This window comes from uncultured Streptomyces sp. (assembly GCF_947488945.1).
In the GTDB taxonomy this organism is placed as follows: Bacteria; Actinomycetota; Actinomycetes; order Streptomycetales; family Streptomycetaceae; genus Streptomyces.
The window spans coordinates 1-57526 of record NZ_CANLBS010000029.1; the positions used below are offsets into that span (position 1 = coordinate 1).

49 protein-coding genes and 1 pseudogene (1 of these 50 cut by a window edge) are annotated in these 57526 nt (G+C 72.7%); 25 read left to right on the forward strand and 25 right to left on the reverse strand.

The features are described 5' to 3' along the window. Positions 1-288: 288 nt before the first annotated feature. A complete protein-coding gene (locus Q0994_RS30655) occupies positions 289-1008 on the reverse strand; it encodes a 5-formyltetrahydrofolate cyclo-ligase (protein ID WP_299541312.1) in 720 nt (239 codons plus the stop codon). Positions 1009-1026: 18 nt separating this feature from the next. After that, positions 1027-2193 (reverse strand): helix-turn-helix domain-containing protein, encoded by a 1167-nt coding sequence (locus tag Q0994_RS30660; RefSeq protein ID WP_299541314.1) that lies wholly within the window; start codon positions 2191-2193, stop codon positions 1027-1029. A 288-nt stretch (positions 2194-2481) separates the two neighbouring features. Between Q0994_RS30660 and Q0994_RS30665 the strand changes: the two genes are divergently transcribed. Genes Q0994_RS30665 through Q0994_RS30675 form a run of 3 tightly spaced genes read left to right on the forward strand, consistent with a single transcriptional unit; the run spans position 2482 to position 3643 of the window. Then, positions 2482-2736, forward strand: coding sequence for a hypothetical protein (locus Q0994_RS30665; RefSeq protein ID WP_299541316.1), 255 nt, complete (start codon positions 2482-2484; stop codon positions 2734-2736). Continuing rightward, a complete protein-coding gene (locus tag Q0994_RS30670; RefSeq protein ID WP_299541318.1) occupies positions 2733-3065 on the forward strand; it encodes a recombinase family protein in 333 nt (110 codons plus the stop codon). Before Q0994_RS30665 ends, Q0994_RS30670 begins: the two co-directional genes overlap by 4 nt. Beyond that, on the forward strand, positions 3062-3643 hold the full coding sequence (locus tag Q0994_RS30675) for an ATP-binding protein (protein WP_299541320.1): 582 nt from the start codon (positions 3062-3064) through the stop codon (positions 3641-3643). The genes Q0994_RS30670 and Q0994_RS30675 overlap by 4 nt, the downstream gene beginning before the upstream one ends. A gap of 771 nt (positions 3644-4414) precedes the next feature. Here the strand turns inward: Q0994_RS30675 and Q0994_RS30680 are convergent. Further along, a complete protein-coding gene (locus Q0994_RS30680; protein ID WP_299541322.1) occupies positions 4415-6202 on the reverse strand; it encodes an IclR family transcriptional regulator C-terminal domain-containing protein in 1788 nt (595 codons plus the stop codon). 264 nt (positions 6203-6466) lie between these two features. Between Q0994_RS30680 and Q0994_RS30685 the strand changes: the two genes are divergently transcribed. The 8 genes from Q0994_RS30685 to Q0994_RS30720 all read left to right on the forward strand — a co-directional run bounded on the left by Q0994_RS30685 (position 6467) and on the right by Q0994_RS30720 (position 14480). After that, a complete protein-coding gene (locus Q0994_RS30685) occupies positions 6467-7237 on the forward strand; it encodes a CoA transferase subunit A (RefSeq protein ID WP_299541324.1) in 771 nt (256 codons plus the stop codon). Continuing rightward, positions 7237-7977, forward strand: coding sequence for a CoA transferase subunit B (locus tag Q0994_RS30690; RefSeq protein ID WP_299541326.1), 741 nt, complete (start codon positions 7237-7239; stop codon positions 7975-7977). Before Q0994_RS30685 ends, Q0994_RS30690 begins: the two co-directional genes overlap by 1 nt. Then, positions 7974-9188, forward strand: coding sequence for a thiolase family protein (locus Q0994_RS30695; RefSeq protein WP_299541328.1), 1215 nt, complete (start codon positions 7974-7976; stop codon positions 9186-9188). Before Q0994_RS30690 ends, Q0994_RS30695 begins: the two co-directional genes overlap by 4 nt. Before the next feature lie 8 nt (positions 9189-9196). Continuing rightward, entirely contained in the window at positions 9197-9967 is a 771-nt protein-coding gene (pcaH, locus tag Q0994_RS30700) for a protocatechuate 3,4-dioxygenase subunit beta (RefSeq protein WP_299541330.1), read from the forward strand. Next, on the forward strand, positions 9967-10569 hold the full coding sequence (gene pcaG / locus Q0994_RS30705) for a protocatechuate 3,4-dioxygenase subunit alpha (RefSeq protein ID WP_299541332.1): 603 nt from the start codon (positions 9967-9969) through the stop codon (positions 10567-10569). Before pcaH ends, pcaG begins: the two co-directional genes overlap by 1 nt. After that, entirely contained in the window at positions 10556-12001 is a 1446-nt protein-coding gene (locus Q0994_RS30710) for a lyase family protein (protein WP_299541334.1), read from the forward strand. Before pcaG ends, Q0994_RS30710 begins: the two co-directional genes overlap by 14 nt. Positions 12002-12097: 96 nt before the next feature. Beyond that, positions 12098-13306: a 3-oxoadipate enol-lactonase gene (gene pcaD / locus Q0994_RS30715; protein WP_299541336.1), complete on the forward strand. Its 1209-nt coding sequence runs from the start codon at positions 12098-12100 to the stop codon at positions 13304-13306. Position 13307: 1 nt separating this feature from the next. Continuing rightward, a complete protein-coding gene (locus Q0994_RS30720; protein WP_299541338.1) occupies positions 13308-14480 on the forward strand; it encodes a 4-hydroxybenzoate 3-monooxygenase in 1173 nt (390 codons plus the stop codon). Between the two features lie 267 nt (positions 14481-14747). Here Q0994_RS30720 and Q0994_RS30725 read toward each other — a convergent pair whose 3' ends face one another. Further along, on the reverse strand, positions 14748-15293 hold the full coding sequence (locus tag Q0994_RS30725; protein ID WP_299541340.1) for a MarR family winged helix-turn-helix transcriptional regulator: 546 nt from the start codon (positions 15291-15293) through the stop codon (positions 14748-14750). A 117-nt stretch (positions 15294-15410) separates the two neighbouring features. Between Q0994_RS30725 and Q0994_RS30730 the strand changes: the two genes are divergently transcribed. Further along, the gene (locus tag Q0994_RS30730; protein ID WP_299541342.1) at positions 15411-16844 is read left to right on the forward strand and encodes an MFS transporter; all 1434 of its coding nucleotides are present in this window, start codon (positions 15411-15413) and stop codon (positions 16842-16844) included. Positions 16845-16941: 97 nt separating this feature from the next. Here Q0994_RS30730 and Q0994_RS30735 read toward each other — a convergent pair whose 3' ends face one another. Further along, entirely contained in the window at positions 16942-17517 is a 576-nt protein-coding gene (locus tag Q0994_RS30735; protein ID WP_299541344.1) for an XRE family transcriptional regulator, read from the reverse strand. A 120-nt stretch (positions 17518-17637) separates the two neighbouring features. Here Q0994_RS30735 and Q0994_RS30740 point away from each other — a divergent pair, with 120 nt between their 5' ends. The 4 genes from Q0994_RS30740 (at position 17638) to Q0994_RS30755 (ending at position 20562) form a co-directional block, all read left to right on the forward strand. After that, on the forward strand, positions 17638-18474 hold the full coding sequence (locus Q0994_RS30740) for a DMT family transporter (protein WP_299541346.1): 837 nt from the start codon (positions 17638-17640) through the stop codon (positions 18472-18474). Between the two features lie 25 nt (positions 18475-18499). Beyond that, positions 18500-19147, forward strand: coding sequence for an FMN-binding negative transcriptional regulator (locus Q0994_RS30745; protein WP_299541348.1), 648 nt, complete (start codon positions 18500-18502; stop codon positions 19145-19147). A 43-nt stretch (positions 19148-19190) separates the two neighbouring features. Further along, positions 19191-19898 (forward strand): B3/4 domain-containing protein, encoded by a 708-nt coding sequence (locus Q0994_RS30750; RefSeq protein WP_299541350.1) that lies wholly within the window; start codon positions 19191-19193, stop codon positions 19896-19898. A gap of 121 nt (positions 19899-20019) precedes the next feature. Continuing rightward, a complete protein-coding gene (locus Q0994_RS30755; RefSeq protein ID WP_299541352.1) occupies positions 20020-20562 on the forward strand; it encodes a DapH/DapD/GlmU-related protein in 543 nt (180 codons plus the stop codon). Positions 20563-20589: 27 nt separating this feature from the next. On the opposite strand, the gene Q0994_RS30760 is transcribed toward Q0994_RS30755, so the two are convergent. The 4 genes from Q0994_RS30760 to Q0994_RS30775 all read right to left on the reverse strand — a co-directional run bounded on the left by Q0994_RS30760 (position 20590) and on the right by Q0994_RS30775 (position 23742). Beyond that, positions 20590-21033 carry a MarR family winged helix-turn-helix transcriptional regulator gene (locus Q0994_RS30760; RefSeq protein ID WP_299541354.1) on the reverse strand — a complete coding sequence of 148 codons (444 nt, stop codon included), beginning with the start codon at positions 21031-21033 and terminating at the stop codon, positions 20590-20592. Between the two features lie 201 nt (positions 21034-21234). After that, a complete protein-coding gene (locus Q0994_RS30765; RefSeq protein WP_299541356.1) occupies positions 21235-22158 on the reverse strand; it encodes an alpha/beta hydrolase in 924 nt (307 codons plus the stop codon). Between the two features lie 16 nt (positions 22159-22174). Beyond that, the gene (locus tag Q0994_RS30770; protein WP_299541358.1) at positions 22175-23140 is read right to left on the reverse strand and encodes an amidohydrolase family protein; all 966 of its coding nucleotides are present in this window, start codon (positions 23138-23140) and stop codon (positions 22175-22177) included. Between the two features lie 23 nt (positions 23141-23163). Continuing rightward, complete coding sequence (locus Q0994_RS30775; RefSeq protein WP_299541360.1) at positions 23164-23742, reverse strand: quercetin 2,3-dioxygenase; 579 nt, start codon at positions 23740-23742, stop codon at positions 23164-23166. A gap of 528 nt (positions 23743-24270) precedes the next feature. Here Q0994_RS30775 and Q0994_RS30780 point away from each other — a divergent pair. After that, on the forward strand, positions 24271-25335 hold the full coding sequence (locus tag Q0994_RS30780) for a biotin/lipoate A/B protein ligase family protein (RefSeq protein ID WP_299541424.1): 1065 nt from the start codon (positions 24271-24273) through the stop codon (positions 25333-25335). Positions 25336-25594: 259 nt separating this feature from the next. On the opposite strand, the gene Q0994_RS30785 is transcribed toward Q0994_RS30780, so the two are convergent. Continuing rightward, the gene (locus Q0994_RS30785) at positions 25595-26086 is read right to left on the reverse strand and encodes a MarR family winged helix-turn-helix transcriptional regulator (RefSeq protein WP_299541362.1); all 492 of its coding nucleotides are present in this window, start codon (positions 26084-26086) and stop codon (positions 25595-25597) included. Positions 26087-26389: 303 nt separating this feature from the next. Here Q0994_RS30785 and Q0994_RS30790 point away from each other — a divergent pair, with 303 nt between their 5' ends. The 3 genes from Q0994_RS30790 to helR all read left to right on the forward strand — a co-directional run bounded on the left by Q0994_RS30790 (position 26390) and on the right by helR (position 30366). Then, positions 26390-27742 (forward strand): MFS transporter, encoded by a 1353-nt coding sequence (locus Q0994_RS30790; protein WP_299541426.1) that lies wholly within the window; start codon positions 26390-26392, stop codon positions 27740-27742. 204 nt (positions 27743-27946) lie between these two features. Continuing rightward, positions 27947-28156: a hypothetical protein gene (locus tag Q0994_RS30795; protein WP_299541364.1), complete on the forward strand. Its 210-nt coding sequence runs from the start codon at positions 27947-27949 to the stop codon at positions 28154-28156. Between the two features lie 62 nt (positions 28157-28218). Beyond that, positions 28219-30366, forward strand: coding sequence for an RNA polymerase recycling motor ATPase HelR (gene helR, locus Q0994_RS30800; RefSeq protein ID WP_299541428.1), 2148 nt, complete (start codon positions 28219-28221; stop codon positions 30364-30366). 40 nt (positions 30367-30406) lie between these two features. On the opposite strand, the gene Q0994_RS30805 is transcribed toward helR, so the two are convergent. The 4 genes from Q0994_RS30805 to Q0994_RS30820 all read right to left on the reverse strand — a co-directional run bounded on the left by Q0994_RS30805 (position 30407) and on the right by Q0994_RS30820 (position 39906). Next, the gene (locus Q0994_RS30805; protein WP_299541366.1) at positions 30407-32977 is read right to left on the reverse strand and encodes a glycoside hydrolase family 3 C-terminal domain-containing protein; all 2571 of its coding nucleotides are present in this window, start codon (positions 32975-32977) and stop codon (positions 30407-30409) included. 317 nt (positions 32978-33294) lie between these two features. Further along, entirely contained in the window at positions 33295-36459 is a 3165-nt protein-coding gene (locus Q0994_RS30810; RefSeq protein WP_299541368.1) for a phosphocholine-specific phospholipase C, read from the reverse strand. Positions 36460-36763: 304 nt separating this feature from the next. Further along, on the reverse strand, positions 36764-38431 hold the full coding sequence (locus Q0994_RS30815; protein ID WP_299541370.1) for an amidohydrolase: 1668 nt from the start codon (positions 38429-38431) through the stop codon (positions 36764-36766). Between the two features lie 62 nt (positions 38432-38493). Then, the gene (locus Q0994_RS30820; RefSeq protein WP_299541372.1) at positions 38494-39906 is read right to left on the reverse strand and encodes a cytosine permease; all 1413 of its coding nucleotides are present in this window, start codon (positions 39904-39906) and stop codon (positions 38494-38496) included. Between the two features lie 239 nt (positions 39907-40145). Here Q0994_RS30820 and Q0994_RS30825 point away from each other — a divergent pair, with 239 nt between their 5' ends. Next, a complete protein-coding gene (locus Q0994_RS30825) occupies positions 40146-40760 on the forward strand; it encodes a TetR/AcrR family transcriptional regulator (protein WP_299541374.1) in 615 nt (204 codons plus the stop codon). A 307-nt stretch (positions 40761-41067) separates the two neighbouring features. On the opposite strand, the gene Q0994_RS30830 is transcribed toward Q0994_RS30825, so the two are convergent. Both Q0994_RS30830 and Q0994_RS30835 read right to left on the reverse strand, forming a co-directional pair. Continuing rightward, entirely contained in the window at positions 41068-43287 is a 2220-nt protein-coding gene (locus tag Q0994_RS30830; RefSeq protein ID WP_299541376.1) for an NADP-dependent isocitrate dehydrogenase, read from the reverse strand. 222 nt (positions 43288-43509) lie between these two features. Next, positions 43510-43878 carry a hypothetical protein gene (locus Q0994_RS30835; protein ID WP_299541378.1) on the reverse strand — a complete coding sequence of 123 codons (369 nt, stop codon included), beginning with the start codon at positions 43876-43878 and terminating at the stop codon, positions 43510-43512. Positions 43879-44108: 230 nt separating this feature from the next. Between Q0994_RS30835 and Q0994_RS30840 the strand changes: the two genes are divergently transcribed. Beyond that, positions 44109-44873 (forward strand): hypothetical protein, encoded by a 765-nt coding sequence (locus tag Q0994_RS30840; protein ID WP_299541380.1) that lies wholly within the window; start codon positions 44109-44111, stop codon positions 44871-44873. Positions 44874-45108: 235 nt separating this feature from the next. Here Q0994_RS30840 and Q0994_RS30845 read toward each other — a convergent pair whose 3' ends face one another. From Q0994_RS30845 to Q0994_RS30855, 3 genes are all read right to left on the reverse strand, one after another. Then, positions 45109-46677, reverse strand: coding sequence for an NCS1 family nucleobase:cation symporter-1 (locus Q0994_RS30845; RefSeq protein ID WP_299541382.1), 1569 nt, complete (start codon positions 46675-46677; stop codon positions 45109-45111). Between the two features lie 133 nt (positions 46678-46810). Next, positions 46811-47812 carry a TIGR03842 family LLM class F420-dependent oxidoreductase gene (locus Q0994_RS30850; protein WP_299541384.1) on the reverse strand — a complete coding sequence of 334 codons (1002 nt, stop codon included), beginning with the start codon at positions 47810-47812 and terminating at the stop codon, positions 46811-46813. Positions 47813-48253: 441 nt separating this feature from the next. Beyond that, on the reverse strand, positions 48254-49369 hold the full coding sequence (locus Q0994_RS30855; RefSeq protein ID WP_299541386.1) for an AI-2E family transporter: 1116 nt from the start codon (positions 49367-49369) through the stop codon (positions 48254-48256). 216 nt (positions 49370-49585) lie between these two features. Between Q0994_RS30855 and Q0994_RS30860 the strand changes: the two genes are divergently transcribed. Next, a complete protein-coding gene (locus Q0994_RS30860; RefSeq protein WP_299541388.1) occupies positions 49586-50077 on the forward strand; it encodes a lamin tail domain-containing protein in 492 nt (163 codons plus the stop codon). Between the two features lie 91 nt (positions 50078-50168). Here the strand turns inward: Q0994_RS30860 and hydA are convergent, their stop codons facing one another. From hydA to Q0994_RS30885, 5 genes are all read right to left on the reverse strand, one after another. Then, positions 50169-51557 carry a dihydropyrimidinase gene (hydA, locus tag Q0994_RS30865; RefSeq protein ID WP_299541390.1) on the reverse strand — a complete coding sequence of 463 codons (1389 nt, stop codon included), beginning with the start codon at positions 51555-51557 and terminating at the stop codon, positions 50169-50171. Between the two features lie 115 nt (positions 51558-51672). After that, a complete protein-coding gene (locus Q0994_RS30870) occupies positions 51673-52956 on the reverse strand; it encodes an aspartate aminotransferase family protein (RefSeq protein WP_299541392.1) in 1284 nt (427 codons plus the stop codon). After that, positions 52953-53795, reverse strand: a complete 843-nt coding sequence (locus Q0994_RS30875) for a nitrilase-related carbon-nitrogen hydrolase (RefSeq protein ID WP_299541394.1) — start codon at positions 53793-53795, stop codon at positions 52953-52955. The genes Q0994_RS30870 and Q0994_RS30875 overlap by 4 nt, the downstream gene beginning before the upstream one ends. A 227-nt stretch (positions 53796-54022) precedes the next feature. Then, positions 54023-55501 carry a hypothetical protein gene (locus Q0994_RS30880; RefSeq protein WP_299541396.1) on the reverse strand — a complete coding sequence of 493 codons (1479 nt, stop codon included), beginning with the start codon at positions 55499-55501 and terminating at the stop codon, positions 54023-54025. A gap of 182 nt (positions 55502-55683) precedes the next feature. Then, a complete protein-coding gene (locus Q0994_RS30885) occupies positions 55684-56064 on the reverse strand; it encodes a PPOX class F420-dependent oxidoreductase (RefSeq protein ID WP_299541398.1) in 381 nt (126 codons plus the stop codon). 211 nt (positions 56065-56275) lie between these two features. Between Q0994_RS30885 and Q0994_RS30890 the strand changes: the two genes are divergently transcribed. Further along, positions 56276-56749 (forward strand): hypothetical protein, encoded by a 474-nt coding sequence (locus tag Q0994_RS30890; protein WP_299541400.1) that lies wholly within the window; start codon positions 56276-56278, stop codon positions 56747-56749. A gap of 56 nt (positions 56750-56805) precedes the next feature. Further along, positions 56806-57391, forward strand: a pseudogene (locus Q0994_RS30895) (IS5 family transposase). A 15-nt stretch (positions 57392-57406) separates the two neighbouring features. Here the strand turns inward: Q0994_RS30895 and Q0994_RS30900 are convergent. Further along, positions 57407-57526 carry the end of a helix-turn-helix domain-containing protein gene (locus Q0994_RS30900; RefSeq protein ID WP_299541402.1) on the reverse strand. It continues 195 nt past the right edge of the window, so the window shows 120 of its 315 coding nt (coding positions 196-315); the start codon falls outside the window, past its right edge — the gene reads right to left on this strand; the stop codon is at positions 57407-57409.

Genomic DNA, 57526 nt, shown 5'->3' on the forward strand with positions numbered 1-57526 from the left:
CTACGGCGTCGTCGGCGACCTCTTCGACGTCGTCCCCCAGCTCACCGAGGAGATCAAGACCCGCAAGGGCTGACCCCACCCCCTCTCCTCCCGTACCGCACCCGGGGGCCGCACGGACACCGGCACCGCACCAGCGACGCCGCGACCCGTACGGCCCCCGAGTCGTATCTGCCCACGGGCGGTACGGCCCGAGCCGTGCCGCCGAGGACGCGCCCGCCCTGCCGGACGAGCAGGGAAAGGCGGAGCCCATGGGAGGCCCCCAGGAGTCCACCGTCCGTAGCGGACGTTCTACCGGGCGCGCTGCTGCACTGCCAGCACCGGAATCGCCGCGATTTTTTCGGCCGTCAGGTCATCCCAGACCAAACCGGGCGGACGCCTGCGGTTGGTGCAGCGGATCACCTCGTCGGGCGTGACGATGTAGTCCACCGAAAAGTCGTGCTCCGTCTCCGGGATCTCATCCTCGACCACCTGGAGCGCATGAACGGGTGCGACGATCACGGTTGACTGAGTGACGAGGCCGGCCTCGACAAGAAGCGCTACCTCAAGGTCGGAGTACCCGGCACCCTTGCCGATGCGCGCTCCCGAACGGTTCACCGCGACGCTGCCGCAGACGACGACATCGATCGGGCGCATCCCATCCACGCCGACTCGCCGGGCAACCCGGGCCGCCCCCTTCTTCTCGGCGGCTTCACCAGCAGGAACGGTCAGCGTCTCGGGGTCGAGCAGGAAGAACGGTTCGAGGCTGGCCATCCTCGGCACCGCCATGTAGAGGAGCTTCCCGTCTTCCAGTGCGCGTGTCCGAATGGGGAGCTGCGCCCAGTCGGGATTGGCCTTGACCGTGGTCGCCTGCTGCCACTCGTCCAGCTCGGCCAAGCACTCCGCCGTGGCCTGCGTGCCGTAGAAACCGGGGATCTTCCCGTACGAGTCCGCCGGGGCACCGCCGCCGTCAATCAGGCGACGCCACACCTTCTCGCGCAGTGCCTGCTTGGCCTCGTCGATGTCTGCCACGCGCGTCCCCACCCGTTCTTAGATCGCTGCCATCAGGGCGAACAGCCGATCGTTGATCTCCTGCGCCCACGGTTCCTGCCGCCACTGCCGCAGCTCCCGCCCGGCAGAGAACGCCAGGTTAAGCCCACCACCCCCACGGGTCAGCTCGACAGCATCAATGGTGCGGTGCATGGCACTTGCGGCCTCATCGAGCTTGCCTTGGCGGATGAGGGCAAGCGTCAGGTTGCCCAGCGCGATGGCCTGGGACTTCTTCTTCCCCGCCAGGGCACGGGCGGTCATGCAGAGGATGGGCTCAGCCAGCTCCGGTAAGCCGAGGAAGAGGTAACACGATCCCGACAGCCGATTGAACTCGTTGACGGTGTAGTACTGGGCCGCCACGTCATCGGCGTCCACCCGATCGAACTGGGCTTCGGCCTTCTTGAGGGCGCTCTCGCACTCGGTGCGCGCGCCGGTCATGGCATGTCCCTCGGCCACGTGCAGCAGGGAGAGGCCGGTAAGGGAAGGGCTGGTTTTTTTCGCCACCTCGGCCGCCTGCTCGGCGAGCGTCGTCCCTCGCTGCGGGTTCTTCTCACCGTACAGCGCCACGAAGCTCATGCGCAGGGTGGCGTAGGACTCGACCGAGGCGTCGCGGACATGCCGCGCTGCCGACACCGCTTCTTTGAAGTACCCCATCGGGGCTTGGTGGTCGCGTCTCTGACTGACGTCCCACACCAGTTGCCCCATGAAGGTTGCCGAGTCGGCTTCGATCTCGAAGAGTGCCCGACGCACACGCGGGTTCGTGGCGTTCTCCCGGAGGAACTTCACCTGTCCGTGGAGGTGCCCCGCAGGACCGAGCAGCCCAGCGGACGACGCCTGGTCGTAGGACTCATCGAGTTGCCGAAGCTGCTCGTGCAGGTAGGCGACGGCAACCAAGTCGGCGCAGCCAGGGTGTTGGAGGACGTAGTTCATACGTTCGCTCGGTTGCCGCTGAATGACGGTAATGTCGTCCAACAGTTCTTGCAGTTGGTCGCCCGAGATGCCGAGCGCCTGTGCGAGTCTTGGACGGTGCCACGGCTGTGGTTCGGTCTCGGCGCTCTCCCACCGAACGACAGTGGTGCGCTCCACCCCCAGGACGGCAGCCAGTTCTTCTTGCGTCAAGCCGGAAACCTTCCGACGCTGGGCCAGCCGCACCCGCTTGGCTGCCATGTGTCACCTCTCCGGGGTGTAGGCCGAAATTTCACCATAGTCAGTTGGGGTACGTCGGTGCAGGCCGAACGGCCGATGCAACATCACTGCGTCATGGGTGCGTCACGCGTGCGGTGGGTTTTCGCAGGTCAGGCGGCTTTCCTGGTTGGCCGGACGGGGGATCGGTAGCGGCGGTACGCCTACCGTCGCCCCGGCCGTCCAGGCCCCCCAGGAGGACGGATGCGACCCGCCATGTTTGGTTACCTGCGCCTCTCGCCCAGTGGCGAAGAGAGCAACGAAGGCCGCTCAATGCAAAGCGAGTTGGAGGACTACGCCAACCACGAGGGATTCACCCTGGAGCGCGTGTTCACGGAGAACGCCCCCGGTTCCGAGCACGCCTTCTTCTCGATGGTTGAAAAGCTCCAGGGCTCAGAAGTGGAGAACGTGATCGTGCCCTCTCTGTGGCACTTCGCGCGCCTGCCCGGCCTCCAGGAGGCCATGCGGCAGCACATCGAACGAGAGATCGGCGCTCGTCTCTGGATTGTCCAAGGGGTACGGGGATGAGCCACAGCGAAGGTGCGCCGCTCCTCTTCGGCTACATGCGTGTTCCGGACGACATGACCGACGAGGAGGTGCAGCAGAAGCAGGCCGACATGGGCGCGTACGCCGAAGTCGAGGGCTTCACCCTGGCGACCGTGTTCCACGAGTTCATGAACGGCGGGGTCAACGTCTTCGACGAGATGGCCAAGGCCATACAGCACGTCGAAGCCCGGCACGTGATCGTGCCGTCCTACCGCGACCTGGCGCTGACCCGCCCTCTCCAAGACGCTATGACCCTGCATCTGGAACAGACGACGGGTGCGCAGATCGTCAGCTTGGACGAGCGCTCGTGATCCAGCACTCGGACGACGAAGAACCCTTTTACTTCTCGCAGCGCGCTCGCTTCATCGATCAGCTCAACCTCGCAGCAGTCGGCACGGCAGTGAGTGTGTCCCGTCACTTCATCCGGCTCACGCTCAGCAAGTGGCACGCCCGTTCCATCGAGGGGGACGCCGCCCTCGTCGTCTCCGAACTGGTCACCAACGCCGTCAAGGTGACGGGTGTCCTCGACCGGCAGCCGACGTGGGTGGAGCTGGAGACCTTGAGCCTTGTGACCGTGCGCCTGGTCGGCCTCGACGCCAGCGTCGTCATCGAGGTGTGGGACACCTCCCAGCAGATGCCCACCCTCCAAAAGCCAGACGACGACACCGAAGGTGGACGTGGCCTGCTGCTCGTCGAAGAGACGGCGAAGGACTGGGGCTCCTACCGGACGCCACTGGGGAAGTTGGTATGGGCGGAAATCCCGGTGCCCGAAGCCGCTCCCATGACGCTGCCGCAGCGTCGTAAGTCGGAGCGCTCCAACGTCAAGCCGGCGGCGCGGGCAGATCCCTGGCTTCTCAGAAGCCTGCTCGTCGGGCTCCAAACCATCTGATCATCCCGCAGCGCCGCGACCCGAAGAAGGAGGACGACGATGGGCACGACAAGGAGCTACCGCTTCCGGAGCTACACATGCCCCCCGATGGGCGAGACCACCTTCGCTGCGGCGTCCGTGTCGGGAGACGACGCCGACTGCGGAGCAGCCTCTGGTGAACAGGTCGAGAAGACCGATACTGACCGGTGGATCGCGGACACGTCCGCGACACCGGGCACGGTCGCTACCGGAGGACAGTGGCGGACTACGCGCTCGCGGAGCCGGGCGACTGGCAGTAACCCCAAGAGCTACCGCCCAGACAACAAACCAGGCTCCCTCTCCTGTGATGGGCGGTATGAATACGCTCCGGTCGTCCGGGTGTTCTTGTGCGCCCGTAGACGCTCGCACACGGTAAGACGATCATGAACGAGCTGTTGGGCACCATCGGCAGCGTGAAAACGCGGCTCGGTTCGGACTCAAGGCGGTGCACGGCACCAAAGGTCTGGGCATCATGCAGCTCCGCTTCCAGTTCGAGGCGTCCTGTCGGCGGGATGAAGCGTCGGCCCAACGGCCCATGTGATTCGAGGGCAAGGCGTCCGCTGTCGGCCCTGGGCGCGCGGGTGCGGGTGGCCTGAGAGCGCGATGGGCGCGGCCGGGCCGTACACCGTGCGCCGCGCGCCTGTGGGGCCCTCCGCGACGGGGCCAGCCTCCCGTGGTCACCCGTGGTCCCCTGGTCTCCCGCTGTCACCCGTGACGCGCGACGGCCGGGGCGCCTGCCCCGTCCCCTCGCGTTCAGGACACCGCCACCCTGGTGAACCGGTCCGCGATGTGGAGTTCGGCTTCGATGCGGTGGGCGGTGGCGCGGAGTCGGGGGAGGATCCGGTCCTCACACTCCTCGATCGTGCGGCTGCTGCTGTGCATGGCGACGTTGATCGACGCGACGGCGGTGCCCTCGCGGTCGCGGACGGGGACGGCGATGGAGCGCAGGCCCGCTTCCAACTCCTCGTCCACCAGGGCGTATCCGTCCTGTCGCACCCTGTCGAGTACGGCTTCGAGCGCGTCGCGGCGGGTCAGGGTGTGGGGGGCGAGGGGGCGGAGTTCGGTGCGGGCGAGGCCGGCGGTGAGGTCGGCCGGGGGGAGGCCGGCCAGCAGGACGCGCCCGAGGGAGGTCGCGTAGGCGGGGAAGCGGGTGCCCACGGTGATGTTGACGTTCATGATGCGGTGGGTGGCGGCGCGCGCGACGTACTGGACAAAGTCGCCGTCGAGTACCGCGAGCGACGCCGAGTCCTTGATGTGGCCGGCCAGTGCCGCGAGATGGGGCTGCGCGATCTGCGCCAGCGTCGTGCGGGAGAGCGGCGGGTAGCCGAGCCCGAGGACGCGCGGGGTGAGGCGGTGCTCGCGCCCGTCGGCGGCGGCGTAGCCGAGGTGTTCCAACGTGATGAGGGCCCGGCGCGCGGAAGCGCGGGAGAGCCCGGTGGCGCGGGCGACCGTGCTGAGGGTGAGGCTGTCCGCGCCGTCGCCGAACGCGGTCAGCACGGTGAGTCCGCGTGCGAGGGATTCGATGAACTCGCGGCCCAGCTCCTGTTTGGAGGCGGCCGTCCACGAGGCGAGTACGGGCGGCCCGCCCACCGGGGGGACGACCGCACCCGGCTCGCCGTCCACCACGCCCGCCGGACCCGGCACACCAGCCGGTCCCGCCGCGTCCGCCGCGCCCCCCGACCCGGCCGGCCCCGGCTGAGCCCCGCCGCCCGCGGCGTCACCGCCCGGGGCGTCACGCAGCCGGGCCTCCATCTCGTCCGCGGCGGCGCGCAGCCGCTCCAGCAGGCTGTCGCGCAGCCCCTGTGCGGTGTGCCGGCTCGTGTGGCTGACGACGCTCAGCACGCAGGCGACGCCGCCGGCCGGGGCGCGTACCGGGACGGCGAGGGCGATCAGGCCGGGTTCGATCAACTGGTCGTCCAGCGACCATCCTTCGGCGCCCGCGCGTGCGGTCCGCTGCTCGAAGTCGTCCTCGGCGGGGATCTCGCGGCGGGGCAGCGAGGGGAAACCTTCGCCGTCCGGGTCGGCGGCCCGGCGCTCGCGCCAGCCCCGCCAGTCGGCGGCGCCCCAGGCGGCGGCGAACAACGGTCCCGGTGCGGTGCGTTCGGCGGGCAGCAGGTCACCGATGCGGAAGCTGAGGGACATCGCCCGGCGGCGGGTGGCCTGGTGGACGAAGCGGATGCCGTCGCCGTCGGCCACGGCGAGGGAGACGGACTCGTCGAGTTCGTCGGCGAGCGCGTCGGCGCGGGCGCCGAGGAGGCCGGGCAGCCGGATGGAAGCCAGATAGGCATTGCCGACCTCCATCAGGCGGGGGGCCAGCGTGACGTCCCGGCCGTCGAGGCGCACGTAGCCCACCCGGGCGAGCGTGGTGGCGACGCGGTCCACGGTGGAACGGGCCAGGCCGGTCGCGCGCTCCAGCGCGCTGAGGCTCATCGCCCCGTCGGCGTCGGTGAGCCGGCGCAGGACGGTGATGCCGCGCATGAGCGGGGCGACGGCCTCGGCCGGTACCTGCGTCTCGGGCGGGAGGGTCCGGGTCGGTGGCATCAGTCCTCCGTCGGTGGGTCCGCGCGGCGGGCCTGCGGCGCGGGGGCGGTACGGGGGCGGTACGGGTCCGCGCGGCGGGCGGACCCGCCCCCATGTTTCCAGGTCACGGGCGGCGGCCGACCGGTCGCACGCGCGTCGGGTGCGGGGCCGCCGCGTGCCGTCGTCCTCCCCGTGACCATTGACAGGGCTCCGGAGCGGCGGCAGACTCCTCGCATCATAGTGAAGGAAACTTCACCATGCGAACACGACTGGATGGACGGTCCCATGGACAAGGTGGTCGCGGACGCGGCGCTGGCCGTGGACGACGTGCCCGACGGCGCGTCGATCGCGGTGGGCGGCTTCGGTCTCAGCGGAGTGCCGAACGTGTTGATCGACGCCCTCTACGCCCGCGGCGTCGGCGGCCTCGGCATCGTCTCCAACAACTGCGGAGCGATGGACTCCGGGCTCGCGGTGCTGCTCTCCGCCGGGCGCATCGGCCGGGTCACCGGCTCGTACATCGGCGCGAACAAGGAGTTCGCCCGGCAGTACCTGGCCGGCGAGCTGGAGGTCGAACTGATCCCGCAGGGGACGCTGGCGGAGCGTCTCAGGGCCGGCGGGTCCGGCATCCCCGCCTTCTACACCCCCGCCGGCGTCGGCACCCAGGTGGCCGAGGGCGGGCTGCCGTGGCGCTACGACGGCGCGGGCGGGGTGGCGCTGGCCTCCCCGGTCAAGGAGGTGCGCGAGTTCGACGGCACGGAGTACGTGCTGGAGCGCTCCATCCGCACCGACTTCGCCCTCGTCCGCGCCGCCCGCGGCGACCGGCACGGCAACCTGGTCTTCAACAAGGCGGCGCGCAACTTCAACCCGCTGGCGGCGATGGCCGGCCGGATCACGATCGCCGAGGTCGAGGAGCTGGTCGAGCCGGGCGAGATCGACCCGGACCACGTCCACCTGCCCGGCGTCTTCGTGCAACGCGTCGTGGCCCTCACCCCGGAACAGGCCGTGGACAAGAAGATCGAAAAGCGCACGGTGACCGAGCGGGAGGCGCGGGGCTGATGGCCTGGAACCGGAACGAGATGGCGGCGCGGGCCGCGGCCGAGCTGCGCGACGGCGAGTACGTGAACCTCGGCATCGGGCTGCCCACCCTGATCCCCAACCACCTACCGGACGGCGTCCACGTCGTCCTGGAGTCGGAGAACGGCATTCTGGGCACCGGCGCCTTCCCCTACGAGGAGGACGTCGACCCCGACCTGATCAACGCGGGCAAGGAGACGGTGACGGTCCGGCCCGGCGCGTCCTTCTTCGACTCGGCGCTCTCGTTCGGGATGATCCGCGGCGGCCACATCGACGCTGCGGTGCTCGGGGCGATGGAGGTGTCCGCCCGCGGCGACCTGGCCAACTGGGCGGTGCCCGGAAAGCTGGTGACGGGCATCGGCGGGGCGATGGACCTGGTGCACGGCGCCCGGCGGGTCATCGTCACGATGACCCACACCGCCAAGGACGGCAGCCCGAAGATCGTCGAGGAGTGCACGCTCCCGCTGACGGGCAAGCGGTGCGTGGACCGGATCATCACGGATCTGGCGGTGCTCGACGTGACCGAGGACGGTCTGCTGCTGGTGGAGACGGCGCCGGGGGTGGACGCCGAGGAGGTACGGGCGCGCACGGCCGCCCCGGTCCGCGTACCGTCCGCCGCGAACCCGTCCGACGCGCAGGACGACGCCGCAGGCCCGTCCGGCGCGTCCCCGTCCGGCGCGTCCCGGTCCGGGGCGACCGCATCCGAGAGGAACCGCTCATGAGTTTCCGTCCGCGCGACGTCTACGTCGTGGACGCCGTCCGCACCCCGATCGGCCGCTACAACGGCGCGCTGGCCCAGGTCCGCCCCGACGACCTCGCCGCGCACACGATCCGCTCACTGCTCGCCCGCACCCCCGACCTCGATCCCGCCCGGATCGGCGACGTGGTGCTCGGCAACGCCAACGGCGCCGGCGAGGAGAACCGCAACGTCGGCCGGATGGCGGCGCTGCTCGCCGGGCTGCCCGTCTCGGTCCCCGGCGTCACCGTCAACCGGCTGTGCGCCTCCGGGCTGGAGGCCGTGATCCAGGCGGCCCGCGCCATCGCGCTCGGCGACCACTCCCTCGTCGTCGCGGGGGGTGTCGAGTCCATGACCCGTGCCCCCTACGTCATGCCGAAGAGCGACCGGGCCTTCCCCGCCGGACACCCGGAGATGTTCTCGACCACCCTGGGCTGGCGCATGGTCAACCCGAAGATGGACCCGCAGTGGACGGTGCCGCTCGGCGAGAGCGCCGAACTGATCGCGGACAAGCACTCCATCGGCCGGGAGCAGCAGGACGCGTTCGCGCTCTCCTCCCACCGCAAGGCGTCCGCGGCGCGTGCCGCGGGGCTCTTCGACGGCGAGATCGCCCCGTTGACGATCCCGCGCCGCAAGGGCGACCCCCTGGTGGTGGACCGCGACGAATGCATCCGCGAGGACGCCTCCGCGGAGGCCATGGCGGCGTTGCGGCCGGCCTTCCGCACCGAGAACGGCACCGTCACCGCGGGGAACTCCTCGCCGCTGAACGACGGCGCGGCGGCGCTGCTGCTGGCCGACGAGGAGGGGCTGCGGGCCACCGGCCGCGAGCCGCTGGCCCGGATCACGGCCTCCGCGGTCTCCGCCAACGAACCGCACTACTTCGGTCTCGCGCCCGTCGAGGCCGTGAACCGGGCGCTGGAGCGGGCCGGCAAGTCGTTCGCCGACCTCGCCGCGCTGGAGCTCAACGAGGCTTTCGCGGCCCAGGTGCTGGGCTGCCTGGCCGAGTGGCCGGACCTCGATCCGGCGATCCTCAATCCGCGCGGCGGCGCGATCGCCATCGGCCACCCGCTCGGCGCCTCGGGCGCCCGGCTCGCCGGTTCGATCGCCCACCAGCTCAAGGCGGCCGGCTCGGGCACCGGCGTGGCCACGCTCTGCATCGGCGTGGGCCAGGGCTCGGCCCTCGTACTGGAAAGGTAGACACCCGCATGACCACACCGCTCACCCAGGGCGACATCAGTGCCGAGATCACCGGCGCCCGCGAGGAGTACGCGAAGTCCCTCGCCGGCGGCGCAGCGGTCCGGCCGCACCCCGACCGCGGTTACGCGCCGTACCGCAGCAGCGTGCTGCGCCACCCGAAGCAGCCGCTGCTGCCGGCGGGCGACCCGGAGGCGGTCGAGCTGACCGGACCGGCGTTCGGCGTCACCGACGTCACCGAGCTGGACAACGACCTGACCCGCCAGCACCTGGGCGAGCCGCTCGGCGAGCGGATCACGGTCACCGGCCGGGTCCTGGACCGTTCCGGCCGGCCGGTGCGCGGTCAGCTGGTGGAGATCTGGCAGGCCAACGCCTCGGGCCGGTACGCCCACCAGCGCGACCAGCACCCGGCGCCGCTCGACCCGAACTTCACCGGGGTCGGCCGCTGTCTGACCGACGACAGCGGCACGTACACGTTCACCACGATCAAGCCCGGCGCGTACCCGTGGCGCAACCACGTCAACGCGTGGCGTCCCGCGCACATCCACTTCTCGCTGTTCGGCACCGCGTTCACGCAGCGGCTGATCACCCAGATGTACTTCCCCGGCGATCCGCTCTTCGCGTACGACCCGATCCTGCAGTCGGTCACCGACGACGCGGCCCGCGAGCGGCTCGTCGGCGCGTACGACCACGACCTGTCCACCCCCGAGTACGCGCTCGGGTACCGCTGGGACATCGTCCTGGACGGTCCGTCCGCCACCTGGATCGAGGAGGGCCGCTGATGTCCCGTCCCACGCTTCCCGCTCCCCGGGCCGATCTGCCCCCCACGCCCTCCCAGACGGTGGGCCCGTTCTACGGGTACGCGCTCCCGTTCCCGGGCGGCGGCGACATCGCGCCGACCGGGCACCCGGACACCGTCGCCCTGCACGGGTACGTGTTCGACGGGGCCGGCACGCCGGTGCCGGACGCGGTGATCGAGGTGTGGCAGCCGACCCCGGACGGCTCGCGCACCGGCGTGCCCGGCTCCATGCGCCGCGACCCGGTGACCGGGGGCTTCCTCGGCCGCGACGGGCTGACCTTCACCGGCTTCGGGCGCGTGACCACCGACGCGGACGGCCACTTCGCGGTCCGCACCCTGCCGCCGGGCGGGGTGCCGTACGTGTCACTGGCGGTCTTCGCGCGCGGCCTGCTGCATCATCTGTACACCCGCGCCTACCTGCACGACGCGAGCGGCCTCGCGGCCGACCCCCTGCTCGCGGAGCTTCCCGCCGGACGCCGGGCCACCCTGGTCACGGCGCCCGAGCGGGACGGTGTGCACCGCTTCGACATCCGTCTCCAGGGCGACGGACAGCACGAGGAGACGGTCTTCCTTGACTTCGGCTGAAGCCGCGTCCGTCGCGGACGTCGGTCTGCTCTCCCCGGTCACGGCGGGCAGCGCCGTCGAGGGACTGACGGGTGACGCGGCCTACGTGCGGGCGATGCTCGACGCCGAGGTGGCGCTCACCCGCGCCCAGGCGGCGCTCGGCACGGCCCCGGCGACCGCGGCCGAGGCGGTCGCCGCGGCGGCGGCCCTGCCGGGCCGCTTCGACCCCCGCGACCTCGCGCTGCGCGCCCGCTCCGGCGGCAACCCGGTCATCCCGCTGGCCGCCGAACTGACCGCGGCCGTCCGGGAGTCCGACCCGGAGGCGGCGGTGTACGCGCACCGGGGCGCGACCAGCCAGGACATCCTGGACACCGCGACCATGCTGGTGGCCTCGCGGGCGCTGGAGCCGGTCCTCGCCGACCTGCTGCGGGTGGCGGACGCGCTCGGCGCACTGGCCGGCACGCACCGGGACACCGCCATGCCGGGCCGCACGCTGACCCAGCACGCGGTGCCGACCACCTTCGGGCTCAAGGCCGCGGGCTGGCGGTCCCTGGTGCTCGACGCGCACGACCGGCTCGCCGCCGCCCGCACCGCCCTGCCGGTGCAACTCGGGGGCGCGGCAGGCACCTTGGCGGCGTTCTCCGCCTTCGCCGAAGCCGAAGCCGCGCGCGGAGCCGGGGCCGGGGCGGGCGCCGAGGCGTCCGGGGCCGACGCCGGGCTGCCGTTGCTCGCCGCGTACGCCGCCGCGACGGGGCTCGCGGAGCCCGTGCTGCCCTGGCACGTGCTCCGCACCCCGGTGGCGGACCTCGGCGGCGCGCTGGCGTTCGCCGCGGGGGCCCTCGGCAAGCTGGCCGCCGACGTGGCGGTGCTCTCGCGGACCGAGATCGGCGAGGTGTCCGAGGGATCGGGCGGGGAGTCGTCCGCCATGCCGCACAAGGCCAACCCGGCACGGGCCACCCTGATCGCGGGGGCGGCCCGCCGGGTACCGGCCCTCGCCGGGGTCCTGTACGGCGGCCTCGCCGCCGAGGACGAGCGCCCGGCCGGCGCCTGGCACGCGGAGTGGCAGACCCTGCGGGACGCGCTGCGCGCGGTCGGCGGCGCCGCCGCGACGGCGGTGGAGCTGGCCGAGGGTCTCCGGGTCCATCCGGAACGGATGCGGCGCAACCTCGACGCCACCCACGGGCTGATCGTCACGGAACGACTCGTCGCGGTGTACGCGCCGCTGGCCGGCCGGGCCGAGGCGCGCGCGGCCGTGACCCGCGCGGGCGAGCGCGCGGTCCGCGAACGGACCTCGTTGCACGAAGCGTTGCGGGCCGAACCCGTCCTCGCTGAGCTGCTGCCCGAGGACCGGCTGCGCGAACTCACCGATCCCACCGGCTATCCGGGGTCGGCGGGCGCACTCGTGGACCGGGCGCTGGAGCGCCGCCCCACCCCCCACCGCCCGCGCACCTGACCCCCTCGCCGGGGCCGCCCCCGTGCCCGCCCCGTGCGGGCGCGGCGCTCCCCCACGGGGAACGCCCCGGCCCCACCGGACCGTCCAAGGAGTCCCATGACCTCCCGCCACACCGCGGGCCTGTTGCACCATCAGGTGGACGGCCCCGCTTCCGCCCCGCCGCTGCTGCTCGGCCCGTCCCTCGGCACTTCGCTCGCCGTGTGGGCCCCCCAGGTCGCCGGTCTGGCCCGCGCCCACCGGGTGGTGCGCTGGGACCTGCCCGGCCACGGCCGCTCCCCCGCCTCGCTGCTGCCCGGGGGCGCGAGCGTCGCCGACCTCGCCCACGAGGTGCTGCGGCTGGCCGACGCCCTCTCGCTCGACCGGTTCGCGTACGCCGGGATCTCCCTCGGCGGGGCCGTCGGGACCTGGCTCGCGCTCCACCACCCCGAGCGGGTGACCTCGCTCGCCGTGGTCTGCTCGTCGGCACGCTTCGGCGATCCGCAGAACTGGCGGGACCGGGCGGCGCAGGTCCGTGCGGCCGGGACCGGCCAGGTCGCGGACGCGTCGGCCGGCCGCTGGTTCACCCCCGCCTTCGCGGCGGATCCCGCGGCCCGGAACCTCGTCGAGGACATGCGGTCCGTCGATCCGGCCGCGTACGCCACGCTGTGCGACGCGCTCGCCGCGTTCGACGTCCGCGCGGAGCTGGCCGGGATCGCCGCACCGACGCTGGTGGTGGCCGGGCGGGACGACCCGGCGACGCCGGTGGCCCACGCCCGGGAGCTCGCCGACGGGATTCCGGGCGCCGGGCTGGTCGAGGTGCCGGGCGCCGCGCACCTGGCGGGGGTCGAGCGCCCGGAGCCCGTACTGGCCGCGCTGCTGGGCCACTTCGGGCCGGCCGCCACCGGCTCGCCGGACGACGACGGCACCCGGCACGCGGCCGGACTGTCGGTGCGCCGCCAGGTGCTCGGCGACGAGCACGTGGACCGCGCCGTCGCCCGCACCACCCCGTTCACGTCCGTCTTCCAGGACTTCATCACCCGCTACGCGTGGGGTGAGGTGTGGACCAGGCCCGGCCTCGACCACCGGACGCGCCGCTGCCTCACCCTCACCGCGCTGGTCGCCCTCGGCCACCACGCCGAGCTGGAGATGCATCTGCGTGCCGCGTTGCGCAGCGGCGACCTGACCCCCGGCGACGTGCAGGAGGTACTCCTGCAGGCCGCCGTCTACTGCGGGGTCCCGGCGGCCAACGCCGCGTTCGCGCTCGCCGACCGCGTTCTCGCGGAGACCTCCCCCGCCCCGGCGGAGCACCAGCACGAGGAGAACTAGCATGCACACCACTGTGGGAATCGTCGGCGGCGGGCCCGCCGGGCTTCTGCTGTCCAGAATCCTCCACCGGGCCGGCATCGACTGCGTGGTCCTGGAGAGCCGGGACCGGGAGTACGTCGAACAGCGTCAGCGCGCCGGCATCCTGGAGCAGTCCACCGTGGACGCCCTGCGCGAGGTGGACGCGGCCGAACGCCTGGACGCCGAGGGCCTGGTGCACGACGGCGTCGAACTGCGCTGGGAGGGCCGGGCGCACCGGATCGACTTCCCGTCGCTGACCGGCGGCCGCAAGGTGTGGGTGTACGCGCAGACCGAGGTCGTCAAGGACCTGATAGCCCTGCAACTGGTGGACGGTGCGGCGCTCCACTTCGGGGCCGAGGTGCGGTCCGTCGAGGGGGCCGACACCGACCGGCCGACGATCCGCTACGCACACGAGGGCCAGGACAAGACGCTGACCTGCGACTACGTGGTGGGCTGCGACGGCTTCCACGGAGTGGTGCGCGCCGCGGTGCCGGAGTCGGTGCGGCGCACGTACGAACGGGTCTATCCCTATTCGTGGTTCGGGATCCTCGCCGATGTCGCCCCCTCCTGCGACGAGCTGATCTACGCGCACTCACCGCGCGGGTTCGCCCTGCACAGCATGCGCTCGCCCGAGGTGAGCAGGCTCTACCTCCAGGTGCCGAACGGCACGGACCCCGCCGCGTGGTCGGACGAGCGGATCTGGGACGAGCTGGACGCCCGGTTCGCGCTGCCGGGCTGGAAACTGGAGCGGGGCCCGATCACCTCCAAGAGCGTGCTGCCGATGCGGAGTTCGGTGACGGAGCCGATGGCGTACGGGCGGGTGTTCCTGGCCGGTGACGCGGCGCACATCGTGCCGCCGACCGGCGCGAAGGGCCTCAACCTGGCCGCCGCGGACGTGGTGGTCCTGGGCCGGGCGCTGGTCCGCCTGCACGGGACGGGCTCGTCCGACCTGCTGGACGCGTACTCGGACACCTGCCTGCGGCGGGTGTGGCGGGCGGAACACTTCTCGTACTTCATGACCACGACGCTGCACACGGACCCGGAGCAGAGCGAGTTCGACACCCGCCTCCAGGTCTCGCAGCTCGACCGGATCGCCGCGTCCCCGCACGCGGCGGCCGAACTCGCCATGAACTACGCGGGCCTGCCGCTGCCGTAGCGGTCCGGCGGGCAACTGCCGGGAGGGGCGGGCAGGGCCCGACCGGGGCCGCCCGCCGTCGCGCCGCACCCCGGACTTCGCACCGCCCGGGCGCGGTCGTCCTCGGCGCGGTCGTCGCGGGCGTCACCCTGCTCGTACGGAACTGACCGCGTCCGCACGCGCACCGGTACGGCCGGCGTACGCGCCCCGTTCCGGGCTCCCGCAGGGCAGCCCGGAACGGGGCGCGTACGCCGCACTCCCGCACCGGCGGCGCGGCGCACCGTGCCCCTACTCCCCCCGCGCCGCGCGCCGCGCCTCCGGCGTACGCGACTCCAGGTCGACGACCAGCTCCCGGAGCCCGGCCGCCAGCGTCTCGCGGTCCTCGGCCCCGAGGGACTTGAGCAGGTCGGACTCGAAGGCGAAGTGGCCGTCCAAATCGCGGTCGAGGTCGGCGACGCCCTCCGGGGTCAGCCGCACCAGGCTGGAGCGCCCGTCGGCCGGCGAGGCGGCGCGGGTGATCCACCCCTCGTCCTCCAGCCGCTTGAGCCGCCCGGTCAGCCCGGCGGCGGAGACCAGCATGCCGCGCCGCAGTTCGGTCGGGGTGAGCGCGTACGGCGGACCGGACCGCCGGAGCGCGCGGAGCACGTCGAAGTCGCCCAGGTTCGCCACGACCATGCCGGGCCGCCGCCGCAGCCTGCGGTTCTGCGCGTCCTCGATGAGGTGGCCGAGTCGCTGGATCCGGGCGAGCACCTGGCTCGGGGACGCGTCGAGCCGCGGGCACGCGACCGCCCACTCGCCGGCGGCCCGGTCGATGGCGTCTTCGTCGGCCGTCATGTCGTTCACTCCGCATCCAAGGCGCCGGACTTCTCGGGACATCCTAGGCAGGGCCGGTGCCGGCACCCGCCCGCTCGTCATTTATTTCGTTCGCGTACTAGTTGTATCGTGACGACCATGGCCCCTTCGAACCCCTCGGCGAAGTCCGCGTCCGCACTCCCGTCGTCCGCGCCGCCCGCGTCGTCCACCTCGCCCCGTCCGGCCGCCGACCTCTCGGAGGGGACCGGCCGCGCCGCGGTGGACCCCGGCCACCGGTCGCCCGGTCGGGTGCTGGCCGCCACGAGTCTCGGCACGCTGCTGGTGATCCTGCTGACCTCGGGGCTGAACATCGCCTCTCCCGCCGTCCGCGCCACGTTCGACGCCGGCGGAACGGCGATCGGCTGGGTGCTCTCCGGCTACACACTCGCCTTCGCGATGCTCTCGTTGACCGGCGGCGCACTCGCGGACCGGTTCGGCGCGCGGCGGATCTTCCTGCTCGGTCTCGGGGTCTTCGCCGCGTTCGGTCTGGTGGCGGCGGCGCCCGGCGTGGCCTGGGTGGTGGTGGGCGTGTTCGGCCAGGGCGCGGGGGCGGCGCTCGTCCTGCCGTCGGCACTGGCCCTGATCCGGTTCGTGTACCTGGACGTGCCGCACCGGCTGTCCTGGGCGATCGGCGTCTGGGCCGGCGCCAACGCGGTCGGCGCCGCGCTGGGGCCGGTGATATGCGGCGCCATCGTCTCGGTCGCCTCGTGGCGGCCGATGTTCGTGCTGGTGGCGGTCCTCGCCGTGGCGTTCGGGCTGATCGGCCGGCCCGCACTGCCGCTGCTGCGGGGAGGCAGGGCCCGGCTGGACCTGCCGGGGCTGCTGGTGATGGTGGTCCTGCTCGGCCTCGTCGCCTTCCTGGCGCACGACTGGCGTGCGCTGCCGGGCTGGGCCGTGGCGGGGTGCTGCGCGGGCATCGTCGTCGCACTGTGGTCGTTCCGCCGGGTCGAACTGCGGGCGGACGCGCCGATGCTCCCGATGAGCCAGCTCCGGGACGTGGTGTTCCGCACGAACGCCGCCGTCACGGTGCTCGGGACGGGGGCGTTCTTCGGCATGCTCTACCTCGTCAGCATGGCCTTGCAGGACCGGCTGGGGCTGTCCGCGTTCGTCGCGGGCGTCGGGCTGCTGCCGCTGGCCGCCGGCAACCTGCTCACCGCACTGGCGGCCGGGCGGATCATCGGCCGGCTGGGCGTGCGGGGCGCGATGATCCTCGGATCGGTCCTTCTGGTGGCGGCGCTGGGGCCGATGCCCTTGCTGTTCGGTCACTACACGCTGCTGATCGCCCCGCTGGTCGTCGCCGGCGCGGGCTGGGGCCTCCTGGTCCCGACCACGTCCGCCGCCGGACTGGCCCGCGCGCGGGCGGGCCAGGAGGGCGTGGCGTCCGGGGTCACCGCCGGCGGCCGGGAGCTGGGCGCCGCGCTGGCGGCGGCGCTGCTGCTGCCGCTCGGGGTGGGTGCGGGCATCTGGACGGCGGCGGCGGTCGGTCTGCTGTCGCTCGCCGCGGTCGTCGCCCGGATCCGCGCGGTGGGCTGAGCACGCTCGCCGGACGGGGGCCGGGGCGGGGGCGTGGGGCGGTCGCGGGACGGGGTGTACGCCCGGCACCGTCCGGTCCCCCGGAGCCGTCGAGGCGTCAGGCGGGTCCCGGGGGCAGGTGGACCGTCATGATCAGGTGGCAGGTCCCGGAGCCCGAACCGCGGTAGGTGTGCGGGTGGTCGGCGTCGAAGGTGGCGGTCTGACCGGCCCCGACCGGATGGTCGATGCCGTCGACGACGAGCACCATCTCGCCGGCGGTGACGCTGACGGTCTCGGTCACGCCGGCCTGATGGGGGTGGCTGGGGTACTCCTCGCCCGGTTCCAGCGTCCAGCGCCAGACCTCGGTGGCCGCCGGGCCGCCGGTGGTCAGCATGAGCCGCGCCTCGCTGCCGCGCTCCCCCCTCCACAGGGGGACCACGGCGTCGGCGCTCACCACCCTTACGCGTTGCTCGGGGCGTCCCTCGGTCAGCGCGGAGACGGAGGCGCCGAGGGTGTCGGCGAGCCGGACCAGGGTGGCGAAATTCGGGTTGCCCTGGGCCCTCTCCAGGGCGACGAGGGCGCCCTTGCTCACCTTCGCCCGACGGCCCAGTTCGTCCAGGGACAGTCCGGCGCGGATACGGGCCGCCCGGACGTTGCGCGCGAGCGTGCGCAGCGCTTCCTCGGTCTCGGCCATCGTGTGTCGTCCCTCCACGCAGTGGACCGGTACGTTGCACCGGGCGGTCGTTCGGTTGACTCCGCACGGTCGGTACGTTGTACGGTGTAGTCGTTCCATTGATGATAAGGGATGTACCCCGTGCTCTCTCTGCTGTTGGCCCTGGGCAGCTCCCTGGCCTACGGATGCGCCGACTTCCTCGGCGGCCTCGGCGCCCGCAGGGCCCACGTCCTGCGTACCGTGATGGTCGCCGCTCCGGCCTCCCTCACCGTCGAGCTGCTGCTGTGGCCCTTCCTCGGGGCCTCCTTCGCCCCGGCCACCCTCGCCTGGGGCGCGGCCTCCGGCGTCGCGTCGGCCGCCGCGTTCGCCCTGCTGTACCGCACGCTCGCGATCGGCCCGATGAACGTCCTGTCCCCGGTCACGGCGCTGGTCTCGGCGATGCTGCCGGTGGGCGTGGGGCTGGTGCAGGGCGAGCACCTGGGCCCGGCCGGACTGATCGGACTGCCGCTCGCCCTGGGCGCCGTGGTGCTGGTCAGCGCCGGGCAGGGGGCGAAGTCGGCCCGTCCGTCGCCGACCGCCCTGCTGCTGGCCCTGGGGGCGGGGTCCGCCATCGCCCTGCAACTGGTCTTCCTGCACCAGGCGCCCTCCGACAGCGGCGTGGGCCCGCTGATCGTCGGCCGCGCCGTGTCCTGCGCCGTCACCCTCGCCGCCGCCGGGGTGATGTCGCGGCGGCTCGGTCCGGACAAACCCGCCTACGCCCTCTCCGCGACGGCCGGAGTGCTGGACTCGGTGGCCAACCTGCTGTTCCTTCTCGCCGCCCGCAGCGGCGACCTGGCGGTCGTCGCCGTGATCACCGCCCTCTACCCGGTGGGGACGGTCCTGCTCGCCCGCGGCGTGCTGGCCGAACGCGTCCACCGCGGACAGCTCGTCGGCCTGGGCGCCGCAGCCGTCGCGGTCAGCCTCCTCGCACTCACGTGATCCACACCCCCGGAAGGAGCCCGGTATGTTCATCCAGCCCTGGGACGCGGCCCTGGACGAAGCCGAATGGCGGACCTGGATCGCCGACGGCCACGACTTCGGCGTCCTCAGCGTCAACGGCCCGCCCGGACACGCACCGGTCGTCGTCCCCACCCACTTCACCGTCGACGGAGCAGCCCTGCTGGTCCACCTCGCCCGGCCCAACCCGGTCTGGGAACCGATCGAGGCCGATGCGCAGGTGACCTTCACCGTCACCGGCGACCACGCCTTCGTCCCCGGCCCCTGGCGCGCCGGACCCGGCGTCCCGCCCACCGACGGTGTCCCCACCAGTTACTACGCGGCCGTCCAGTTCACCTGCCGGGCCACCGTGGTCGACGCACCGGAGGCGAAAGCCGAGCTGCTGCGCCGGCAGATGGCCCACTTCCAGCCCGACGGCGACCACGCACCCGTCGCCCCCGGCCTGCCGCCCTACGGGCGCATGCTGCCCGGCATCCGCGGCCTGCGCCTGGACGTCACCGACGTACGGGCGAAGTACAAGTACGACGACCACAAGCCCGCCGAGCGGCGGGCCGACACCGCGCGCAGGCTCGCCGAACGCGGCCGGGGCCAGGACGCGTCGACGGCGGCCCAGCAACTGCGCCGCCTGGACCGCATCGGCACCTGGACACCCTGACCGCCCGCCCCTCTGCCCCCGCCCCCACTCCGAACGGAACCCCATGACCACCTTCCGTATCAGCCCCGCCGTCGCGGACGCCTTCCCCGACACCCTCATCGCCGTCGTCACCGCCACCGGCCTGCGCGGCCACGATGCCTGGCCCCGCACCGCATCCGCCCTGGAGGACCTGGAACGGGAACTCGCCGCCGGCACCTGGGCCCCCGCCGACGAGAGCGACCCGCGCATCGAGGCCTGGCACACCGCCTACCGCTCCTTCGGCACCAACCCCCGCCGCATCCGCCCCAGCGTCGACGCCCTCGGCCGCCGCCTGGCGAAGAAGGGCTCCCTGCCCCGGATCAACCCGGCCGTCGACTCCTACAACGCCGTCTCCGTCCGCCACGGCCTGCCCGCCGGCGCGTTCGACCTCGACCGCGTCACCGGCGACGTCGAGATCCGGTACGCCGACGGCGGCGAGACCTTCACCCCGCTCGGCGAACCCGACACCACCGAGCACCCCAAGCCCGGCGAGATCGTCTACGCCGACACCACCGACGTCCTCACCCGCCACTGGAACCACCGCGACGCCCACCGCACCCGCGTCACCGAAGACTCCACCCGCGTCGCCTTCGTCCTCGAAACCCTCCACGCCACCCGCGACGGACACCTCCTCAGCAACGCCGCCGAAGAACTCCGCGGCCTGCTCGCCCCGCACGCGGAGCAGACCACCGTGCACCACCTGAGCCCCGGACGGCCCCGGATCACCGTCTGAAACCCCGCCCCCGGCCTTCAGGCCGCCGGGCGCCGCCGAACCCGGCTCGACGTACCCGCGCCACCCCGCACCCGCGCCCCTCCGCACCCCCTGCCGCCCCGCACCCCGAAGGAACCGCCGCGTGTCCGACGACCACCTCATGCGCATCCACAGCCCCGAGTTCCGGGCCATGTCCGAGCGGGTCCTGCGCGCCACCGAGCTCACCTCCCGGCTGAACGTCCTCCCCTTCGAGGACGAGACGGGCAAGGCGGAGCTGTTCGCGCAGATCCTCGGCAGGCCGCTGCCCGCGAGGACCACGATCTACCCGCCCTTCTACACCGACCACGGACTGCGGCTGGACCTCGCCGAGCGCGTGTTCATCAACCAGAACTGCACGTTCCTCGACTACGCCGGCATCCGGCTCGGAGAGCGCGTGATGGTCGGGCCGAAGGCCACCTTCATCACCGTCGGCCACCCCGTGGACCCCGAGGAGCGGCGGGGATGGCTGAGCGGCGGGCCCATCGACGTCGCCGAGAACGTGTGGATCGGCGCGGGCGCCACGATCCTGCCCGGGGTCACCATCGGGCGCGACGCCGTGATCGCGGCGGGCGCGGTGGTCGCCGACGACGTCCCGCCGGCGAGCCTGGTGACCGGCCCCAAGGCGACCGTCAACCGGCGGTGGTGACGCCCCGTAACCTGATAACCGGGAACCCTACGGCGCGCTGACCAGGGGCGGGGCGCCCCAGTCGAGGGTCAGGGTCTCGCGCAGGGCCGTCTCGCCGAGGCGGCCGACGCGGGCCGCCAGGACGCCTTCGATCAGTGCGATCGACGCCTGCGCCCGCTGGTGCACCCGCTCGCCCTCGGCGGTGGTGCGGATCAGCCGGCTGCGGGCGGAGGAGGGGTCGGGAACCTGTTCCAGCAGGCCCATGGCGATGAGTCCGTGCACCGCCTGATGCGCGGTCTGCCGGGTGACGCCGATCCGCCGGGCCAGCTCGGAGACGGTGGTGCCCTCCGGGTCGAGGGTCGCGAACACGGCCGTCTGCGCCGTGCTGACGGGGCGCTCGCCGGCCGCCTGCATGCTCGCCTGCAACGCCTCGTCGAACCAGCGTTTGGCTTCGCTGAGCAGTTGGGGCAGGTTACGCGGGTGTGGGCTCATGGCTCTCGGAATCGTCGCGGGACGGGACTCGGACCGGCGCCAAAAGCGCGGCCGAGAGATGTCCGCAGCCTACGCCGAGCAAGCCCGCCGCCCCGTACCGGCGAGGCGGTACGGGGCGGGACGGGGCGGGGTACGGAGCGGGGGCGGGGCGGCACGGGCTGCCGCCGGCACGGCGGCGTGCGGCCCGGCCACCGAGCCCGGTCACGCCGTCGGGGCGGCCCCCGAGGTCACGGACCGCACGAAGGCGAGTGACGCGTCGAAGCAGTCGGCGGTCGCCTCCGCGGTGAGCCCCACCCACAGATGGTCCGCGCCCGGGATCTCGCGGAAGTCGACCGGGACGCCCTGTGCGCGCAGCGCCGCCGCGAGCCGCCGTCCCTGCTCGACGGGGACCAGCGAGTCGTCGGCGCCGTGCAGGACGAGGAACGGGGGCGCGCCGCCGGTCACCCGGAGCGCCGGGCTGGCCGCCCGCGCGAGCGCGGGCACGTCGGCGGGTGCGGCCCCCAGCAGCAGCGCCTCGAAGGTGGCCGGGTCGGCCGGGTCGAAGCGACCGGGCGGGAAGTCGTCGGCGAGGGCGGTGAGGTCGGCGGGGCCGTACCAGACGACGCAGCCGAGCACCTCGGGAGCGGGGTCGCCGAACGCCCCGGTGGCCCCGAGGGCGGCGAGCGCGGCAAGGTGGCCACCGGCGGACGCCCCCCACAGCACCGTCCTGGCGGGGTCCGTCCCCAGCTCCGCGGACCGGGCGGCCAGCCACGGGGTGAGCCGTGCGAGGTCGTCGAGCTGGGCGGGGAAGACCTCCTCGCCGCTGAGCCGGTAGTCGGGGCAGACCACGGCGAACCCGGCCCGCGCCAGCCGGGCGAAGGGCTCCAGGTCCCGGACGAGCGGTCCCATGTCGGAGCGGTGTCCGCCCCGCCAGGCGCCGCCGTGCACGTAGACGACGACCGGCAGCGGTCCGGCGGCCTCGGCCGGCAGCCACACGTCCAGCTCCAGGGGGCGCTGCCCGGCAGGGATGTGGTACGGGACTCCCCGCAGCAGCCGCACGCCCTCGGCGGGCCGCTCCGCCGCCGGGAGCGGGAGGGTCAACGGATCGGGCGGGCCGAGCAGTTCGAACGGGAAGGGGGCGGCCATGGTTCGGATGTCTCCTCTAACCGTTCAGGCGGGGCAGCAGGGCGTGGGCGTTGGCGCGGGTGAGCGCGGGCCACCCCGTCCCCGCCACGGGTTCGGGCGCGTCGGCGAAGGACAGGGCGTGGGCCTCGGCCGCCGCGGACGGCGTCCAACAGTAGTCGCTGCCGTAGAGCAGATGATCGGGGGCGGCGAGGTTGAGCAGGGCCGGGAGCTGGCGGGGGAAGGCCGGGCCGGCCAGGTCGTAGTAGAGCCTGCCGAGCTGGGCGACGGCGTCCGGGGCGTCCTGCTCGCCGGGCAGGAACAGCTTCATGAAGCCGTTGATGCGGTCCGCGAGGACCGGCAGCGCCCCGCCGCAGTGCGGCACGATCACCTTCAGCCGGGGGTGGCGGTCCAGCGTTCCGGCGAAGAGGAGGTCGGTGACGGTGCGCGCGGTGTCGAAGATGAACTCGATCATGGGCCGGGGGCGGCCGAGCGCCGACTTCTCCCAGCAGACCGGCGAGGTCGGGTGGAGGAAGACGACCGCCTCCCGACGGTCCAGTTCGGCGAAGACGGGTTCGAGCCGCGGATCGCCGAGGTAGACGCCTTCGGTGTTGGTCTCCAGCACCACGCCGTCCGCGCCGAGCGTGTCGAAGGCGTGGCCGATCTCCGCGAGCGCGCCCTCCACGTCGGGCAGCGGGAGCGAGGCGAAGAGGCCGAAGCGGCCGGGGTGGTCGCGGACGACGGCGGCCCCGTCCTCGTTCACCTCGCGGGCGAGGGCGCGGGCCGAGGCCGGGTCGCCGAAGTGGACGCCCGGCGAGGAGACCGAGAGGACGGCGGTCTCGATGCCGCTGCGGTCCATCAGCGCGAGGTGGTCGCGGGCGCTCCAGGAGGGCCAGGCGGGGACGCCGTCGGGCAGGTGGTGCCCGGCCTTCCGCGCCCGGGCGACGTAGGAGTCGGTGACGAAGTGGGCGTGGACGTCGATGAGTCCCGGCGTGCTGGTGGTCACGGTGGGCTGCCTTCCGATCGTTCTCAACTGTGCCGGCCGGGCCGGTCCTGGCCGTGCCACCGCTTGTCGGGCAGGAAGTTCACGTCATACTGCTGCGGCACCAGGCCGAACGTGTGCGGCTCCGGTACGAACGGGGTCTTCGGCAGGGTCAGTTCGTCGGTGGGCGTGCCGAGGTTCTCGAAGAAGCGCTCGAAGGTCCCGCCGGGTCCGGCGGCCACGCCGACGATCTGCGAGTGGTGGCGCTCGATGCGGTAGGCGTGCGGGCAGTTCTTCGGTACGAATCCGAAGTCCCCCGCGGTCAGCAGCTTCTCGTGCTCCTCGCCCTCCAGGTCCTCCACGAACAGGCGCACCGCACCCTGGGTGATGTAGAAGACCTCGTAGGTGTCGGGGTGGGAGTGCGCCGGGATGATGTCGCCCTTGGGGCCTTCGCAGGTGAAGAAGTTGAAGGTGTTCTCGGTCTGCTCCCCTCCGGCGTAGACGGTGAACAGGTCGCCGAACAGGTGCGCCCGGTCACCCTGCCCCTTCTCGATGAAGTACGGCTTGCCCGGCTCCGGCGGGATGTGGGAGCGGGTGCGGTAGCGCGTGGCGTATTCGATGGTCATGCGGGACCTCCGACGTCCGATTTATTGTCAGGCAACCTAACATTAAGAGGATGGGCGACCTCACGCTTGTGGCCGACTTTTGCCGGTCCTTGACCGTCGACCACTCCGACCACCCCGGCCCGTACGGCGACCGATGAGCCGGGAAGTCCGGGCCGGACACCCCAGCATTACCCTTACATGCCAACCCAGTTGTCGACCTCTCCTGGCGTTCGGACGACTCCGATTGCGCCAGAACCCTTCCGGCCGGCACGGCACCCAGGCAGGTCACCACCCTCCCCCGGCAACCAATCAGCTTCACCGCGCCCCGTCAAGAGTGTCAGCGTGACTGACTTATATGCCCCTCTCATCCCTCCCGAAACGCCGGCCCGTCCGCCACGAACGCCGGCGCGACGCCACGAACCCCGACGCGTCGCCATGGACCGGACCGCCCCCTACGGGTCGAAGAGGGGATAAACCCGGCGGAGCGTTACCGTGGTGACCGAGTGCGTTCGGCTTTGATCAAGTCGGATCGGATGTGGAGGCATGGCTGTGCACGGTGAGTACAAGATCCCGGGCGGCAAGCTCGTGGTGGTGGACCTCGACGTCGAGGGCGGGGCGCTGCGCGGTGTCCGTGTGGCGGGCGACTTCTTCCTCGAACCGGACGAGGCGATCGGCGCCATCGACGCCGCGCTGGAGGGGGCCCCGGCCCACACCGACACCGCCGGGCTGGCCGCCCGGATCGACGCCGCGCTGCCCGAGTCGACGGTGATGCTCGGCCTCACCTCGGAGGGCGTCGCCGTCGCGGTCCGCCGCGCCCTGGCCCAGGCCACCGAGTGGAGCGACTACGACTGGCAGCTCATCCACGACGCGCCGCAGTCCCCCGCACTGCACATGGCACTGGACGAGGTCATCACCGCGGAGGTCGCGGCCGGCCGCCGTCCGCCCACCCTGCGGGTCTGGGAGTGGGACGCTCCCGCCGTCATCATCGGCAGCTTCCAGTCCCTGCGCAACGAGGTCGACGCAGCCGGCGTCGAGCGCCACGGCGTCCGTGTGGTCCGCCGGATCTCGGGCGGCGGCGCGATGTTCGCCGAGCCGCACAGCGCCATCACCTACTCGCTCGCCGTGCCGCAGTCCCTGGTCTCCGGCCTCTCCTTCGCCGACAGCTACGCCTACCTGGACGACTGGGTCCTGGAGGCGCTGGGCGACATGGGGATCAAGGCCTGGTACCAGCCGCTGAACGACATCGCCACCGAGGTGGGCAAGATCGCCGGAGCCGCGCAGAAGCGCATGGTGGGCCCCGACGGCGGCCCCGGCGCCGTGTTGCACCACGTGACCATGTCGTACGACATCGACGCCGACAAGATGCTGGAGGTCCTGCGCATCGGCAAGGAGAAGATGTCCGACAAGGGCACCAAGTCCGCGAAAAAGCGGGTGGACCCGCTGCGCCGGCAGACCGGGCTGCCCCGCGAGACGGTCATCGAGAAGATGATCGACTCCTTCCGCAAGCGCCACGGCCTCACCCGGGGAGCGGTCACCCCCGACGAGCTGGCTGCCGCCGAGGAACTGGTCCGCACGAAGTTCGGCGCACCGGAGTGGACCGCCCGCGTGCCGTAACCGCCCGCGCCCCCACCACGAAGGCTCCGCACGAACCCTCCCCCGGCAGTCTCACCCGCGCCGGGCGGAGGGCTTCGTCGTGCCCGGGAGGCGGCTCCCCGCAGGGATGCCCGGTGGAGGTCCAGGGGACCTTCCCGCCGTGCCGCCGGAGCTGAGCACTTCCAGAACCCGCGGGAGCCCGCGAGCCCGCCCGCCCCCGATCGGGAGCGCTCCTGATCCGGGTCCGTCCAGGGGAAGGCCGACTCCCCTGCACCGTCGCCTACTTCAGCCGCGCCTGGCGGGCCCGTCGTGCGGGTACCGGGGTCGGTGACGGGGTCGCCAGCCCTCCTTCGCTGAGCCGCGTCAGTGCGGCCACCAGGACCTCCCGCTCCCCTGCGGGCAGCGAGCCCAGAGCCGCTTCATGCACGCCGTCGACGATCCGCTGACTCGCGGCGGCCACCTCGGCCCCCTTGGCGGTGACGGCGATGACGCGGGCGCGCCGGTCGGCGCTGGAAGGCCGCCGTTCGGCGAGGCCGGCCTTCTCCAGAGCGTCCACGGTGATCACCATCGTGGTCTTGTCCATGTCGCCGATCTCGGCGAGCTGGACCTGCGTCCGCTCCGCGCCCAGGGCGTGCACCAGGACGCAGTGCATCCGTGCGGTCAGCCCGATCTCGCCGAGCGCCGCGGCCATCCGGGTACGCAGCACGTGGCTGGTGTGGTCCAGGAGGAAGGAGAGATCCGGTTCGGTGCGTGCGGGGCTCAGAGCGGTCATGGGTCAAGGGTATTCGGTCCGTGGCAGATCATCCGGTGGCAGATCGATCGGGCGCGCACGCCCGGCTCACCGAGGAGCAGGGGCGCGGGCGACCGGGTCACGGATGCGCCAAAACAACATGCTCAATAAATCATCTCTAACAAAACTATCTGCTACGGTTCCTCTCGTCGCCGTTCCACGACAGGAGAAGCCATGTCCACGCACTCCGCCCTTCCCTCTACCACCTCCGCGGGGCCGGAACCCGCCCCCGCCCCCGCCGCTCCACCGAAGCACCGACTGGCCCTCGGCGCACTGGCGGCCACCATGCTGATGAACGTGCTGGACGGCAGCATCGTGACCGTCGCCATGCCCGCGATACAGGACGGCCTGCGCTTCTCCCCGGCGGGCCTGAGCTGGGTCGTCAACGCCTATCTGATCGCCTTCGGAAGCCTGTTGCTGCTCGCGGGCCGCCTCGGTGACCTGTTCGGACGCACCAGGATGTTCCTGGCCGGGGTCACCGTCTTCGGCGCGGCCTCCCTGCTCGCGGGGATGGCGACCTCGCCGGGCATGCTGATCGCCGCCCGCTTCCTCCAGGGCGCCGGCAGCGCCATGTCCGCCGCGGTCAGCCTCGGAATTCTGGTGACCCTCTTCACCGAGCGCGGCGAACGGGCCCGCGCCATCGCGGTGTTCAGCTTCACCGGAGCGGCCGGCGCCTCCCTCGGGCAGGTGCTGGGCGGGGTGCTCACCGACGCCCTGAGCTGGCACTGGATCTTCTACATCAACCTGCCCGTCGGCGCGGCGACACTGCTCCTCGCCTCACGCGTCCTGCCCCGCGACCGCGGGCTGGGCCGTCACGCAGGAGCCGACGTCGCCGGCGCCCTCCTGGTCACCGCCGGACTGACCCTCGGCATCTACACGGTCGTCACCCTCGGTGCCCACGGCGGGAGTTCGGGGCGGACCCTGGTCCTCGGCGGACTGTCGCTCACGCTGCTCGCCGCGTTCACGGTGCGTCAGAGGCGGGCACGCACCCCGCTGATGCCTCTGCGCATCCTGCGGCCGCGCAACGTGGCCGGCGCCAACCTCGTACAGATCCTCATGGTCGCCGCCCTGTTCGCTTTCCAGATCCTGCTCGCCCAGTATCTGCAGAACGTCGGAGGGTACGGGGCCGCGCGCACCGGACTCGCCATGCTCCCCGCCGCGGTGATCATCGGCGTGGTGTCGCTCGGTGTCTCGGCCCGGCTGATCGCCCGCTTCGGGGAACGCGTCGTGCTGCTCGGCGGACTGATCCTGCTGACCGCGCTCATGGCGCTGCTGATCCGGCTGCCGGCACACGCCTCGTACGCCACCGATCTGCTGCCGGTCATGCTGCTCGCCGCGGGATTCGGGCTCGCTCTTCCGGCGCTGACCGGGCTCGCCATGTCCGGCGCGGACGAGCGGGACGCCGGGCTCGCGTCGGGGGTGTTCCAGACCACCCAGCAGATCGGCATGGCGGCGGGCGTCGCGGTGCTGTCCACCCTGGCAGTCACCCGCACCGATCGGCTGCTGGCCGGGGGCACGCCCCGGTCCGAGGCCCTGACCTCCGGTTACCACGCGGCCTTCGCGCTCGGCACCGCCCTGCTGCTCGCCGCCCTGGCCGTCGCCCTCACGGTGCTGCGCCCGGAGCGGGCGGCATCCTGACCGCAGCAGGTGCCCCGGCCGCACCCGCGCGGCGCCGAAGGCGGAACCGCCGCAAAAAGAAAACCCGTCCACCGGGGACGGGAGGGGAGAAGGAGGCCGACCCACTCCTTTCCACTCTCAACTTATAACCGATGGGGGGCCTTGCGGCAAGGCCCCCCCGGTGCCGCACAATCGTCCGCCGAAGCCCGGATCGACGGAAATGAGATGTACGACGTGCGTGTGGTGGGAGCGGCCTACGGGTCGCGGGGGGACGTCGAACCGATGGTGGGGCTCGCGCCGGCGGCGCGGGAGCCCGGCGCGGGGGCAGGGAGGTGCGCGCCGCCGGACGAAGCGGTCCGCACCGACGGGGCGGCGGTGGCCGCCGCCCGGAAGCCGTACGACCTGGTCGACGGAGAGCCGGAGGTGGCCGCGTGAGCCGTACCGACCACGGCTCCGCGACCGGCGGCGCCCCGAACACGGACAACGGAGACCCTGTCATGAACCTCTCGCCCGTCAGCGCCTTCGCCCTGCCCGACCGCCTCTCCGCCAAGGCCGACCCGTCGCTGATCGGCGACGACGAACGGCACTTCGCGGCGGTCGCGGCGTGTCTGGACAAGTCGGTCGCCGACGTGTCCGGGCGGCTGGCCGCCGAACTGAAGGCGCCCGGCGGGGTGGGACGGCAGGCGATGGACCGGGACGCGGAGGTGCACCGGCTGTCGTCCCGGCTGCGTACGCTGCGCCGCTTCGGGCTGGACCTGTGCCTGGGCCGCATGGTCGGTGCGGACGGCGGCGAACCGGTGTACGTCGGGCGGCTCGGCCTCACCGACGACACGGGCCGCCGGCTGCTGGTCGACTGGCGCTCGCCGGCCGCCGAGCCGTTCTTCGGCGCCACCCACGGCGACCCGATGGGGCTCGTCAGCCGCCGCAGGTACCGCTGGACCGGGGGCCGGATCGGCGACTACTGGGACGAGGTGTTCGCCGCCGAAGGACTAGCCGGGCACGCGGCACTGGACGACCAGTCGGCGTTCGTCGCGAGCCTGGGCGCCAACCGGTCGGCCCGGATGCGGGACGTGCTGGGCACCATCCAGGCGGACCAGGACGCGATCATCCGCGCGGGGTCGCGCGGGGCCCTGGTCGTCGACGGCGGGCCGGGCACCGGCAAGACCGTCGTCGCCCTGCACCGCTCCGCCTATCTGCTGTACTCCGACCCCCGGCTCGGCCACCGCAGGGGCGGCGTGCTGTTCGTCGGCCCGCACGAGCCCTACCTGGGGTACGTCGCCGACGTGCTGCCGAGCCTCGGCGAGGAGGGTGTGCAGACCTGCACCCTGCGCGACCTGCTGCCGGAGGGGGCCGCCGCCGTACCCGAGACGGACCCGGAGGTGGCCCGGCTGAAGTCGTCCGCCGACCTGGTGCGGGCGGTCGACAAGGCCGTCGCCTTCTACGAGGACCCGCCGGCGGAGGGGATGACGGTCACCACCCACTGGTCCGACATCCGACTGACCGCCGCCGACTGGGCGGTGGCGTTCGGGGCCGCCGCCCCCGGCACCCCGCACAACGAAGCCCGTGAGCAGGTCCTGGAGGAACTGCTCACCCTGCTGATGGACAAGCACGAGGGCGACGCACCGGAGGGTCTGCTGCACAAGTCGCTCTCGCAGAACCGGGAGTTGCTGGCGGCCTTCGACCGGGCGTGGCCGCTGCTGGAGGCGGCGGACATCGTCGGGGACCTGTGGTCGGTCCCCGCCTACCTGCGGATGTGCGCCCCGTGGCTGGACCGGGACGAGGTGTCCCGGCTGCAACGGTCGCGGCCGCGGGCGTGGACGGTGTCCGACCTGCCGCTGCTGGACGCGGCGCGGCAGCGGCTCGGCGACTCCGGGACGGCCCGGCGGGTGCGTCGGCACGCCGTGGAGCGGGCCGCCGAGCGCGAGCGGATGGCCCAGGTCGTCGACACGCTGCTGCAGACCGACGACGACGGCGAGGGTGCGCTGACCATGCTGCACGGGCAGGACATGCGCGACACCCTGGTGGACCCGCACTCCGGCCCGCAGGTCGAACCGGATCTGCTGGCGGGCCCGTTCGCGCACGTGGTGGTGGACGAGGCACAGGAACTGACCGACGCGCAGTGGCAGATGCTGCTGGTGCGCTGCCCGTCCCGGAGCTTCACGGTCGTCGGTGACCGCGCCCAGGCCCGGCACGGGTTCACCGAGTCGTGGCGGGAGCGGCTGGAGCGGGTCGGGCTGGACCGGGTCACCATGGCGTCGCTGAGCATCAACTACCGGACACCGGAAGAGGTGATGGCGGAGGCGGAGCCGGTGATCCGGGCGGTGCTGCCGGACGCCAACGTGCCGACGTCGGTCCGCAGCAGCGGAGTTCCGGTGGTGTACGGGTCGGCGGCCGAGCTGTCCGCGGTGCTGGAGGGCTGGCGGTCCTCGCATCCGGAGGGGGTCGCGTGCGTCATCGGCGATCCGGCGTTCCGGGCGACGGACCGGGTCCGTTCCCTGACGCCGGAGCTGGCGAAAGGGCTGGAGTTCGATCTGGTGGTGCTGGTCGACCCGGACCGCTTCGGCGAGGGCGTGGAGGGGGCGGTCGACCGCTATGTGGCGATGACCCGGGCGACCCAGGAACTCGTGGTGCTCACCCGTCCCTGAGGACCGGTGCGGGCTCCGGGCGCCCCCGGAGCCCGCAGGGCTACTCCACCGTCACCGCCGTGCGCAGCGGCAGGTTCTCGCTGGAGGTGCCGACCGCCAGGCTGTACAGGCCGGGGACCACCGTCCGGCCGCGTTCGGTGTCCTGCCAGACGGTGAGCGTCTCGCGCTCCAGCGGGAGCGTGACGGTGCGTTCCTCGCCGGGGCCGAGGGCGACCTTGGCGAACGCCTTGAGTTCGGCGGCCGGCCGGCCCGCCGCCGCCGGGAAGCCGACGTAGAGCTGGACGACTTCGGAGCCGGTGCGCCGACCGGTGTTGCGGACCCGCACCCGGGCCCGGAACCCGTCCCCGGCCCGGTCGGCGCGGAGCCCGGAGAGCGCGAAGGTGGTGTACGAGAGCCCGTGCCCGAAGGGGAACAGGGGTTGTTCGCCGCTGCTGCGGTACCAGCGGTAGCCGACGGCGAGTTCCTCTTCGTAGTAGACCTGTCCGCCGTCGCCCGGGTAGGCGGCGGGGGTCTTGGCGGGGCCCTGCCGGTCCGTGGCGGGGAACGTCTCGGGGAGCCGGCCGCCGGGTTCCTCGTCGCCGAAGAGCACCCGGGCGAGGGCGTTGCCCTGTTCCTGGCCCGCGTACCAGAGGGAGAGCACCGCGTCGACCCGGTCCAGCCAGGGCATCAGCACCGCGCCGGAGGTGGTGAGCACCACGACGGTACGGGGGTTGGCGGCGGCGACGGCGGTGATCAGCTCGTCCTGGTCGGCGGGCAGGGCGAGGCTGGAGCGGTCCATGCTCTCGCTGGTGAGGTCGGAGACCACCACGACGGCCACCGACGCCTTCGCGGCGACGGCCGCCGCCTCGGCGATGAGCCGGTCGTAATGCGGCTGGTGGCCGAGGTGGAGTCCGAAGTCCTTGCCGAAGAAGGAGCCACCGGGGTTGCGGTAGGTCAGCTCGAACTCGTGCGCTCCGGCGCCGAGTTCGACGAAGCCGTTCTGCACGACCTCCGCACCGGTGCGGTAGGCGAGGACCTGCCGGCCGTCGACGGTGAGGGTGGTGGCGCCGCTGGCGGTGAGCGAGAAGCGGTGGCGGCCGGCGGAGCGGACGGTGAGGACGCCGGTGTAGCGGGCGGACCAGCCGTCGGTCTCGCCCGCGACCAGCCCCGGTTTGGTGGACCAGTCGGGCCGGGGGACGGTCTCGGTGCCCAGGGCGGGGCCGGTCAGGTCGCGCGAGGCGTAGTACGTCACCGTCAGGCCGGGTCCGAAGTCCGCGGCGGGGACGGGCGGCAGCGGGCCGATCCCCTGCGTACCCGGCGCGTAGGTCACGGCGGTCCGGCCGCCCGCGCGGGCGGTGATGCCGGCCAGCGCGGTCACGACGGGGCCGTGCGCGGTGACGACGCCGGAGCCGCCGCCGCTCGTCTGCGCGCCGGCGTCGGCGGCGTGACCGATGACGGCGACCGACTCGGGTGCGCCGAACGGCAGCAGCCCGCCGTCGTTCTTCAGCAGCACGCTGCCCCGGACGGCGACGGTCCGGGCGAGCGCCTTGTGGGCGTCGGTGCTGACCACGGCCTCGACGACGTCCGCCGGGTCGGCCAGCCGGTGGTCGAAGAGGCCGACCCGGTACATGGCGGTGAGGACGTGCACGGCCATGGAGTCGACCGTCGTGAGCGGGACCCGTCCGTCCTCGACCGCCGCCTTGAGCCGGGCGCCGAGGTGGACGGCGCCGGGCATCTCCATGTCGGAGCCGGCCAGCGCGGTCCGCACGGTGCTGTGGGTGCCGCCCCAGTCGGACATGACCATGCCGTCGAAGCCCCAGGCGTCCCGCAGCACCTCCTGGACGAGGACACGGTTCTCCTGCGCGTACACCCCGTTGACCTTGTTGTACGCGGTCATGACGGCGGCGGCGCCGCCCCGCTGGACGGCGGCCCGGAAACCGGGGAGGTAGAGGTCCTCCAGGGCCCGGCGGGAGACCACCACGTCGATGCGGCCGCGCTCGGTCTCCTGGTTGTTGACCGCGAAGTGCTTCACCGTGGCGACGACGTGGTTGCGCTGGATGCCCTGCACCACCGGGACGATCAACTCGGCGTTGAGAAAGGGGTCTTCGGTGAAGGTCTCGAAGGAGCGCCCCCACTGCGGGACCCGCACGATGTTGACGCAGGGGGCGAGTGCCACATTGTGGCCCTTGCCCGCCTGCTCCGCCCCGTACGCCTCCCCGAAGGCGTCCGCGGTGGCGGTGTCCCAGGTGGCGGCGAGCGCCTTGGAGCCGGGCCACTGGGTGACCCCGGTGGAGCGGTTGCCGACGCCGCCGGGGCCGTCGCCGAGGTAGAGGGCGGGGATGGAACGGGCCTCGTTGGCGGGGACGGCTCCGGCGTAGCCGGTGGTGTTTCCGGTGCTGCCGACGCCGTGCAGCAGGGCGATCTTCTCGTCCAGGGTCAGCGTGGCCACCATCCGCCGCGCCTTGGCCACCGCCTGTGCGGAGCCGGGTGGTGCGACGGCGCGGACGGCGGCCTGCCGGTTGCGCGGGACCCCGGCGGGGGCGCCCGCCGCGGCCGGTGCGGCGGCGGTGGCGGTGGCGCCCACCGCGACCGCGCCGGCCAGCTTGAGGAAGGATCTGCGGCGAACATCCATGAGGGGCCCCTCGGCGTCGGAACTCCGGCGGCGGACGCACGGGGGCGGCCCCCCGCGGTGTCCGACCCGCGGTCGGATGCGCAACGTAACCGGCGCCGGGCGGTGCGCGGCGGCAGGCGCGGGGTGAACGGCCGCGTGTCCCTGATGGTTCGTCAGTCACCCTGCCTGTGGCGGGTCATGGCCGGCCGGACGGGCCCGGCGGGACGCGCCGCGGGCCGCCGCCGGACGGTCCACCCGAACGGCCGCCCGGCATCCGCGCGACGCCGGGGCCCCGCGGCGCGGGTCGCGTGACGCCGGGCCCCGTTCGCGCCGTGCCGTCAGTCGGTGACCGGGTCCGTGCCGAGCCGGATGTTGTCCAGGGCCCAGAACCAGTTGTTGCCGGCGTCGAACATGCGGAACTCCAGGCGTACCGAGGTCGCGCCCGCCGGGACGGCGAGGTCGCGGGTGATCAGGGCGTTCTCGGCGTCCTTGCCGGCGTTGTCGTTGCCGGTGGCGTCGGCACTGTAGTACAGCAGGCGGGTCTGCTCGCCGGTGTCGAAGACGGCGGTGACCGCGGCCTTCTGGGGCGCCTCCTGGCGGTAGTGGGAGTGGAAGCCGAGGTACAGGCGACCGGTGCCGGCGGGGAGGGCGACGGTCGGGGAGACCAGCGTCGAGTCGTACTTCCCCTTGGAGGCCGCGGAGCCCGTGTCGTCCCAGTCGTCGGGGTCGGCGACGGCGACGATGCCGAGGGCGCGGCCGAACGCGGCGCGGTCCTGGCCGCCGACGGCGAAGCGGCGTTTCGTCATGAAGCTCCAGCCCTGGAGTTCGGGGGTGCCCTGCGGCATGGTCGCCGCGTTCACCACCTGCCAGCCGTCGGGGGCCTGCGCGGTCCAGCCGAGGACCCCGGCGGAAGCGGTGAGCTTGCCGGTGAGGGACTCGAAGTTCTCGCCGATCAGGTGGCCGGCCATGACGGGCGCGGTGCCGGCGGAGACCTCGCCGTCGGCGAACGCGAGCCGGTCGCCGGCCCGGCCGCGCGCGGTGACCAGCAGGCGGTGCTGCCGGCCGGCCGCGCCCTCGGGCACCTCCAGGCGGTAGACGGCGGTGGCGGTGGCTCCGGCGGCCAGGCGCGTCGGCGGGGCGGTGGCGGTGCGCACCGTCCAGCCGGCCGGGGCGACGAACTCCGCTTCCAGACCGCGGACCTCGTCCGTGGCCGCGAAGGTGACGGTGACGTCCTGGGCGCTGCCGGGGACGAGGACGGACTCGTCGATGGTGACGGAGGCGGCCGGCACCTTCACGGTGACGGACAGCGGGTCGGCGAGGCCCATCGCCGGGTCGGTGACGCCCTGGCCGTCCGCCGGCAGCCGGCCGGCGGCACGGCGCACGAACCGCAGGTCGTCCTGGAGCGTGACGGCGACGTCGTACCAGTGCTCGCGGGCCACCTCGGTCTTGATCTTCTCGGTGTGGCCGGCCTTGACGCGGACCTCGCGGACGCCGCCGCCGTAGGCGAGGTCGCCGACGAGGAAGGTGTGCGAGTGGCGGCGGTCGCGGTTGATCAGGTCGATCTGCAGGCGGCGGCCGTCGGGGGCCCCGGAGACGGCCGCGTCGCAGACGTCGGCGGCGGTGCCGCGGTAGGTCCGGAGGTAGCCGTTGGGGCCGTGCACCCGCAGGTCGTAGCCGTCGTCGCCGAACTCCTCGACGGCGGTCAGGCTGTGGCCCGCGCCGACCGTCCAGTGGCGGGGAGCCGTACCGGGCTCGGGGTACGAGGCGAAGACGGCTCCCACGGCGCCCTCGTTGCGCAGGGTGAGCTCCAGCCGCCCCTCGCGCAGCACGTGGGCGACCCGCAGGTCGTACGGGTCCGGGCGGGTGGTGCGGGTGCCGCGCTTCTGGACCGGGAAGACCTGGGGCACGGGCACCGTGGGGGCGGGGAGCTTGCCGGTATCGGTGACCTTCCGGCGGTTGCCGCTGGTGTCGGGCAGGTCGGGCCATCTCGGTTCGTCGCCCGAGAAGTCGAAGACCGACGTCAGGTCGCCGGTGACCGCCCGGCGCCAGGGGCTGATGTTGGTCTCGGCGACGCCGAAGCGCCGCTCCAGCAGTTTGATGACCGAGGTGTGGTCGTAGACGGTGGAGTCGACGACGCCGCCGCGGGTCCACGGCGAGACGATGGTCATGGGCACCCGCAGGCCGAGCCCGAGGTTGTAGGGGCCGCCGGTCCGCGTCTCGCCCTCGGGCAGGGTGTCCGACCAACTCAGCGTGGAGTCGGCGTTCTTGACGCGGTACTTGCCGTCCTGCGAGACGACCCGGTAGTAGGTGCTGGTGCCCTTGGCGACGCGGACCACGACCTCGCCGTCGACGGGGACGGTGGAGGCGCCGGCCCGGTCGCTGAGCGGAGGCACGGGCGGCTGCACGTGGTCGAAGAAGCCGCCGTGCTCGTCGTAGTTGAGGATGAAAGCGGTCTTGGCCCACACGTCGGGGTTGTCGGCGAGCGCGGCGAGCAGCCGGGCGGAGAGGTGCTCGCCGTTCGGCGGCGCGTAGCTGGCGTGCTCGGAGAGCGCGGCGGGGGCGACGATCCAGGAGACCTGGGGCAGCGTGTCGCCCGCCACGTCGGCGGCGAAGGCGGCGACCAGCGCGTCGCCCATGGCGAACGGATCGCCGGACTGGGACGCGGACCCGACCCGGCCGAGGCCGCGGTCGTGGAGGGGCTCGCCGGCCTCGGACTGCTTGAAGGCGGTGAACCAGGCGAGGGCGTTGTCGTCGAAGTTGTCCTGCGCCTGGTAGGTCTTCCAGGTGACGCCGGCGTCCTGGAGCCGCTCGGCGTAGGTCTTCCACTCGTAACCGGCGGCCGGTTCGGAGTTGTCCACGACCGCGAGGTCGCGCACCGTGCCGCCGCTGGTGCCGGTCATGAAGTGTTCGCGGTTGGGGTTGGTGCTGGTCTCCATCGACGCGTGGTAGTTGTCGCAGACCGTGAAGGTGGAGGCGAGCGCGTGGTAGAACGGCATGTCTTCGGGGGCGTAATAGCCGTGTCCCAGCCAGCCGTTGGAGCGCTTGGAGACATAGCCGTCGGCGATCCCGCCGTTTCTGGCGTTCATCGACTCGCCGAAGCCGAAGCCGGCCGCGCCCTGCTGGTAGGCGCTGGTGTGGGCGGCGTTCATGGCGTACGGGGCCAGCCAGCCCTCGGCCCGGCCGGCGTCGGGCTGGCAGAAGACCGGCATGCCGTTGGCGCCGCGCACGGCGGTGCGGTCGCCGAAGCCCCGGACGCCTTCCACGGTGCCGTAATAGTGGTCGAAGGAACGATTCTCCTGCATGAAGACGACGATGTGTTCGACGTCTTCGAGCTTCCCCTTCCTGGCGGGGGCTGCCAGCGCCTGCCGCAGGCTCAGCGGCAGGGCGCCCAGCACCCCGGCGGCCACCGCGCCGCCGAGCAGGGTGCGCCGGCTCACGGCCCGCGGGGATCGTCCGGCTTCGGCGCCCGGGGACCCGGCCGCGCCGGTTTCGTTCTCGTTCATGAACGGTTCTCTCACTCGCATCGGGGGGACTCATGTCGGCACCAGGCGCGTGGGGGCGTTCGGAGAGATCTCACCGGACGGCACTGTGGTCCAGACCCGTTATTTTTACGTGACAAGTATGGCCGGAACGCGTGCGCCATGTGAAGAGCCGATGACGCACGCGCATGAACGGGCAAAGAGCCCCGACACGTCCGGACGGCCGCTCCCGCTCGGCCCGTGACGCGCGGAACGCCGGTCCTCGCACAGGCCGGTTCGGGCCCGCGCGGTCCGGCGCTCCGCGCGTCGCACGCACTGCGCGGCGGCGTCAGCGCGCGGCGGCCTCGTGCACGATCTCCCCCGCCACCACGACGGTCTCGGCGACCGTGCCGGGGATGTCCTGCGCGGGGACGGCCAGGATGTCGCGGGAGAGCACCACGAAGTCGGCCGCCTTGCCCACGGTCAGCGATCCGCGCTCGCGCTCCAGGAAGTTGGCGTACGCGGAACCCATCGTGTAGCCGTACACCGCCGCCTCCACGTCGACGGTCTCCTCCTCCCTCCAGACGGTGCCGCCGTCCAGCGAACGACGGGTGACGGCGGTGTAGATGCCGATCATGGGGTCCATCTCGGCGACGTTCCAGTCGCTGGAGAAGGCCAGCACCGCGCCCGCCCGGGCCAGGCTGCGCATGGGCCACGCCTTGTGCCAGCGCTCGTCGCCGATGTTGCGCGCCCAGTCCTGGCCGGGGCCGGCGATCTCGGGGGCGCAGTGCCGCGGCTGCATGCAGGCGACCACGCCGAGTTCGGCGAACCGGGGCACGTCCTGCGGGTCGCAGCACTCGACGTGCACGATCTGGTGGCGCGCGTCGCGCGGGCCGTTGACGCGGGAGGCGTGCTCGACGGCGTCCAGTACGGTGCGGATGCCCCGGTCGCCGGTGGCGTGCACGAAGCACTGGAAGCCGCGGGCGTCGAGCTCGGCGAGCAACTCGGAGAACTCCTGCGGCGGGTAGAAGGTGTCGCCGCGGTGGCTGCCGCAGCCGGTGTAGGGCTCCAGCAGGGCGGCGGTGCGGGGCTCCACCACGTCGTCGATGTAGAGCTTCAGCGGACCGACGCTGAACCGGTCGTCGTCGAACTCCCGTGCCGCCTCGGCGAACCGGTCGAGCTCGGCCCCGGTGGTGCCGCGCGGGTGGAAGAGCGCCGCCACCACGCGGGAGCGCATCCGTCCCTCGTCGCGGGCGCGCTCGTAGAGGGCGAGGTCGTCCAGGGAGTTCTGCGGTTCGACCACGGTGGTGATGCCGAAACCGATCGCGTCGTCCAGCGACCGGACGAGCCGGCCGTACTGGCGCTCGGGCGAGGCCCACGGCACCCCGTGGTCGCGGAGCGCCCGGTGGCCGTCGCGGGACAGGCCGCGCACCGCGAAGTCGGTGACGAAGCCGGTGGGCAGACCGGTCTCCGGGTCGGTCCTGGCGATGCCGAACGGGAGCTCGGTGCGGTCGGCGGTGATGCCCAGCCGTTGCAGCGCGGCGGTGTTGAGCCAGGCGGTGTGCACGTCGTAGCTGAGCACGATCGCGGGGGTGTCCCCGGTGACCGGGTCGAGGTCGGCGGCGCACGGCATCCGGCCACCGGGGACGGCGCTGTAGTCGAACGCCTCGGCCTCGATCCACTCGGCGTCCGGGTGGGCGTTGAGCCAGTCGCCGATGCGGCGCAGCACCTCGTCGAGGTCGCCGGCGCCGGCGAGCTGTACGCAGGCGTCGTCGGAGCCGAGGCGCACGTGGTTGTGGGCGTCGACGAAGCCGGGCAGCACCAGCCGTCCCGCCGCGTCCACCACCCGCGTCCCCGGTCCGGCCCAGGCGTCCGCCGCCGCGTCGTCGCCGAGCCAGACGATCCGCCCGTCGGCGACGGCCATGGCCTCGGCGGACGGCAGCGCCGGATCGACGGTGTGGATACGGGCGTTGCGGACCAGCAGATCGGCGGCGCGGAGGTGCGGGGTGCTGTTCATGCGCGTGTTCCTTGTTCGCGGGGGGTGCGGGGTTCGCGGGGGTGCCGGCGGGGCGGGCCGGCTCAGACGGCGGGGCGGACGTCCCGGCGGCCGAGCAGCCGGTAGACGGCGGCGGCGACGAGTGCTCCGGCGGCGCTCAGGTCCAGGCCGCCGAGCGGGGCGACCAGCGGACCGGTCCACAGGGTGCTGTCGCAGGTGAGGGCGGCGAAGACCATGCCGGCCAGCAGCGCGACGACACCGGCCGGGTGGAATCCGGCCCGGTACCAGTAGGAGCCGGAGCCGCTGACGTGCAGCGCGGGGGCGTCGTACTGGCAGCGGCGCATCACCATGTCGGTGAGGAAGACGCCGGCCCAGGGGGCGAAGACGATGACGAGGAGGGAGAGGAAGGAGAGCAGCGACTCGGTGAAGTCGACCAGGAAGAGCGCGGCGAGCGAGCCGACCGCCGTGACGGCCGCGCTGATCACGATGGCCTTGGAGCGGCCCCACGGGATGCCGAGCACCTGGAGGTTGAGGCTGGAGGAGTACAGCGTGATGATCGAGTTGGTGACCGAGCCGCCGAGCACCAGGGCGAGGAAGAGCGGCTGGAACCAGGACGGCAGCAGGTCCTGCGTGCCGGCGACGGCGTCGGTCAGGTCGGCCTGGGTGGCGGCTGCGGCGCCGGCGACACCGAGGGCGACGGACGAGACGAATCCGCCGAGCGCGCCGTTGAGGGTCAGTGGGCCGAGCTTGGTGGTGCGGGGCAGGTAGCGGGTGTAGTCGGCGGGCATCGGCACGTAGCTGATCGGCCCGGCGAGCATCACGACGAAGGCGAAGGACCAGGCCGCGGCGTCGGCGTCGCCGCCGGCCGAGGTGTCGGTGCCGGGCAGCAGCAGGACCAGCAGGACCGCGAACCCGAGGGCGAGGACGTACGCCATCCAGCGCTCGGCCCACTGCACGGTGGCGTGGCCCCACAGCGCGACGGCGAAGGTGAGCACCAGGGTGACCGCCAGCGCGAAGACCTTGGCGCCCGCGCCGTCCCAGCCGAGCGAGGCGCAGCACGCTTGCAGGGCCAGCGCGCCGACCACGGTGTTGACGATGGTGTAGCCGATGCTGACGATCCAGTTCAGCAGCCCGGCGGGCCAGTTGCCGCGCGGTCCGAAGGCGGCGCGGGATATCACCAGCGTCGCGGTGCCGGTGCGTACGCCGCTGAAGCCCGCCGCGCTGATGGCGGCGAAGGTCAGGCCGCCGGCCACCACGGCGAGGACGGCCTGCCAGAACGACAGCCCGAAGGAGACCGCGAGGGCTCCGTTGATGACGTAGGTGAAGGTGAGGTTGGAGCCGAACCAGAGCCAGAACAGGTCCCGCGGACCTCCGTGCCGCTCCTCGTCGGGGATGGGGTCGATGCCGTGCTGCTCGACCTGGAACACCTCGTCGGCGTCGGACCCGCCGCGTCCGCCGGAAGGCGGCGCCTGGGTCACGGCCTCGTTCGTCGTCATGAGTGGACCGCCCCTGCTGGGTGGTGCCGTGGGTGCGGCCACGACAGCGATGATCTCGAATGAATGATCTTGAATGCCGTTCAAATTTCTAGAACGACATTCAAGATGCGCCGTGACCCCCGGCACGGTCAAGGGTTTAACCTGAACTTCACGCGAGAACGGCCGGTCCGCCGGGGTGCGGCCGGGGCACGGGCCTCGGCGCGCCGCACGGGCACGGGCCGGACGAAGGGACGAGCGCGGTGGCACGGGCGAAGACGGCGGGCGCGGACGGGGACCAGGGTGACGACCTGCGGACCCGGATCCTCACCGAGGCGATGCTCGCGATCGCCGAGACCGGCCTCTCGGGGCTGACGATGTCCGCACTGGCCCGCCGGCTGGATACCAGCGGCGGCCATCTGCTGTACTACTTCGGCACCAAGGACCGGCTTCTGCTGGAGGCCCTGCGGCACAGCGAGGGCGGGCTCGCCCGGGAGCGGCTGGCGCTGACCGCCGGCCGCGGCTCACCGGCCCGGCGGCTCGACCGGTTCATGCGCCTCTACCTGCCCACCGGCGCGCGCGATCCGCGCTGGATGCTCTGGATCGAGCTGTGGCCGCGCTCGGGCGGCGACCCCGCGCTGCGCGACGCGCAGCGCGAACTGGACCGCGCCTGGGAGAGCGACCTGGTCACCCTGCTCGCGGACGGGGCGGAACGCGGCGTCTTCGCCCTGCCTGATCCCCCGGCCCGCGCCGCCCAACTCCTCGCCCTGCTCGACGGCTTGAGCACCCGTGTCCTGCTGGGCCACGACGACCTCGACCGCAACGGCGCGATCGCGGCGGCCCGTTCGGCGGCGTCGGCGCTGATCCCGGGGGCATAGGCGGGCGTAGGCGGGCGTAGGCGGGCGTAGGCGGGCGTAGGCGGGCGTAGGCGGGCGTAGGCGGGCGTAGGCGGGCGTGGGGCGGCCCACGGGGGCGGAGCCCGGCGGCAGCGGGGCGACGGGTCCGGCGGCAGCGGGACGGCGGGTCCGGCGGCAGCGGGGCGACGGACGGGGCCGCGGGTCCGGGCCTCCGCCGCTCCCGGGCACGCACCGGCCGGCGGCCCGCACGCACACGCCCGCCCCGGCCGGGCACGGGGCCTGGCCGGGGCGGGCGCGAGGGATGCGGCGGGGGGCGCCGCCGGTCGGATCAGACGAGGCTCGCGATGGCCTCGTTGAACGTCGTCGACGGGCGCATCACGGCCGCGGCCTTGGCCGGGTCGGGCTGGTAGTACGCGCCGATGTCGGCCGGCGAGCCCTGGACCGCGATCAGCTCGGAGACGATGGTCTCCTCCTGCTCGGTCAGGGTCTTCGCCAGCGGCGCGAACGCCTCGGCGAGCTGGGCGTCGTCGGTCTGACGGGCCAGCTCCTGCGCCCAGTACAGCGCCAGGTAGAAGTGGCTGCCGCGGTTGTCGATGCCGCCGAGCTTGCGGCTCGGGGACTTGTCCTCGTTGAGGAAGGTGCCGGTCGCACGGTCCAGGGTGTCCGCGAGGACCTGGGCGCGGGCGTTGCCGGTGGTCTGCGCGAGGTGCTCGAAGCTGACCGCGAGGGCGAGGAACTCGCCCAGGCTGTCCCAGCGCAGGTAGTTCTCCTTGACGAGCTGCTGGACGTGCTTCGGGGCGGAGCCGCCGGCGCCCGTCTCGAAGAGGCCGCCGCCGTTCATCAGCGGGACCACGGAGAGCATCTTCGCGCTGGTGCCGAGCTCCAGGATCGGGAAGAGGTCCGTGAGGTAGTCGCGGAGCACGTTGCCGGTGACGGAGATGGTGTCCTCGCCGCGGCGGATGCGCTCCAGGGAGAAGGCGGTGGCCTCCTCCGGGGTGCGGATGGAGATGTCCAGGCCGTCCGTGTCGTGGTCGGCGAGGTAGGTCTTCACCTTGGCGATGAGGTTGGCGTCGTGCGCGCGGCCCTCGTCCAGCCAGAACACGGCCGGGACGCCGGTGGCGCGGGCGCGGGTGACGGCCAGCTTGACCCAGTCCTGGATCGGCAGGTCCTTGGTCTGGCACATGCGGAAGATGTCGCCGGCGCCGACGGTCTGCTCCAGGACGACACCGCCCTTCTCGTCCACGACGCGGACGGTGCCCGTGGCCGGGACCTCGAAGGTCTTGTCGTGGCTGCCGTACTCCTCGGCCTTCTGCGCCATCAGACCGACGTTGGGCACCGAGCCCATGGTGGCCGGGTCGAAGGCGCCGTTGGCGCGGCAGTCGTCGATGACGACCTGGTAGACGCCGGCGTAGCTGCTGTCCGGGAGGACGGCCAGGGTGTCGGCCTCGTTCCCGTCCGGGCCCCACATGTGGCCGGAGGTACGGATCATGGCCGGCATGGAGGCGTCCACGATGACGTCGCTGGGAACGTGCAGGTTGGTGATGCCCTTGTCGGAGTCGACCATGGCGAGGGCCGGGCCCTCGGCGAGCTCGGCCTCGAAGGAGGCCTTGATCTCGGCGCCGTTCGGGAGGGCGTCGAGGCCCTTGAGGATGCCGCCGAGGCCGTCGTTCGGGGTCAGGCCGGCCGACGCGAGCGCCTCGCCGTGGGAGGCGAAGGTCTTCGGGAAGAAGGCGCGGACCACGTGGCCGAAGATGATCGGGTCGGAGACCTTCATCATGGTGGCCTTGAGGTGGACGGAGAACAGCACGTCCTCGGACTTGGCGCGGGCCACCTGCGCGGTGAAGAACTCGCGCAGCGCGGCGACGCGCATGACCGCGGCGTCGACGACCTCACCGGCGAGCACCGGTACGGACTCGCGCAGCACGGTGGTGGAGCCGTCGTCGCCGACCAGCTCGATGCGCAGCGTGCCGTCCTCGGCGATCACGGCGGACTTCTCCGTGGAGCGGAAGTCGTCCACGCCCATGGTGGCGACGTTCGTCTTGGAGTCGGCCGTCCAGGCGCCCATGCGGTGCGGGTGCGCCTTGGCGTAGTTCTTCACCGAGGCGGGGGCACGGCGGTCGGAGTTGCCCTCGCGCAGGACCGGGTTGACGGCGCTGCCCTTGACCTTGTCGTAACGGGCGCGGACGTCCTTGTCCTCGTCGGTCTTCGGGTCGTCCGGGTAGTCCGGAAGCGCGTAGCCGAGGTCCTGGAGCTCCGCGATGGCGGCCTTCAGCTGCGGGATCGACGCCGAGATGTTCGGCAGCTTGATGATGTTGGCGCCGGGCGTCTGGGCCAGCGCGCCGAGCTCGGCCAGCGCGTCATCGATACGCCGGCCGGCCTCCAGGCGCTCCGGGAAGCTGGCGATGATCCGGCCCGCGAGCGAGATGTCACGGCTCTCGACCGTGATCCCCGCGGTCGAGGCGTAGGCCTCGACGATGGGCAGGAACGAGTACGTCGCCAGGGCAGGGGCCTCGTCGGTGTGCGTATAGATGATGGTCGAGTCAGTCACCGGGTGCTCCGCTCCACGTCTGCAACATTGCTTGACATCAAGATATCCCGTGACCGGTGCGGGCTCCACAAGCACCCCGCACCTCTTCGCCCCGGCCCGGTGACGGAGCGGACCGCAGGGCGAAGAGGTGCGGGGCGGTGCGTCCCGGCGGCGACCGCGTCCCGCCGCACCGGACCGCCGCGCGCACGGCGGGCGGGATGCGGCGGGACGCCGTGGAGGGCGTCACGGGCGGACGTGGATCTCCCCGATACCGGTGCCGATCCTGCCGCAGTGCGCGGTGGACTGCCCGGTCCCGCCGGGGGCGAGGGTGACGTGCTCCCCGTCCACGTCCGGGGCCCAGCCGCAGACGAGGTGCACCCAGAACGTCTGGGTGGAGCCGCTGTTGTTGGTGCAGAGGGCGAAGCCGGTGTACTCGTCGTTGTTGTGGACGCCGGTGTGGCAGGAGAATCCCGGCGGGGTCGCGGCCGGCGCCGCGGCGGTCGCGGCGGTCGCGCCGAGCGGCGCCGCCAGTGCGGCGGCCAGCCCGAACGCGGCGGTGGCCCGTGCCGCGTTCCGGAAGAGGGTGGAAGAGGTCCCCGTGGACGGCTTCATGGTGCTGCTCCTTCGCGGAGATGGTGCTGTGCGGATTCGGCTCCGCAGGGCCGCGCCCTGCGGATCGCTCAAGAACTCCCCCACCGTGGGTGAGCAAAACACCCGGTGACTTCACTGTGCGTACACCGTTCACTGCGGTGACCGCTCCCCCGGCGTACGCTCGAAGGGCAACGGATCACGGGGGCGGCCGGCTGCTCGGGCCCCTTACGGGACCTTCGAAGGAGGGCGACGTGACCGGACACCGGAAGGCCGCACGGCTCGCTGCGGGCGCCGCGGCCGTGGTGCTGGCGGCCGCCTCCGCGACGGTGGCGCGGGCCGACGACATCGGCGGGCTCAGCGCCGCACAGATCGTCGAGCGCTCCCGTGAGGCGCTGGCCGACGCGCAGTCGCTGCGGCTGCGGAGCACCGGCGACCTCGGCGGCGGGAGGGACGCCATGCGCGTCGACCTCACCCTTGACCGCGAGGGCAACTGCGCCGGCGGCGTCGACCTCGGGAACGGCGGGGGCTCCGTCCGGATCGTCGAGCGGGGGGACGACGTCTGGCTGAAACCGGACGAGGCGTTCTGGGAGAACCAGGTCCCGGGCGGCGGTACCGCCTTCGAGGCGGTCGTGGCGGGCCGCTGGATGAAGGGGGCCGCGACCGACCCGCGGCTGCGCACCGTGACACAGGCCTGTGACCTGGACACCTTCCGCGACCGGGTCCGGGACGGCACCGATCTCGGCGAGGACGCGGGCACGCTGGTGAAGGAGCCGGAGCGCCGGGTGGACGGCGTGTCCGTGGTGCCGGTGTCCGGGACGCGGGACCGGGAGCGCTTCACGGTGTACGTGTCCGCCGAGGGCACCCCGTATCCGGTGCGCGTCACCGTCGCCGGGCCGTCCGAGGACGTGACGGCCCGGCTGTCGGACTTCGACGAGCCGGTTCCGGCGGACACCCCGGCCGCCCGCGACACGGTGGACATCACGGCCGTGCTGGGGCGGACCACGTCCCCGGTGTGACAGCGCTCCGGTGTGACAGCTCCCTGGTGTGTCGGTGCTCCGGTGCCGTGCTCCGGAGCGACGGCTCCCCGGCCGGGCGCTCCCCCGGCCGGCGCTCCCCCGGCCGGCGCTCCCCCGGCCGGCGCTCCTCGGCAGCCGGAGCGCGGCGGGGCGCGGGAACCCCGTCGGCTTCCGGGCCGGCGCGGACCCGCGGCGCCGTGGCGGACGGTTCACCGCCCGCCACGGCGCCACGGGGTCAGGCCGCCTCGGGTCGCAGCCGGCGGGTGAGCGCCGCGTACACGACGAGCGACGAGGCGAGGCCGACCGCCCAGCCGTAGTCGGCGAGCGGCTTCAGGAACGGGATCAGGCCGTCGTCCGGGAACGGCCCGGCCCCCGGCGCCGAGTGCGAGCCGCCGACCGCGAGGACGCCGCCGATGACGAAGGCGGCCACCGCCCGCCAGTTCCAGCCCGCCGTGTACCAGTAGCGGCCGCCGGGCCGGTAGAGGTCGGGCAGGTCCAGCACGGTCCGGCGGACGATCCAGTAGTCGGCGATGAGGATGCCCGCGACCGTGCCGAGCAGCCCGCCGACCAACCCGAGCCAGGTGTAGATGTACAGCTCCGGGGTGCTGGTGAGCTTCCACGGCATCATCAGCACGCCCACGACACCGGCGATCAGCGCCCCGGTACGGAAGTTGACGAACTTCGGCAGGACGTTGGCCAGGTCGTAGGCGGGCGAGACGATGTTGGCGGCGATGTTCACGGAGATCGTCGCGACCAGGACCGTGATCAGTCCGAAGAGCAGCCCGAAGACGTTGTCGGTCCGGGCGACGAGCTGCACCGGGTCCCAGATGGCCTCCCCGTACACCGCCTGGGAACCGGAGGTGACGAAGACGGACAGCAGGGCGAAGAAGGTCATGGTGGTCGGCAGTCCGAGGGTCTGTCCCCATATCTGGGCGCGCTGCCCGGCCCCGAAGCGGGTGAAGTCGGGGATGTTGAGGGAGAGCGTCGACCAGAAGCCGATCATGCCCATCAGCGACGGGAAGAACACCGGCCAGAAGTCGCCGTCCCAGCCTAGCTTCGACGGCTGGTCGAGCAGCGGCCCGAAGCCTCCCGCGCGCACCGCGATCCAGACCAGCAGCACGACCGCGCCCACCAGCACGAACGGGGCGGCCCAGCTCTCGAACCGGCGCAGGGTGTCCATGCCCCGGTAGATGATGGCGAGTTCGAGCGCCCAGAAGAGGACGAAGCAGAGCCACAGCGTCCACGGCTCGCCGCCGATCCGCGAGGCGTCCGCCCAGCCGCCGAACAGCTTGCCCAGCAGGGTGAAGATGCCCACCCCGCCGATCCAGGTCTGGATGCCGAACCAGGCGCAGGCGACGGCGGCCCGGACGAGCGCCGGCAGATTGGCGCCGCGCAGCCCGAAGGAGGCGCGTGCGAGCACGGGGAACGGGATGCCGTACTTGGGCCCCGCGTGGCCGGTGAGCAGCATCGGCGCCAGCACGATCAGGTTGGCCAGGGCGATGGTGAAGACGGCCTGGATCCAGTCCATGCCGAGTGCGACCAGGCCCGAGGCGAGCAGCCAGGAGGGGATGTTGTGCGCCATCCCGATCCAGAGGGCGGCGAAGTTGTACGTGGTCCAGCGGCGCTGCTCCAGCGGGACGGGCAGCAGGTCCTCGTTGACGAAGGACGGGTGGTCGGGGACGGTGCCGGGGGCCAGTTCGACGCGGCCGGGCACCCCGGACGCCGGGTCCGGCGCGGCGGACGGGACGGCCGGTGGCGGTCCTTCGGGCGGAACGGGCGGGGTGGGCGGGACGGTTGCGGTCATTGCGGCTGGACCCTTCGCTCGGGGACGGTGCCGTGCGGGGCGGGGCGGGCGTGTACAGCCGGTGCGGGTGGGGCGGTGGGGACGGGCGTGCGGACGCGGGCGTGCGGTACGCGAGAGAGGGCGGTGCGGGGTGTCAGGCGCGGAGGGCCGGGATGATCCGTTCTCCGTAGGCGTCGATGGTGGCCTCCCGGGCGTCGTGCATGTTGTACACGGCGAACTGGTCGACGCCCAGGTCCCGGAGCACCTTCAGCTTCTCGATGTGCGCCTCGGCGGGGCCGAGCAGGCAGAAGCGGTCCACGATCTCGTCGGGCACGAACGCCGTGTCCGGGTTCCCGGTGCGGCCGTGGTGGCTGTAGTCGTAGCCGGACCGGCCGGCGATGTACGCGGTCAGCGCCTCGGGGACCAGCCCCGAGCCGGTGCCGTAGCGGGAGACCAGGTCGGCGACGTGGTTGCCGACCATGCCGCCGAACCAGCGGCACTGTTCCCGCGCGTGGTCGAGGTCGTCACCGACGTAGGCGGGCGCGGCCACGCAGATGGTGACCGCGTCGGGATCCCGCCCGGCCTCGGCGGCCGCCGTGCGGACCGCCTTCACCATGTACTCGGTGAGGTACGGGTCGGCGAGCTGGAGGATGAAGCCGTCCGCCTTCTGCCCGGCGAGGGCGAGCGCCTTGGGCCCGTACGCCGCCATCCAGACGGGCAGGTTGCCGTCCTTGACCCACGGGATGCGCAGCGGCTGCCCGTCCACGGTCGCCTCGCGTCCCTCGGCGAGGTCGCGGATGACGTCGATGGCCTCGCCCAGCCGGGCCAGCGTGTTGGGCTTGCGTCCGGCGACCCGCATCGCGGAGTCCCCGCGGCCGATGCCGCAGACCGTGCGGTTGCCGTACATGTCGTTGAGGGTCGCGAAGGTGGAGGCGGTCACCTCCCACGTGCGGGTGCCGGGGTTGGTCACCATCGGCCCCACGACGAGGCGTTCGGTGTGTTCCAGGATCCGGCTGTAGATGACGAAGGGCTCCTGCCAGAGCACCGCCGAGTCGAAGGTCCAGCCGTAGCGGAAGCCGTTGCGTTCCGCCCGGCGCATCAGTCCGACGACGGACGAGGCGGGCGGGTCTGTCTGCAGGACGAGTCCGAAGTCCATGACGGTGCTCCTGGTCCAGAAGGTGGCGGAGGGGCCCGCGCGGGGCGTTCCGGCGGCGCTGCGGGAACGGCGGAACACGGGTCCGGGAAACGGAGTACGGGGTGCGGGGTGCCGAGTGCGGGGGCAGGTGGGGGCCGGGCGGGAGCACGCCGGGGCCGGCCCCGGGGGCCTTCCCGGCGGCGTGCACGAGGAGAGCCTTCCACATCGGGACGTGCCGGGGAGGGGTCTCCGGCAACTCACGCTACGCGCGTCGCAGGAGGGACGGTCCCGGCCCCGTCCGGCGACTTCGGGAAGGGGTCCCCGGCGTGTCCGTCCCGGACGGCGGACGGCCTCCGCCCACCGGGAGGACCGGTGGGCGGAGGCCGTCGGGGAGGCGGGCGGGAGGCGGGCGGACCGGTGCGGGCAGGCAGGCCGGCCCGCACTCCGTGGGGCGGGGGCGGGTCAGGAGGGGACGGTGACGCCGTCCGGCACCCCGTCCTGCTCGGGCTCCAGCGGTGGATCGACGAGCTGTTGGCGTACGTAGTTCCAGACGACCGCGAGGACCGCGGCCACCGGGACGGCGAGCAGGCTGCCGACGATGCCCGCCAGGCTGCCGCCCAGCGTCACCGCGAGCAGGACCACGGCGGCGTGCAGGCCGAGTCCACGGCTCTGGATCATGGGCTGGAAGACGTTGCCCTCCAACTGCTGCACCACGATGATGATCGCCAGCACCAGCAGCGCGTCGGTGAGGCCGTTGGACACCAGCGCGATCAGCACCGCGACCAGTCCGGCGAAGAGCGCGCCGATGATCGGCACGAACGCGGAGACGAAGGTCAGCACCGCGAGCGGCAGCACCAGCGGCACGCCGAGGACCCACAGGCCGATGCCGATGAAGACGGCGTCGAGCAGGCCCACGAACGCCTGGGAGCGGACGAACGCGCCCAGCGTCTCCCAGCTGCGCTCGGCCACGACCGGGATGTCGGTGGCGAGCCGGCCCGGAAGCTGGCGCCGCAGCCACGGCAGGAAGCGGGGGCCGTCCTTCAGGAAGAAGAACATCAGGAACAGCGCCAGGACGGCGGTGACCAGCCCGTTGAAGAAGGTGCTGACACCCGTCACGGCCGCGGAGAGCACGCTGCCGACGCTGTCCTGCACGCGGGAGACGGCGCTGTCGAGGGCGGAGGAGATCTGGTCCTCACGGATGTTCAGCGGCGGCCCGGCGGCCCACTCGTGCACCTTGGTGATGCCGTCGACCACTCCGTCGCTCAGCTCGCCGGACTGGGAGGCCACCGGCACCGCGATGAGCGCGACGATGCCGGAGGCGACCAGCAGGAACAGCACCGTCACGGTGGCAGCGGCGAGGGCGGGGCGCCATCCGTGCCGGCGCAGGAAGCGGGCCAGCGGCCAGGTCAGGGTGGTGAGGAACAGGGCCACTATGAGCGGCCAGACGACCGACCAGGTCCGGCCGAGTGCCCACAGGGCGACCCCGGCCATGACGAGGACCAGCAGCACATCGAGCGATACGCGCGCGGAGGTTCTGAGGGCGGCGGCCGTCTTCGTGGAACTCAACGAGGCAGACATGCACGGCACCCTATGGGCAGAGGTGCCGTACCCGTGCATCGCCGGCGCTCCGGGGCCGGGCAAGCGGCTCCGGGGCGGGCCTCGCCGGGTCGGTGCCTCACCGACTCCTGGACGGCATGGAGCGATCTTCACCGGATGAAGACATATCCATCACCTCCTCTCCACGGGCCCGATAGGCTCCCCGAGTCTCAACCGCACCACCGAGGGGGGAACCTCATGCGAAAGCGCCATGTCCTGGCCGCGGCGGCCGTCGCCGCGCTGGCCGCGCTGTCGACCACACCGGCCCAGGCCGCGGAGTACAGCTCCGCGCTGAAGATCGCCGGCGTGCAGTACGACGCTCCGGGGACGGACTCCAACAGTTGCACCAAGGGCAACACCAAGCAGGAGTACGTGACGATCAAGAACTACTCGAAGACGGCCACCGTCGACCTCAAGGGCTACGTGGTCAGGGACGCGACGGGGAATCGTTTCACCTTCACCCGGCGGCACCTGCTCCAGCCCGGCGACCTGATCAAGCTGCGCGGCGGCCGGGGCACCGACTCCGACGCCGGCAACGTCGTCTACCGGAACAACTGCAACTTCATCTGGAACAACGACAAGGACACCATCAACCTGCTGAAGCCCTCGGGGGCGAAGGCGGACGTGCACGCGTACACCAAGAAGGGCAACGACAAGGACGGGAACGGCTACGTCACCTTCCACGGCTGACGGAGCCGGGTCCGGGGCGCGCCCGCCGGGCGGGCCCCGGGCCAGGGTGCCGGGCGGAGCCGGACCGCGCGCGGCGCCCCTCCCCGCGCCCTCACACGTACTGGCACAACCCCCGCGGCACGTAGGCCCCGTGACCCGCGCGTCCGACGTACTCGCCGCCCTCGATGACCGGGACGCCGCGGGAGAGCACCGTCTCGACGCGGCCGGTGATCCGCTTGCCCTCGTAGGCCGAGTAGTCCACGTTCATGTGGTGGGTCGCCGCGGAGATCGTCTGCTCGGCCCGGGGGTCGTAGACGACGATGTCGGCGTCCGCGCCCGGTGCGATCGTCCCCTTCTTCGGGTACAGGCCGAACATCCGGGCCGGGGCGGCGCAGGCGATCTCGATCCAGCGGCGGCGCGAGATGTGCCCGTCCACCACGGCCTGGTGCAGCAGGTCCATACGGTTCTCGACGCCCGGCATGCCGTTGGGGATCTTCGAGAAGTCGCCGCGCCCCTTCTCCTTCTGGCCCGTGAAGCAGAACGGGCAGTGGTCGGTGGAGACGACCTGGAGATCGTCGTTGCGCAGGCCGCGCCAGAGGGCCTCCTGGTGCTCGCGCGGGCGCAACGGGGTCGAGCAGACGTACTTGGCGCCCTCGAAGTCCGGTTCGGCGAGGTTGTCGGTGGAGAGGTAGAGGTACTGCGGGCAGGTCTCGCCGAAGACCGGAAGTCCCTTGTGGCGGGCGGCCGCCAGCTCCTCGACGGCCTCGTCGGCCGAGACGTGCACGACGTACAGCGGCGCGCCCGCGACCCGGGCGAGCTGGATCGCCCGGTGGGTGGCCTCGGCCTCCAGGGCGACCTTGCGGACGTCGCCGTGGTGGCGCGGGTCGGTCCGGCCGGCCGCGAGCGCCTGCTCGACGAGTACGTCGATGGCGATGCCGTTCTCGGCATGCATCATGATCAACCCGCCGTTGCCCGCGGCCTGTTGCATGGCCCGCAGGATCTGGCCGTCGTCGCTGTAGAAGACGCCGGGATAGGCCATGAAGAGTTTGAACGAGGTCACCCCCTCGCTCACCAGCCGGTCCATCTCCTTCAGCGTCCCGGCGTTCACGTCGGAGACGATCATGTGGAAGGCGTAGTCGACGGCGCAGTTGCCGTCGGCCTTGGCGTACCAGGCGTCGAGCCCTTCTCGCAGAGCACCCCCGACGCTCTGGATCGCGAAGTCCACGATGGTGGTGGTGCCGCCCCAGGCGGCGGCGCGGGTCCCCGTCTCGAAGGTGTCGGCGGCGTAGGTGCCGCCGAACGGCATCTCCATGTGGGTGTGCGCGTCGACGCCCCCGGGGACGACGTACTTCCCCGTCGCGTCGATGGTCCGGTCGGCGGTCCAGCCGTGACTGCCCGGGGTCGCCAGGGCGACGACCCGGCCCTCGTCGACGAGCACGTCCACATGGAGTTCGTCGGACGCGGTGATGACCAGCCCACCGGTGATCAGAGTGCGTGCCACAGCTCTCCTCCCTTCGCTTCGATACGTGTTCTCGTGCTCCGCTCGTCCACCGGTCGCGCGCGGGCGGCCCCGCGGCGGGGCGGGACCGGCCCCGCCGCACCGGAAGGCGCGCCCGTCACCCCGCCGCGCGGAGCGCCTCGCCCAGCACGGCCGCGCCCTCCTCGGCCTCCGCGACGGTGAGCGACATGGGCGGGGCGATCCTGAGCACGCTGGTGTCGTGGCCGCCGCCCTTGCCGATGAGCAGGCCGCCCGCGCGGGCTGCCTCCAGCACGGCGGCCGCGGCCTCGGGGTGGGCCTCGTCGGTACCGGGCTTCACCAGTTCGATGCCGATCATGAGACCCCGCCCCCGCACCTCGCGCACGGCGTCCGAGCGTGCCCCGAGGGCCCGCAGCCGCTCGATGAGCAGTCCGCCGACCCGGCGGGCGTTGCCCTGGAGATCGTGGTCCAGGAGGTACGTGAGGTTGGCCAGGCCCGCCGCCATGGTGACCGGTGAACCGCCGAACGTGGAGATGGAGTTGGCGTCGAGGCAGTTCATCACCTCGGCGCGCGCGACGACTCCGCCGATGGACATGCCGTTGCCGATGCCCTTGGCGAAGGTGAGGATGTCCGGCGGGCCGTTCTTCGCGTGCGCCTGCCAGCCCCAGAAGTGGTCGCCGGTCCGGCCCCAGCCGGTCTGGACCTCGTCGGAGATCCACAGGACGCCGTGCCGGTCGAGGACCTCGCGGAAGGCGGCGTACAGCCCGTCGGGCGGGGAGGTGAACCCGCCCACGCCCTGGATCGGTTCGGCGATGAGGGCGGCCGGCCCTCTGGAGTGGCCGAGCAGGTCTTCCAAGTCGGCCACGCACGCCTTGACGAACTCGGGATCGCTCAGCTCCGCGTAGGGCCCGCGTCCCCGCACCGCGCCGTGCACGTACAGCGTCTGGAGGGGCGAGAGGCCGGTGGGCGACCAGCCCCGGTTGCCGGTGACGGACACGGTGGAGAACGAGCGGCCGTGGTAGCTGTTGCGCATCGCGAGGATCTGGTGGGAACCCCGGTACGCGGTGGCCAGCAGCAGGGCCGTGTCGTTGGCCTCGGTGCCCGAGGTGGTGAAGAAGACGCGCGCGTCGGGGATGCCGGAGAGCGTGGCGACGCGCTCGGCGAGGTCCACCATCGGGCGGTTGAGGTAGAGCGTGGACGAGTGGATGATGCGCGCCGCCTGCTCGCTGACCGCCTTGGTCACCTCCGGCAGCGCGTGCGCCGTCATGGTGGTGAGGATGCCGCCGAAGAAGTCCAGGTAGCTGTTGCCGTCGCTGTCCCAGACGTGGCGCCCCTCGCCGTGGGTGAGTTCGAGCGGCCGGTCGTAGTAGAGCGCCAGCCAGTCGGGGCTGACGGCACGGTGTCGGTCGTACAGCCCGGTCACGGCTCCACCAGCCCGTCGTAGGCGTCGGGGCGGCGGTCGCGGTAGAACGCCCACTGGTTGCGGACCTCTTCGATGAGCCCGAAGTCGAGGTCGCGGACCAGGAGTTCCTCCTCCTTGTCGCCGGCGACCTCGCCGACGAACTGGCCGCGCGGGTCGACGAAGTAGCTCGTGCCGTAGAAGTCGTTGTCGCCGTACTCCTCGCGGCCGACCCGGTTGATCGCGGCGACGAAGTACTCGTTGGCGACGGCGGAGGCGGGCTGTTCGAGCTGCCAGAGGTGGCTGGAGAGACCGCGCGAGGTGGCCGACGGGTTGTATACCAGTTGGGCTCCGTTGAGGCCCAGTTGGCGCCATCCCTCGGGGAAGTGCCGGTCGTAGCAGATGTAGACGCCGACCTTGCCGACGGCGGTGTCGAAGACCGGCCAGCCGGCGTTGCCGGGCTTGAAGTAGTACTTCTCCCAGAACCCCTTGACCTGCGGGATGTGGTGCTTGCGGTATTTGCCGAGGTAGGAGCCGTCCGCGTCGATGACGGCGGCGGTGTTGTAGTAGAAGCCGGACTGCTCGATCTCGAAGACGGGGACGACGATCACCATGCCGGTCTCGCGTGCGAGGTCGCGCATCCGGCTGACGGTCGGTCCGTCCGGGACCGCCTCGGCCCAGCGGTAGTGCTCCGGTTCCTGCACCTGGCAGAAGTAGGGGGCGTTGAACACCTCCTGGAACCCGATGATCTTCGCCCCCTGCCGGGCGGCTTCCCGCGCGTGCTCCTCGTGTTTCGCGATCATGGACTCGGTGTCGCCGGTCCAGGTCGCCTGCACGAGGGCGGCGCGTACGACATGGGACATGAGCTGCTCCTTCGACACGGCGTGGAAGAGCCCCTCCCGTTCTACGCACGTAGAACAGTGGGTAGTACGAGAACGTAGGCCCGCTCGCACGGCGGGGCAAGACCATCGCCGTGAACCGGCCGAGTCGATCACGTTTCGCACCCGAGCGGTCCACGCCACGGCGCGAGCGCCTCCAGGAACACCCGGGGCGGGGGTCCTCGTTCGCCCGCACGGGCGCTCCCCGCCCCCTACACCCCCGCGATCCCCGCCATCCGCAGCGCGTGCACCAGGTCCCATTCGCGGGCGGGCGACACCTTGCGTGCGGCGGCGAGCAGTTGGGGGACGAGACGGCCGGGCCCCGACTCCGCGATGCGGGCGGCGTCCTCGGGTGTGCGGGCGCGGACGAACGCGCCGAGCAGTTCTTCGGCCTCGTCCTCCCGGCCCGCGTCGTCCAGTGCCACCACCGCGTCCGCGATCTCGTCGGCGGGACGCGCCACGCCCTGCCGGAGCAGCAGCAGGCAGTCCTCGGTGCGGCCGGCTGCGGCGAGCGCGTCGACGGCCGCGGCGAAGCCGGCGGGCGGCAGCGACGAGACCTCCCACAGCAAGGTGGTCCAGTCCGCGCCGAGCCCCGCCAGGTGCAGGGCGACGGCGAACACGGGCAACCGGTCGGCGGGCCAGGCGGCTGCCTGGCACAGGACCACGTGCGCCTCGCCGCTGCGGCCCTCGGCCCGCATCCGGAGCAGTAACGCGACGGCGTCGGCGGCGGCCCGCACCGCCTCGGGGTCGGCCGCCGCCGGGGCGGGGGCCGGTTCCTCCGACGGCTGGGGCGCGCGCGGCGTCCCGCCGAAGAAGCGGGCGCCGCGTGGCGCGGCGGCGGATGCGGCGGGCGGCGGCAGCACGGGGACGACGGAAGGGGCTTCGACGACCTCCTCCTCGATGTCGAGTCCGGCGAAGCGGGCCCCGCGGGGCTTCCTGCGCACCGGTCGCGGCTCCGGCGCGGGCGGCTCCGGCGCCGGTTCCGGCCGCGCGGCGCGGCCCGGTGCGATTCCCCACCCGGGTTCCGGCTCGGACCCGCGCCCCGGCTCCGCCTCCGGCGCGCGCCGGGGACCCGGCACCGCCACGGTCCGGGCGCCGGGCCCGGGGCCGGCGCCCGTGCCCGTACCTGGTGCGGGCCCGGCACCGGAAGCTGCCGGTCCGTGTGCCTCCGGCGACGGCTCCTCCTCCGCGCGGAACCAGCCCTTGGGCACCGTCACCGCGGCGAGGCGGCTGCGGAGTTCGGCGCAGCGGGCCGAGGCCCGCCGGTGGTCGTCGCGGGCCCATGCCTGCGCGTCCCGGTCGGGGTCGGGTGTGCCGCCCGGTCCGGCGGCGCGCAGCCGGCGGGCGGCGTTCTCCTGCTCCCGCTGCATCAGTTCGAGTCGACGCAGCAGTTCCTGACGGCCGCCGGGGCGACGGTCGTTGGCCGCCGCCGAGGCGGCGTAGAGGCGGGCGGCGCGGACCGACTCCCGGGCGGCGTACTCGGCGCCCCAGGCGGCCGCCACGTCCTGGAGGAGCGATTCGACCACGTCCCACGGCGGTATCTCCACGCCGTCCAGACAGGCCCGCATTCCGTCGGGGTCCCGCTGCGCGAAGACCCCGTACCAACCGCGCCCGGGATCCAGCCCGTCCACCAGCTCCCTGAGGAATCGGGCGAACTCGCCTACGTCGGCCACATGTTGGTACACCGTCATCGCCGCCCTCGTCGGCCCTCGGCTGGACCCTTCCAGTCAGCAGGCATTCGACCGCAGGCGTGTTACGGGACGGCTACGCCCTCTTTTCGGCCTCGGTCCGGCGGTAGCCCGTCGTGCGCCCCGCACGCCCCCGGCGCACGGGGCGGAGCGCGACGGAACAGGGCGTACCGGGCCGTAAGGCGTCAGAAGGTGACGGCGATGCCGGTGTGCGGGCGCTTGCCGAGGCGGAACGCGGTGGCGGGCACGTCGACCAGCCAGAACTTCCAGGTGTACTTGCGGGCCAGCACCTTGCGCACCCGCTTCATGTCCGTGCCCTCGATCAGCCGGGCCTCACCCTCGGCGGTGGGCGCGCCCTCCGCGATCCGGCCCCGGACGTCGCAGACCGTGACGCGGACCCGGGTGTCCCGGCGCAGTCGCTTCACCTTCCACGAGTCGGAGCGCGTCCAGACATAGAGCACCTCTCCGTCCGCCGCCGCCCACACGGGCGTGGCGACGGGGGTGCCGTCCTTGCGGTAGGTGGTCAGGCTGACGTACTCGCTGCGGGCGAAGTCCTGGAAGGTCACGGGCGTGACCCTACGCGGCGCGCCGCGGCCTCCGGTACCCGGCGGGACCCTTGCACACGGCCCCCGCCCGGCACCCCCGGACGTACGGCGCCGGAACCCGCGCCCCCGGAGGCCGCGCCAGGACTTGTCCGGGCGATCTCTGAGGCCAACGGCGCCCCACACCCGTGAATCTCGTTGTCGAAGGTCTCGTCGAGTGATGTAGAAGGGCGGCATGGACACCGCCGTACTTGAGCAGATGCTGGACGAGACCTTCGATCACGCTGTCGTGCACCACGGATACACCAACTACATGCGCGACTACGAGGTCATCGTCTACGCGACGGCTGATCCCAGTACCGGCATCGTGCCGTCCCACCTGCGGTATCTCTTCCGGTACTGCGTCGAGGCCCGGTGTGAGACCTCGGTGCCGACGGAGACCTGGCGGGTCTCCTTGGACGACCGGCTCATCGACCACGAGTCCGGTGTCGACCTCGACGGATACGTCTGGGGCGTGAAGTGGCACGCCCTGTACCCGGGAGCCAAACTCCTTCCTGAGTCCGAGGCGACCCACCGCTGGTCGAAGGCTCTCGGAATCGATTTTCACGAGGTGCGCATGGAAACCAACGCGCACAAGGTGACCTTGCTCTTCTCGGACCTTCGGGTGAGCGAGGTCCCGGTCGGATACGCACCATTCGTCACAGAGTAGGGGTCAGGACTCGTGTGATCTTGTGACTGCCGTCTGTCCGGGTCGTTCTTCCGGTCATGGGGCGGGGTGGTCCGAGTGATGCTGAGCGGGAGCGGCTGCGGCCGTTCCTGCCGGTCGGCAACAGGCGTTGTGGCCGGTGGCGGGACCACCGGCAGGTGATCGAGGGGATTCTGCACCGCGTGCGGACCGGCGTGCAGTGGCGTGACCTGCCCGAACGGTTCGGGCCTTGAAAGACTGTTCATGAACGGCACCGGCTGTGGTCAGCCGACGGACGTGGGAGCGTCTGCTCCAGCAGGTCCAGGCCGAGGCCGACGCCGCAGGCGAGATCGACTGGGACGTTTCCGTCGCCTCCACCATCGTGCGGGCGCATCAGCACGCCGCGGGCGCCCGTACCGACCCATGGCCTGCCCCCAAGCCATCCCGGAGAAGACCGACAGCCAGGCCGCCCGACTCCGCAAAGGCTCACACGGCGGCCGGCCGGCCGGCTTCGACGAAGAGCGGTACAAGAAACGCAACACCGTCGAACGGGCCATCAGCCGGCTCAAGCAGCACCGAGCGGTGGCCACCCGCTACGGCAAGCACCGGTACGTCTGCCTCGGAACCGCAACCGTCGCAGCCCTCACGATCTGGCTCCGCACGTGATCGCCCGGACAAGTCCTAGGCGATCAGCGGCACCACGACCGCGTCCCGGCCGTCCGGGACGGCGTGCCCGCCGGCCTCCGCCAGGGGCTCGGGGCCGCACCGGGCGAGGATCTCGTCCATGGACAGGCCGAGGGC

Coding starts and splice junctions, on each gene's coding strand:
- Q0994_RS30735 (WP_299541344.1), bottom strand. CDS start 17,517: ATGGCCGAGACCGAGGAAGCGCTGCGCACGCTCGCGCGCAACGTCCGG.
- pcaH (WP_299541330.1), top strand. CDS start 9,197: ATGACCACACCGCTCACCCAGGGCGACATCAGTGCCGAGATCACCGGC.
- Q0994_RS30860 (WP_299541388.1), top strand. CDS start 49,586: ATGCGAAAGCGCCATGTCCTGGCCGCGGCGGCCGTCGCCGCGCTGGCC.
- Q0994_RS30815 (WP_299541370.1), bottom strand. CDS start 38,431: ATGAACAGCACCCCGCACCTCCGCGCCGCCGATCTGCTGGTCCGCAAC.
- Q0994_RS30890 (WP_299541400.1), top strand. CDS start 56,276: ATGGACACCGCCGTACTTGAGCAGATGCTGGACGAGACCTTCGATCAC.
- Q0994_RS30820 (WP_299541372.1), bottom strand. CDS start 39,906: ATGACGACGAACGAGGCCGTGACCCAGGCGCCGCCTTCCGGCGGACGC.
- Q0994_RS30695 (WP_299541328.1), top strand. CDS start 7,974: ATGAGTTTCCGTCCGCGCGACGTCTACGTCGTGGACGCCGTCCGCACC.
- Q0994_RS30835 (WP_299541378.1), bottom strand. CDS start 43,878: ATGAAGCCGTCCACGGGGACCTCTTCCACCCTCTTCCGGAACGCGGCA.
- Q0994_RS30760 (WP_299541354.1), bottom strand. CDS start 21,033: ATGAGCCCACACCCGCGTAACCTGCCCCAACTGCTCAGCGAAGCCAAA.
- Q0994_RS30665 (WP_299541316.1), top strand. CDS start 2,482: ATGCAAAGCGAGTTGGAGGACTACGCCAACCACGAGGGATTCACCCTG.
- Q0994_RS30720 (WP_299541338.1), top strand. CDS start 13,308: ATGCACACCACTGTGGGAATCGTCGGCGGCGGGCCCGCCGGGCTTCTG.
- Q0994_RS30680 (WP_299541322.1), bottom strand. CDS start 6,202: ATGCCACCGACCCGGACCCTCCCGCCCGAGACGCAGGTACCGGCCGAG.
- Q0994_RS30850 (WP_299541384.1), bottom strand. CDS start 47,812: ATGGACTTCGGACTCGTCCTGCAGACAGACCCGCCCGCCTCGTCCGTC.
- Q0994_RS30730 (WP_299541342.1), top strand. CDS start 15,411: ATGGCCCCTTCGAACCCCTCGGCGAAGTCCGCGTCCGCACTCCCGTCG.
- Q0994_RS30690 (WP_299541326.1), top strand. CDS start 7,237: ATGGCCTGGAACCGGAACGAGATGGCGGCGCGGGCCGCGGCCGAGCTG.
- Q0994_RS30790 (WP_299541426.1), top strand. CDS start 26,390: ATGCTGATGAACGTGCTGGACGGCAGCATCGTGACCGTCGCCATGCCC.
- Q0994_RS30745 (WP_299541348.1), top strand. CDS start 18,500: ATGTTCATCCAGCCCTGGGACGCGGCCCTGGACGAAGCCGAATGGCGG.
- helR (WP_299541428.1), top strand. CDS start 28,219: ATGAACCTCTCGCCCGTCAGCGCCTTCGCCCTGCCCGACCGCCTCTCC.
- Q0994_RS30875 (WP_299541394.1), bottom strand. CDS start 53,795: ATGTCCCATGTCGTACGCGCCGCCCTCGTGCAGGCGACCTGGACCGGC.
- Q0994_RS30795 (WP_299541364.1), top strand. CDS start 27,947: ATGTACGACGTGCGTGTGGTGGGAGCGGCCTACGGGTCGCGGGGGGAC.
- pcaD (WP_299541336.1), top strand. CDS start 12,098: ATGACCTCCCGCCACACCGCGGGCCTGTTGCACCATCAGGTGGACGGC.
- Q0994_RS30670 (WP_299541318.1), top strand. CDS start 2,733: ATGAGCCACAGCGAAGGTGCGCCGCTCCTCTTCGGCTACATGCGTGTT.
- Q0994_RS30785 (WP_299541362.1), bottom strand. CDS start 26,086: ATGACCGCTCTGAGCCCCGCACGCACCGAACCGGATCTCTCCTTCCTC.
- Q0994_RS30725 (WP_299541340.1), bottom strand. CDS start 15,293: ATGACGGCCGACGAAGACGCCATCGACCGGGCCGCCGGCGAGTGGGCG.
- Q0994_RS30845 (WP_299541382.1), bottom strand. CDS start 46,677: ATGACCGCAACCGTCCCGCCCACCCCGCCCGTTCCGCCCGAAGGACCG.
- Q0994_RS30880 (WP_299541396.1), bottom strand. CDS start 55,501: ATGACGGTGTACCAACATGTGGCCGACGTAGGCGAGTTCGCCCGATTC.
- Q0994_RS30685 (WP_299541324.1), top strand. CDS start 6,467: ATGGACAAGGTGGTCGCGGACGCGGCGCTGGCCGTGGACGACGTGCCC.
- Q0994_RS30750 (WP_299541350.1), top strand. CDS start 19,191: ATGACCACCTTCCGTATCAGCCCCGCCGTCGCGGACGCCTTCCCCGAC.
- Q0994_RS30660 (WP_299541314.1), bottom strand. CDS start 2,193: ATGGCAGCCAAGCGGGTGCGGCTGGCCCAGCGTCGGAAGGTTTCCGGC.
- Q0994_RS30765 (WP_299541356.1), bottom strand. CDS start 22,158: ATGGCCGCCCCCTTCCCGTTCGAACTGCTCGGCCCGCCCGATCCGTTG.
- pcaG (WP_299541332.1), top strand. CDS start 9,967: ATGTCCCGTCCCACGCTTCCCGCTCCCCGGGCCGATCTGCCCCCCACG.
- Q0994_RS30805 (WP_299541366.1), bottom strand. CDS start 32,977: ATGGATGTTCGCCGCAGATCCTTCCTCAAGCTGGCCGGCGCGGTCGCG.
- Q0994_RS30810 (WP_299541368.1), bottom strand. CDS start 36,459: ATGAACGAGAACGAAACCGGCGCGGCCGGGTCCCCGGGCGCCGAAGCC.
- Q0994_RS30855 (WP_299541386.1), bottom strand. CDS start 49,369: ATGTCTGCCTCGTTGAGTTCCACGAAGACGGCCGCCGCCCTCAGAACC.
- Q0994_RS30775 (WP_299541360.1), bottom strand. CDS start 23,742: ATGACCATCGAATACGCCACGCGCTACCGCACCCGCTCCCACATCCCG.